Annotated in this window: 61 protein-coding genes and 1 tRNA gene (2 of these 62 cut by a window edge); 9 read left to right on the top strand and 53 right to left on the bottom strand. The window is 62.2% G+C overall.

Annotation, left to right across the window (positions count from 1 at the left end):
• Nucleotides 1-367: the 3' portion of an IS110 family transposase gene (locus tag BLR13_RS01120; protein ID WP_074826621.1), read on the top strand. It extends 581 nt beyond the left edge of the window; 367 of the gene's 948 nt are visible here — the last part of the coding sequence; the start codon falls outside the window, past its left edge; the stop codon is at nt 365-367.
• A gap of 12 nt (nt 368-379) precedes the next feature.
• Here BLR13_RS01120 and BLR13_RS01125 read toward each other — a convergent pair whose 3' ends face one another.
• The 33 genes from BLR13_RS01125 to rpsL form a co-directional block, all read right to left on the bottom strand.
• A complete protein-coding gene (locus BLR13_RS01125) occupies nt 380-691 on the bottom strand; it encodes a DUF1330 domain-containing protein (RefSeq protein ID WP_074828529.1) in 312 nt (103 codons plus the stop codon).
• Between the two features lie 74 nt (nt 692-765).
• A complete protein-coding gene (locus tag BLR13_RS01130; RefSeq protein WP_244525045.1) occupies nt 766-1,383 on the bottom strand; it encodes a formyltransferase family protein in 618 nt (205 codons plus the stop codon).
• A 106-nt stretch (nt 1,384-1,489) separates the two neighbouring features.
• On the bottom strand, nt 1,490-1,906 hold the full coding sequence (rplQ, locus tag BLR13_RS01135) for a 50S ribosomal protein L17 (RefSeq protein WP_074828525.1): 417 nt from the start codon (nt 1,904-1,906) through the stop codon (nt 1,490-1,492).
• 121 nt (nt 1,907-2,027) lie between these two features.
• Entirely contained in the window at nt 2,028-3,059 is a 1,032-nt protein-coding gene (locus tag BLR13_RS01140) for a DNA-directed RNA polymerase subunit alpha (protein WP_074832144.1), read from the bottom strand.
• A gap of 113 nt (nt 3,060-3,172) precedes the next feature.
• The gene (gene rpsK / locus BLR13_RS01145) at nt 3,173-3,562 is read right to left on the bottom strand and encodes a 30S ribosomal protein S11 (RefSeq protein ID WP_006021048.1); all 390 of its coding nucleotides are present in this window, start codon (nt 3,560-3,562) and stop codon (nt 3,173-3,175) included.
• 125 nt (nt 3,563-3,687) lie between these two features.
• Nucleotides 3,688-4,056, bottom strand: coding sequence for a 30S ribosomal protein S13 (gene rpsM / locus BLR13_RS01150; RefSeq protein ID WP_074828520.1), 369 nt, complete (start codon nt 4,054-4,056; stop codon nt 3,688-3,690).
• A 186-nt stretch (nt 4,057-4,242) separates the two neighbouring features.
• Nucleotides 4,243-5,109 carry an adenylate kinase gene (locus BLR13_RS01155; RefSeq protein WP_074828515.1) on the bottom strand — a complete coding sequence of 289 codons (867 nt, stop codon included), beginning with the start codon at nt 5,107-5,109 and terminating at the stop codon, nt 4,243-4,245.
• A 91-nt stretch (nt 5,110-5,200) separates the two neighbouring features.
• Nucleotides 5,201-6,532 (bottom strand): preprotein translocase subunit SecY, encoded by a 1,332-nt coding sequence (secY, locus tag BLR13_RS01160; protein WP_074828514.1) that lies wholly within the window; start codon nt 6,530-6,532, stop codon nt 5,201-5,203.
• A 144-nt stretch (nt 6,533-6,676) separates the two neighbouring features.
• The gene (rplO, locus tag BLR13_RS01165) at nt 6,677-7,165 is read right to left on the bottom strand and encodes a 50S ribosomal protein L15 (protein WP_074828512.1); all 489 of its coding nucleotides are present in this window, start codon (nt 7,163-7,165) and stop codon (nt 6,677-6,679) included.
• A 74-nt stretch (nt 7,166-7,239) separates the two neighbouring features.
• Nucleotides 7,240-7,434, bottom strand: coding sequence for a 50S ribosomal protein L30 (rpmD, locus tag BLR13_RS01170; protein WP_074832141.1), 195 nt, complete (start codon nt 7,432-7,434; stop codon nt 7,240-7,242).
• A gap of 34 nt (nt 7,435-7,468) precedes the next feature.
• Entirely contained in the window at nt 7,469-8,044 is a 576-nt protein-coding gene (gene rpsE / locus BLR13_RS01175) for a 30S ribosomal protein S5 (RefSeq protein ID WP_027536804.1), read from the bottom strand.
• A gap of 62 nt (nt 8,045-8,106) precedes the next feature.
• Complete coding sequence (gene rplR, locus BLR13_RS01180; RefSeq protein WP_074828509.1) at nt 8,107-8,466, bottom strand: 50S ribosomal protein L18; 360 nt, start codon at nt 8,464-8,466, stop codon at nt 8,107-8,109.
• Nucleotides 8,467-8,477: 11 nt separating this feature from the next.
• Entirely contained in the window at nt 8,478-9,011 is a 534-nt protein-coding gene (rplF, locus tag BLR13_RS01185; RefSeq protein WP_074828506.1) for a 50S ribosomal protein L6, read from the bottom strand.
• A gap of 15 nt (nt 9,012-9,026) precedes the next feature.
• The gene (gene rpsH / locus BLR13_RS01190) at nt 9,027-9,425 is read right to left on the bottom strand and encodes a 30S ribosomal protein S8 (protein WP_027536807.1); all 399 of its coding nucleotides are present in this window, start codon (nt 9,423-9,425) and stop codon (nt 9,027-9,029) included.
• Between the two features lie 13 nt (nt 9,426-9,438).
• On the bottom strand, nt 9,439-9,744 hold the full coding sequence (gene rpsN, locus BLR13_RS01195; RefSeq protein ID WP_074828504.1) for a 30S ribosomal protein S14: 306 nt from the start codon (nt 9,742-9,744) through the stop codon (nt 9,439-9,441).
• 44 nt (nt 9,745-9,788) lie between these two features.
• The gene (rplE, locus tag BLR13_RS01200; RefSeq protein ID WP_074828501.1) at nt 9,789-10,346 is read right to left on the bottom strand and encodes a 50S ribosomal protein L5; all 558 of its coding nucleotides are present in this window, start codon (nt 10,344-10,346) and stop codon (nt 9,789-9,791) included.
• Nucleotides 10,339-10,653, bottom strand: a complete 315-nt coding sequence (gene rplX, locus BLR13_RS01205) for a 50S ribosomal protein L24 (protein WP_074828498.1) — start codon at nt 10,651-10,653, stop codon at nt 10,339-10,341. The genes rplE and rplX overlap by 8 nt, the downstream gene beginning before the upstream one ends.
• Entirely contained in the window at nt 10,653-11,021 is a 369-nt protein-coding gene (gene rplN, locus BLR13_RS01210) for a 50S ribosomal protein L14 (RefSeq protein WP_011473865.1), read from the bottom strand. Before rplN ends, rplX begins: the two co-directional genes overlap by 1 nt.
• Before the next feature lie 81 nt (nt 11,022-11,102).
• Nucleotides 11,103-11,351, bottom strand: a complete 249-nt coding sequence (gene rpsQ, locus BLR13_RS01215; protein ID WP_009797129.1) for a 30S ribosomal protein S17 — start codon at nt 11,349-11,351, stop codon at nt 11,103-11,105.
• A gap of 10 nt (nt 11,352-11,361) precedes the next feature.
• Nucleotides 11,362-11,568 carry a 50S ribosomal protein L29 gene (gene rpmC / locus BLR13_RS01220; RefSeq protein WP_027536811.1) on the bottom strand — a complete coding sequence of 69 codons (207 nt, stop codon included), beginning with the start codon at nt 11,566-11,568 and terminating at the stop codon, nt 11,362-11,364.
• 5 nt (nt 11,569-11,573) lie between these two features.
• Nucleotides 11,574-11,987 carry a 50S ribosomal protein L16 gene (rplP, locus tag BLR13_RS01225; protein WP_074828495.1) on the bottom strand — a complete coding sequence of 138 codons (414 nt, stop codon included), beginning with the start codon at nt 11,985-11,987 and terminating at the stop codon, nt 11,574-11,576.
• Nucleotides 11,988-12,016: 29 nt separating this feature from the next.
• Nucleotides 12,017-12,715, bottom strand: a complete 699-nt coding sequence (rpsC, locus tag BLR13_RS01230) for a 30S ribosomal protein S3 (protein WP_074828492.1) — start codon at nt 12,713-12,715, stop codon at nt 12,017-12,019.
• A 17-nt stretch (nt 12,716-12,732) separates the two neighbouring features.
• Nucleotides 12,733-13,119 (bottom strand): 50S ribosomal protein L22, encoded by a 387-nt coding sequence (gene rplV, locus BLR13_RS01235; protein WP_074828488.1) that lies wholly within the window; start codon nt 13,117-13,119, stop codon nt 12,733-12,735.
• A 10-nt stretch (nt 13,120-13,129) separates the two neighbouring features.
• The gene (rpsS, locus tag BLR13_RS01240; protein WP_027536815.1) at nt 13,130-13,408 is read right to left on the bottom strand and encodes a 30S ribosomal protein S19; all 279 of its coding nucleotides are present in this window, start codon (nt 13,406-13,408) and stop codon (nt 13,130-13,132) included.
• Between the two features lie 12 nt (nt 13,409-13,420).
• Nucleotides 13,421-14,254, bottom strand: coding sequence for a 50S ribosomal protein L2 (gene rplB / locus BLR13_RS01245; RefSeq protein ID WP_074828485.1), 834 nt, complete (start codon nt 14,252-14,254; stop codon nt 13,421-13,423).
• Nucleotides 14,255-14,266: 12 nt separating this feature from the next.
• A complete protein-coding gene (locus BLR13_RS01250) occupies nt 14,267-14,566 on the bottom strand; it encodes a 50S ribosomal protein L23 (RefSeq protein ID WP_027536817.1) in 300 nt (99 codons plus the stop codon).
• Complete coding sequence (gene rplD, locus BLR13_RS01255) at nt 14,563-15,183, bottom strand: 50S ribosomal protein L4 (protein WP_074828483.1); 621 nt, start codon at nt 15,181-15,183, stop codon at nt 14,563-14,565. Before rplD ends, BLR13_RS01250 begins: the two co-directional genes overlap by 4 nt.
• Nucleotide 15,184: 1 nt before the next feature.
• Nucleotides 15,185-15,904 (bottom strand): 50S ribosomal protein L3, encoded by a 720-nt coding sequence (gene rplC, locus BLR13_RS01260; RefSeq protein ID WP_074828480.1) that lies wholly within the window; start codon nt 15,902-15,904, stop codon nt 15,185-15,187.
• Nucleotides 15,905-15,954: 50 nt separating this feature from the next.
• Nucleotides 15,955-16,263: a 30S ribosomal protein S10 gene (rpsJ, locus tag BLR13_RS01265; protein ID WP_002712302.1), complete on the bottom strand. Its 309-nt coding sequence runs from the start codon at nt 16,261-16,263 to the stop codon at nt 15,955-15,957.
• An 88-nt stretch (nt 16,264-16,351) separates the two neighbouring features.
• Nucleotides 16,352-17,542 (bottom strand): elongation factor Tu, encoded by a 1,191-nt coding sequence (tuf, locus tag BLR13_RS01270; RefSeq protein ID WP_074828477.1) that lies wholly within the window; start codon nt 17,540-17,542, stop codon nt 16,352-16,354.
• Nucleotides 17,543-17,581: 39 nt separating this feature from the next.
• A complete protein-coding gene (fusA, locus tag BLR13_RS01275; RefSeq protein ID WP_074828473.1) occupies nt 17,582-19,654 on the bottom strand; it encodes an elongation factor G in 2,073 nt (690 codons plus the stop codon).
• Between the two features lie 30 nt (nt 19,655-19,684).
• A complete protein-coding gene (gene rpsG, locus BLR13_RS01280) occupies nt 19,685-20,155 on the bottom strand; it encodes a 30S ribosomal protein S7 (RefSeq protein ID WP_074828471.1) in 471 nt (156 codons plus the stop codon).
• Between the two features lie 15 nt (nt 20,156-20,170).
• Nucleotides 20,171-20,542 (bottom strand): 30S ribosomal protein S12, encoded by a 372-nt coding sequence (rpsL, locus tag BLR13_RS01285; protein ID WP_057849132.1) that lies wholly within the window; start codon nt 20,540-20,542, stop codon nt 20,171-20,173.
• A 684-nt stretch (nt 20,543-21,226) separates the two neighbouring features.
• Here rpsL and BLR13_RS41455 point away from each other — a divergent pair.
• Entirely contained in the window at nt 21,227-21,367 is a 141-nt protein-coding gene (locus BLR13_RS41455; RefSeq protein WP_244525046.1) for an FAD-dependent monooxygenase, read from the top strand.
• A 300-nt stretch (nt 21,368-21,667) separates the two neighbouring features.
• Here BLR13_RS41455 and BLR13_RS01290 read toward each other — a convergent pair whose 3' ends face one another.
• Nucleotides 21,668-22,708, bottom strand: a complete 1,041-nt coding sequence (locus BLR13_RS01290) for a GNAT family N-acetyltransferase (protein WP_349517095.1) — start codon at nt 22,706-22,708, stop codon at nt 21,668-21,670.
• Between the two features lie 264 nt (nt 22,709-22,972).
• On the opposite strand from BLR13_RS01290, the gene BLR13_RS01295 reads away from it, so the two are divergent.
• Entirely contained in the window at nt 22,973-24,178 is a 1,206-nt protein-coding gene (locus BLR13_RS01295; RefSeq protein WP_079586941.1) for an FAD-dependent monooxygenase, read from the top strand.
• Between the two features lie 56 nt (nt 24,179-24,234).
• Here BLR13_RS01295 and BLR13_RS01300 read toward each other — a convergent pair whose 3' ends face one another.
• From BLR13_RS01300 to secE, 11 genes are all read right to left on the bottom strand, one after another.
• Nucleotides 24,235-26,274, bottom strand: coding sequence for an ABC transporter ATP-binding protein (locus tag BLR13_RS01300; RefSeq protein ID WP_074828463.1), 2,040 nt, complete (start codon nt 26,272-26,274; stop codon nt 24,235-24,237).
• Nucleotides 26,275-26,424: 150 nt separating this feature from the next.
• A complete protein-coding gene (locus BLR13_RS01305; RefSeq protein ID WP_074828459.1) occupies nt 26,425-28,479 on the bottom strand; it encodes an FAD-dependent oxidoreductase in 2,055 nt (684 codons plus the stop codon).
• Nucleotides 28,480-28,654: 175 nt separating this feature from the next.
• Entirely contained in the window at nt 28,655-32,854 is a 4,200-nt protein-coding gene (gene rpoC / locus BLR13_RS01310; protein ID WP_074828456.1) for a DNA-directed RNA polymerase subunit beta', read from the bottom strand.
• A 151-nt stretch (nt 32,855-33,005) separates the two neighbouring features.
• Nucleotides 33,006-37,124 (bottom strand): DNA-directed RNA polymerase subunit beta, encoded by a 4,119-nt coding sequence (gene rpoB / locus BLR13_RS01315; protein ID WP_074828453.1) that lies wholly within the window; start codon nt 37,122-37,124, stop codon nt 33,006-33,008.
• A gap of 524 nt (nt 37,125-37,648) precedes the next feature.
• A complete protein-coding gene (gene rplL / locus BLR13_RS01320) occupies nt 37,649-38,020 on the bottom strand; it encodes a 50S ribosomal protein L7/L12 (RefSeq protein ID WP_074828450.1) in 372 nt (123 codons plus the stop codon).
• A 52-nt stretch (nt 38,021-38,072) separates the two neighbouring features.
• On the bottom strand, nt 38,073-38,591 hold the full coding sequence (rplJ, locus tag BLR13_RS01325; RefSeq protein WP_074828447.1) for a 50S ribosomal protein L10: 519 nt from the start codon (nt 38,589-38,591) through the stop codon (nt 38,073-38,075).
• 592 nt (nt 38,592-39,183) lie between these two features.
• Nucleotides 39,184-40,128: a 2-hydroxyacid dehydrogenase gene (locus BLR13_RS01330; protein WP_074828444.1), complete on the bottom strand. Its 945-nt coding sequence runs from the start codon at nt 40,126-40,128 to the stop codon at nt 39,184-39,186.
• Nucleotides 40,129-40,342: 214 nt separating this feature from the next.
• Nucleotides 40,343-41,035 (bottom strand): 50S ribosomal protein L1, encoded by a 693-nt coding sequence (gene rplA, locus BLR13_RS01335; protein ID WP_074828443.1) that lies wholly within the window; start codon nt 41,033-41,035, stop codon nt 40,343-40,345.
• Nucleotides 41,036-41,041: 6 nt separating this feature from the next.
• Nucleotides 41,042-41,470 carry a 50S ribosomal protein L11 gene (rplK, locus tag BLR13_RS01340; RefSeq protein WP_007602986.1) on the bottom strand — a complete coding sequence of 143 codons (429 nt, stop codon included), beginning with the start codon at nt 41,468-41,470 and terminating at the stop codon, nt 41,042-41,044.
• A gap of 156 nt (nt 41,471-41,626) precedes the next feature.
• Nucleotides 41,627-42,157 carry a transcription termination/antitermination protein NusG gene (gene nusG / locus BLR13_RS01345; RefSeq protein WP_074828441.1) on the bottom strand — a complete coding sequence of 177 codons (531 nt, stop codon included), beginning with the start codon at nt 42,155-42,157 and terminating at the stop codon, nt 41,627-41,629.
• 20 nt (nt 42,158-42,177) lie between these two features.
• Complete coding sequence (gene secE / locus BLR13_RS01350) at nt 42,178-42,369, bottom strand: preprotein translocase subunit SecE (protein WP_074276023.1); 192 nt, start codon at nt 42,367-42,369, stop codon at nt 42,178-42,180.
• Nucleotides 42,370-42,735: 366 nt separating this feature from the next.
• Between secE and BLR13_RS01355 the strand changes: the two genes are divergently transcribed.
• From BLR13_RS01355 to BLR13_RS01365, 3 genes are all read left to right on the top strand, one after another.
• The gene (locus BLR13_RS01355) at nt 42,736-43,947 is read left to right on the top strand and encodes an ABC transporter substrate-binding protein (protein WP_074828438.1); all 1,212 of its coding nucleotides are present in this window, start codon (nt 42,736-42,738) and stop codon (nt 43,945-43,947) included.
• Between the two features lie 200 nt (nt 43,948-44,147).
• Nucleotides 44,148-44,414 carry a hypothetical protein gene (locus tag BLR13_RS01360; protein WP_244525047.1) on the top strand — a complete coding sequence of 89 codons (267 nt, stop codon included), beginning with the start codon at nt 44,148-44,150 and terminating at the stop codon, nt 44,412-44,414.
• A 141-nt stretch (nt 44,415-44,555) separates the two neighbouring features.
• Nucleotides 44,556-44,747 (top strand): hypothetical protein, encoded by a 192-nt coding sequence (locus BLR13_RS01365; protein WP_074828435.1) that lies wholly within the window; start codon nt 44,556-44,558, stop codon nt 44,745-44,747.
• A 68-nt stretch (nt 44,748-44,815) separates the two neighbouring features.
• On the opposite strand, the gene BLR13_RS01370 is transcribed toward BLR13_RS01365, so the two are convergent.
• Nucleotides 44,816-44,891 (bottom strand) — tRNA-Trp (locus BLR13_RS01370).
• A 162-nt stretch (nt 44,892-45,053) separates the two neighbouring features.
• Between BLR13_RS01370 and BLR13_RS01375 the strand changes: the two genes are divergently transcribed.
• Nucleotides 45,054-46,277 (top strand): serine hydrolase domain-containing protein, encoded by a 1,224-nt coding sequence (locus tag BLR13_RS01375; RefSeq protein WP_074828431.1) that lies wholly within the window; start codon nt 45,054-45,056, stop codon nt 46,275-46,277.
• A gap of 126 nt (nt 46,278-46,403) precedes the next feature.
• On the opposite strand, the gene BLR13_RS01380 is transcribed toward BLR13_RS01375, so the two are convergent.
• Both BLR13_RS01380 and BLR13_RS01385 read right to left on the bottom strand, forming a co-directional pair.
• Nucleotides 46,404-47,171: an SDR family NAD(P)-dependent oxidoreductase gene (locus tag BLR13_RS01380; protein ID WP_074828428.1), complete on the bottom strand. Its 768-nt coding sequence runs from the start codon at nt 47,169-47,171 to the stop codon at nt 46,404-46,406.
• 118 nt (nt 47,172-47,289) lie between these two features.
• Nucleotides 47,290-48,012: a histidine phosphatase family protein gene (locus BLR13_RS01385; RefSeq protein WP_074828425.1), complete on the bottom strand. Its 723-nt coding sequence runs from the start codon at nt 48,010-48,012 to the stop codon at nt 47,290-47,292.
• 138 nt (nt 48,013-48,150) lie between these two features.
• On the opposite strand from BLR13_RS01385, the gene BLR13_RS01390 reads away from it, so the two are divergent.
• Complete coding sequence (locus BLR13_RS01390; protein ID WP_074828420.1) at nt 48,151-48,936, top strand: SDR family NAD(P)-dependent oxidoreductase; 786 nt, start codon at nt 48,151-48,153, stop codon at nt 48,934-48,936.
• A 994-nt stretch (nt 48,937-49,930) separates the two neighbouring features.
• Here the strand turns inward: BLR13_RS01390 and BLR13_RS01400 are convergent.
• On the bottom strand, nt 49,931-50,251 hold the full coding sequence (locus BLR13_RS01400) for a DUF3303 domain-containing protein (RefSeq protein ID WP_074828414.1): 321 nt from the start codon (nt 50,249-50,251) through the stop codon (nt 49,931-49,933).
• 75 nt (nt 50,252-50,326) lie between these two features.
• A complete protein-coding gene (locus tag BLR13_RS01405) occupies nt 50,327-50,716 on the bottom strand; it encodes a DUF1330 domain-containing protein (protein ID WP_079586937.1) in 390 nt (129 codons plus the stop codon).
• 375 nt (nt 50,717-51,091) lie between these two features.
• Between BLR13_RS01405 and BLR13_RS39815 the strand changes: the two genes are divergently transcribed.
• Nucleotides 51,092-51,301, top strand: a complete 210-nt coding sequence (locus tag BLR13_RS39815; protein ID WP_172805568.1) for a hypothetical protein — start codon at nt 51,092-51,094, stop codon at nt 51,299-51,301.
• Between the two features lie 194 nt (nt 51,302-51,495).
• Here the strand turns inward: BLR13_RS39815 and BLR13_RS01410 are convergent, their stop codons facing one another.
• The 3 genes from BLR13_RS01410 to BLR13_RS01420 form a co-directional block, all read right to left on the bottom strand.
• Nucleotides 51,496-52,407, bottom strand: a complete 912-nt coding sequence (locus tag BLR13_RS01410) for a DMT family transporter (RefSeq protein ID WP_074828409.1) — start codon at nt 52,405-52,407, stop codon at nt 51,496-51,498.
• Between the two features lie 164 nt (nt 52,408-52,571).
• Nucleotides 52,572-53,630 carry a phosphotransferase family protein gene (locus BLR13_RS01415; protein WP_074828404.1) on the bottom strand — a complete coding sequence of 353 codons (1,059 nt, stop codon included), beginning with the start codon at nt 53,628-53,630 and terminating at the stop codon, nt 52,572-52,574.
• Nucleotides 53,631-53,682: 52 nt separating this feature from the next.
• Nucleotides 53,683-54,254, bottom strand: partial view of an acyl-CoA dehydrogenase family protein gene (locus tag BLR13_RS01420; protein ID WP_074828402.1) — the end only. 652 nt of this gene lie beyond the right edge of the window; only the last 572 of its 1,224 coding nucleotides appear in the window; its start codon lies beyond the right edge, outside the window — the gene reads right to left on this strand; its stop codon occupies nt 53,683-53,685.

Here is a 54,254-nt window from a genome sequence, read left to right on the forward strand (position 1 = left end):
GCTGAGCATTCCAGGTATCGGCGAACGCACAGCGCTGGCGATCGTCATCCGCATGCCCGAGCTCGGTTGCGTCAGCCGTGAAGAAGCCGCAGCCCTGGCCGGGCTGGCTCCGTTCGCCGCCGATAGCGGACAGCACAGAGGTCAGCGCAAAATCGCTGGAGGCCGCAGCCGGCTGCGGCGCTCACTGTTTGCCGCAGCCCTCCCGGCGGCCTTCCGATGGAACAAGGCTCTGGTCGCCCTCTATGGCCGCCTCACTGCAAAGGGCAAGGCCCACAACGCAGCGCTAATCGCCTGCGCGCGAAAGCTCCTCATCTACGCAAATACCGTCGTCCAGCGCGGCACCCCGTGGACTGAAAATGCCGCTTAGCTTTAATGGTTGCTACGATCCGGCGCTGGAAGCTGAAGGCACGCCCTCAACAAAAATCAGGCGGCGGTCCAGCGCGGTCCGCCGCACCTTCAGGGCCTCGGCGTATTCCGGCGAGGCATACCACTCGCGTAATTTCTCCATCGACGGAAATTCGACCACGATGATGTTCTTCGGCGGCGGCCCGCCTTCGGCCGCGTTCGCGACACCGCCACGGACGAGATAGCGCCCGCCATACTGCGCAATCGCTTTCGCGGCGATGGTGCGATAGGCCTCGAAGCCTGCCGAATCCTTTACGTCAACTTCCGAAATCACATAGGCCGACATCGCTAACCTCACGGTGATTGGATCATCGATGGGTAGATATCGTGCGCGATGGACGCGCCCGCAATCGCGGCGTCCTAGCCTGCCTGCGGCAGCACGGCGCGAAACTCGACGCCGTGCAGGTTGATGGTCGGGCCGATCCCGAAATGGTTGCCGCCGAACACCTTCAGGCGCCGGTCTAGTTCGTCCTTGGCAATGTCGAGCGGAATGTCGCAGATCGCCCGGTAGGCGCGGCGCGAATATTTTCGCCGTCCCCATTCAATCGGCAGCGGCGGCGGCGCGCCGGCTTCGGTGGCAAGCGATTTGGCCATCCGCCAGAACAATTGCGCGAGGTGACCGTAGGCCAGCCCCTCGAGGCCGAGGACGGAGATGTCGGGTGGAATCGGAAATCGCGCGACATCGATGATCGGACCGGCATCGACCCGCTCGACCATGACGTGGACCGTCGCGCCGAACTCGGTGGCGCGCTCGTAGAGCGCAAAATGCGCCGGCGCCCATCCGGGATAATCAGGCGGCCCGGGATGAAAGTTGATGGCGCCGTAGCCGAGCGCGGCCAGCGTGTCGGTCGAGACGATTTCCGGAGTCACGTAGGCGATCAGCCGCGACCGCGCGAGCAGGTCGGGACTGAGCGCGGCCAGATCATCCGATGAGCCGGCCGACAGCACGGTGACGTTCGGATTATGGGCGCGCAACACGGCCGGGAAAACAGATTGCTCGGCATTTCGAAACGAAATTCATCGCTGCCAACAAAAAAGCGGCGCCCGGAGGCGCCGCTTTTGAAATTCCAAACCCGCGAAGGGCTTACGCCGCCTCGGAGGCCTTTTCCTGCACCGGGCCGGAGTCGAGGCCCTTGGCGTCGACGTCACGGTCGACGAATTCGATCACGGCCATCGGCGCGTTGTCGCCGTAGCGGAAGCCGGCCTTGATGATGCGGGTGTAGCCGCCCTGACGGTCCTTGTAGCGGGTCGCCAGCACGTCGAACAGCTTGCGGACCTGATCGAGGTCACGCATTTCGGAAATCGCCTGGCGGCGCATCGAAAGGCCGCCCTTCTTGCCGAGGGTGACCAGCTTCTCCACGATCGGGCGCAATTCCTTGGCCTTCGGAAGCGTGGTGACGATCTGCTCGTGCTTGATCAGCGCGGCGCACATGTTGGCGAACATCGCCTTGCGATGTTCCGCGGTGCGGTTGAGCTTGCGATGAACCTTGCCGTGACGCATTGGACTATTCCTTGATTTTACTTCGTCGCGACGGTTCGTCGGACATGTTGCTCAGGTGGGCTGCCTGCGTTCGCCCCAGAAGCAATGGCCGGAAACGTCCGGCCATCACGATTGCATTTGCTCAGTAGTGGTCTTCGAAGCGCTTGGCCAACTCGTCGATATTCTCCGGCGGCCAACCGGGCACTTCCATGCCGAGATGCAGACCCATCTGGGCCAGTACTTCCTTGATCTCGTTCAGCGACTTGCGGCCGAAGTTCGGGGTACGGAGCATTTCCGCTTCCGACTTCTGCACGAGGTCGCCAATATAGACGATGTTGTCGTTCTTCAGGCAGTTTGCCGAACGCACCGACAGTTCGAGTTCGTCGACCTTCTTGAGGAACGCCGGATTGAACGCGAGATCGGGGATGATCTCCTGCGCCACTTCCTTGCGCGGCTCTTCGAAGTTCACGAACACGTTGAGCTGGTCCTGCAGGATGCGGGCGGCATAGGCCACCGAGTCTTCCGGCGTGATCGCGCCGTTGGTCTCGATCGTCATGGTCAGCTTGTCGTAGTCGAGGATCTGGCCTTCGCGGGTGTTCTCGACCTTGTAGGAGACCTTGCGGACCGGAGAGAACAGGCTGTCGACCGGGATCAGGCCGATCGGCGCGTCTTCGGGACGGTTACGCTCGGCGGCGACATAGCCCTTGCCGGAGGCAACGGTGAATTCCATGCGGATTTCCGCGCCCTCGTCGAGGGTGCAGATCTGCAGGTCGGGATTGAGCACCACGACGTCGCCAACGGTCTGGATGTCACCGGCGGTGACGACGCCCGGACCGGACTTCTTGACGACCATGCGCTTGGGGCCTTCGCCCTGCATCTTGATCGAGATGTCCTTGATGTTGAGCACGATGTCGGTGACGTCCTCGCGAACGCCGGCGATCGAGGAGAATTCGTGCAGCACGCCGTCGATGTGCACCGACTGCACCGCGGCACCCTGCAGCGACGAGAGAAGGATGCGGCGCAGCGCGTTGCCGAGAGTCTGGCCGAAGCCGCGCTCGAGCGGTTCGGCGACGACGGTCGCAAACCGGGTCGCGTCGGTGCCCGGCGTTACCTGCAGCTTGTTCGGTCGAATGAGTTCTTGCCAATTTTTCTGGATCGTCACTTTGTCACCCATGGGCCAGTCGATCTGCGTCCAGATCACTGGCGTTGGAGATCGCGGATCAGTCCGCGGCAGTCAAAATTCCAAAAGCAATCAGCGGACGGAACGTCCCCGCCCGCGATCGAATATCAAACGCGCCGGCGCTTGCGCGGACGGCAGCCATTGTGCGGGATCGTCGTCACGTCACGGATCGACGTGACGGTGAAGCCCGCCGCCTGCAGCGCGCGAAGCGCCGACTCACGGCCCGAACCCGGACCGGCAACTTCCACTTCCAGCGTGCGCATGCCGTGTTCCTGCGCCTTCTTGGAAACGTCTTCGGCCGCGACCTGCGCGGCATAGGGGGTCGACTTGCGCGAGCCCTTGAAGCCCATGGTGCCGGCCGACGACCAGGCAATGGTGTTGCCCTGCGCGTCGGTGATGGTGATGGTCGTGTTGTTGAACGACGAGTTCACGTGCGCGATGCCGGATGCGATGTTCTTGCGTTCGCGGCGGCGTACGCGGGTGGCTTCCTTGCCCATTCCAAAACCTTTCCTGTGATCTCAAACGCCGCCGTAATGCCAGCGGCTACACCTAAAAACACGAGTAGCGAATGGCGAGTAGCGAATGAAAACTATTCGCCACCCCCTATTCGCTATTCGCAAACTTACTTCTTCTTGCCGGCGATCGACTTGGCCGGGCCCTTGCGCGTGCGCGCATTGGTGTGGGTACGCTGACCGCGCACCGGCAGGCCGCGGCGATGGCGCAGGCCGCGATAGCAGCCGAGGTCCATCAGACGCTTGATGTTGATGCCGACTTCGCGGCGAAGGTCGCCCTCGACCAGATAGTCGCGGTCGATCACTTCGCGGATCTGCAGGACTTCCTGATCGCTCAGCTGGCTGACGCGACGATCCACCGGGATCTTCACCTTCTCGATGATCTCGGCAGCATTCTTCTGGCCGATACCATGGATGTACTGGAGCGCGATCAGAACGCGCTTGTTGGTCGGGATATTCACGCCGGCAATACGGGCCACGGACTTCTCTCCTGTCGCCAATCCCTCGCGGACCGGCTTATGTTCTGTGCTAACTCGGGCAGGTATCCGCAAACGCGAACACGACGCCCTTCCCCTCATCTTCTTCGGGGCCCGGCATCGTCAAATAACTATCCGACTTGGATGCTGGGCTTATTAAAGGATTCAACTCGGTTTCGTCAACCGTCCCTAGCGTTTAGCTCGCTTTTTCGTGACCTTTTTCGCAACGCGCCGGACGATCTTTTTGGCTGCCTTCTTTGCACCTTTTTTGGCCTTCTTGGCCGCCTTGGGCTTGGCCGCCGGGGCTGCCTTGCGGCCGGACTTTTTGGCAGCCTTCTTGGCGCCCTTGGAGACCGCCTTTCCGGCCTTCGGAGCCGCTTTGGCGGCCTTCTTGGCGGTTTTGGCTGCCTTTTTGGCCGCCGGCCTGGCGGCCCTTGCTGCGGCCGGAGCCGCCGCCTTGGGTTCCACCGCACCGATCGCGGACAGGAGCCGGTTAATCTCGCGGGTGACGTGTTCGATGGTCATCATACCGTCGACCGTCAACAGCTTCCGCCGCTCCGAATAATAGTGAATCAGCGGCTCGGTCATCGAACGGTAGCTCGCCAGCCGCTTCGACAGCACTTCCGGAGTGTCGTCGATTCGCACCTCTTCCCCGCGGGCGCGCATCTCGGCGACGCGGGTCTCGACCCGGCTCAGCAGCGCGCTCTCGTTGACGCGCAGTTCGACCACGGCGTCGAGTTTGATGTGCTTCTTCCTCAGCAGATCATCGAGGGCTGCCGCCTGCGGCACCGTGCGCGGAAAGCCGTCGAGGACGAAGCCGTTCTTCATGTCAGGCTGGTCGAGGCGATCGGAGATGATGCTGACCACGACCTCGTCCGGCACCAGGGCGCCGCTGGCCATGATGTCCTTGGCCTGCAGGCCGATCGGCGTCTCGGCTGCAACCGCAGCGCGCAACATCTCGCCGGTCGAAAGCTGGACGATATTGTACTTGTGGACCAGCCGTTGCGCCTGGGTCCCCTTGCCCGCGCCGGGCGGCCCCAGAAGGATCAATCTCATGACTATTCGCCCCCCGGCTTGGTGAGCGAATCCCCGCACACCTTGTATTGAATGTCAGACCGATCTTCAGGCCGGTCCCGGATGCCGCCGCTCAGCGGCGACGGCCCCTGAGCTTGGACTTCCTGATCAGCCCTTCATACTGATGGGCGAGCAGATAGCCTTGCACCTGCGCCACCGTATCCATCGTCACGCTGACGACGATCAGGAGCGAGGTACCGCCAAAGTAGAACGGCACCGAGGCGTAGGAAATCAGAATTTCGGGAATCAGGCAGACGATCGCCAGATAGATCGCACCCAACACCGTGACGCGCGACAACACGTAGTCGATATATTCGGCGGTGCGCTCGCCCGGACGGATGCCGGGGATGAAGCCGCCGTGCTTCTTCAGGTTATCCGCGGTCTCGGTCGGGTTGAACACGATCGCGGTGTAAAAGAACGCGAAGAACACGATCAACGCCAGGTAGAGGAACAGGAACAGCGGACGGCCGTGGCCGAGCTGGGTCGTGATCCACTGGAACCATTCCGGGCCCTTGCCGGCGTTGAAGTTGGCGACCGTGGTCGGCAGCAGCAGCAGCGACGAGGCAAAGATCGGCGGGATCACGCCCGAGGTGTTGAGCTTGAGCGGCAGATGCGAGGACTGGCCCTCGAACATCTTGTTGCCGACCTGGCGCTTTGGATACTGGATCAGCAGCCGGCGCTGGGCCCGTTCCATGAACACGATGAAGGCGATCACGGCGACCGCCATCACGATCACGACGAGAATGAGACCCGTCGACAGCGCGCCCTGGCGGCCCAGTTCCAGCATGTTGGCGAGCGCCGAGGGCAGCTCGGCGACGATGCCGGAGAGAATGATCAGCGAGATGCCGTTGCCGATGCCGCGCGAGGTGATCTGCTCGCCGAGCCACATCAAGAACATGGTGCCACCGGTCAGCGTGACCGCGGTCGACAGACGGAAGAACAGGCCGGGGTCGCTGACGACGTTACCGGCGCCTTCGAGGCCGACGGCGATGCCGTAGGACTGGAACGCGGCGAGAATCACCGTGAGATAGCGGGTGTACTGGTTCAGCGTCTTGCGGCCGGACTCGCCTTCCTTCTTCAGCGCTTCAAGCTGCGGCGAAACCGTGGTCAGGAGCTGGATGATGATCGATGCCGAGATGTACGGCATGATGTTCAGCGCGAAGATCGCCATGCGGTGGATGCCGCCGCCGGCGAACATGTTGAACATGCCGAGGATGCCGCCGGCCTGCGAGCGGAACACCTGTTCCCAGATCGCCGGATCGATACCCGGCAGCGGAATGTAGGTGCCGAGCCGATAAACAAGCAGCGCACCCAGCGTGAACCAGATGCGCTTCTTCAGTTCATCGGCTTTGCCGAGCGCAGAGAAATTGAGGTTTGCCGCAAGCTGTTCTGCTGCTGAGACCATTTTAAGACTTTCTCCCGCCGCCCCTCAGGCCGCTGCCCCAGCGGGGCAATCGGCAGACGCCGGACATTATTTGGTGCTCGGCTTCGATAAGTCCATTGTTCTCTTGGACAGATCGCCCGCGGGAAGCGGACGATGACGCAGATGTTACGCCGCCTCGCCGTCCTGCTTCTTGGCAGGCGCCAGGACCTTCACGGAACCGCCGGCCTTCTCGACCGCCGCGATCGCGGGCTTCGAGGCGCCATGGGCTTCGATGGTGAGCTTGGACTTGAGCTCGCCGCGGCCGAGCAGCCGCAGTCCGTCCTTGGCGCGACGCACCACGCCGGCCTTGACCAGCGATTCGATGGTGATGGTGTCCTTGGCATCGATCAACTTGGCATCGACCGCTTCCTGCAGCCGGTCCAGGTTGATCTCGGCAAAGTCCAGCTTGAAGATGTTGTTGAAGCCGCGCTTCGGCAGACGACGATGCAACGGCATCTGGCCGCCCTCGAAGCCCTTGATGCGCACGCCCGAACGCGCGGTCTGGCCCTTGCCGCCGCGGCCCGCAGTCTTGCCCTTGCCTGAACCGATGCCACGGCCGACGCGCATACGCTTTTTGCGCGAGCCGGCGTTGTCGGCGATATCGCTGAGCTTCATCGTTTCGTTCCTTTATCCTTGGAGCATGATCTTGACCGAAAACCGGTCCCCATTTTCGGGATCATGCCCCCAGCTTATTTCTCGTCGACGACGCGAACGAGATGTTGAACCTTGGCGATCATGCCGCGAATGGCAGGCGTGTCCTGCAATTCCGTGACACGACCGATCTTGTTGAGCTTGAGGCCGATCAGCGTCGCACGCTGCGAGTGATGGCGGCGGATTGCGCTGCCAGTCTGCTCGACCTTGATCATCTTTGCGGCCTTGGCCATCGTCGTAACTCCAAAAAGCGCCGAATAGCGCCAGTTATTCAGCCACCAGCTCAGCATCGCCGCCGATGCGGCGCGACTGCAGCGTGGACACCTTGATGTTGCGGCGTGCCGCCACCGAACGCGGCGAATCCTGATGCTTCAGCGCGTCGAAGGTTGCGCGAACCATGTTGTAGGGATTCGACGAACCGATCGACTTCGCCACCACGTCCTGGATACCGAGCGTTTCGAACACCGCGCGCATCGGGCCGCCGGCGATGATGCCGGTACCGGCCGGAGCTGCACGCAGATAGACGCGGCCCGCACCGTGGCGGCCGGCGATATCGTGATGCAGCGTGCGGCCTTCGCGCAGAGCGACGCGCGTCAGATTGCGCTTCGCCGACTCGGTTGCCTTGCGGATCGCTTCGGGCACTTCGCGCGCCTTGCCATGACCGAAACCGACCCGGCCCTTCTGGTCGCCGATCACGACCAGTGCCGCAAAGCCGAAGCGCTTGCCGCCCTTGACGACCTTCGCCACACGATTGATGTGGACGAGCTTGTCGACGAACTCGCTATCGCGCTCTTCCCGACCGCCCCTGTGGCCGCCACCGCCGCGTTCGCGTTCACCTGCCATGGTGTTTTCCAATCCTTGAAAGACTTGCGTCTTTGTCGTTGTGTCCGTTCAATTCCAAAACCTTAGAAGCTCAATCCGCTCTCGCGGGCGGCATCGGCGAGCGCCTTGACGCGCCCGTGATAGAGGTAGCCGCCGCGATCGAAAACCACTTCCTTGACGCCATTCTTGACGGCGCGTTCCGCCAGCAGCTTGCCGACGGCCTTGGCCGCATCGATGTTGGCGCCGGTGTTGCCGGTATCGCGCATCGCCTTCTCCAGCGACGACGCCGAAGCCAGCGTCTCGCCCTTCAGGTCGTCGATGACCTGGGCGTAGATGTGCTTCGACGAACGGAACACAGACAGACGCGGACGCCCGTTGGCGGACCGGCGCAGCGAGTTGCGCACTCGCTGCTTGCGCCGGGCATTCGTTACCTTGAGTGACATGACCGGCTCCGTTACTTCTTCTTGCCTTCCTTGCGGAAGATGAATTCGTTGGCGTACTTCACGCCCTTGCCCTTGTAGGGCTCCGGCGGACGGTAGGCGCGGATCTCCGCGGCGACCTGGCCGACACGCTGCGAGTCGGTGCCCGTGATCGTGATTTCGGTCGGCTTCGGCACCACAATGGTGATGCCTTCCGGGATCGCGTAGACGACATCGTGGCTGTAGCCGAGCGCGAGCTGCAGGTTCTTGCCCTGCAGCGCGGCGCGGTAACCGACGCCGGTGATCTCGAGCTTCTTCTCGAAGCCCTTGGTGACGCCTTCGACCAGGTTGGCGACCTGCGCGCGCGCAGTGCCGTACATGGCCTGGGCGCGGTTGGTCTTCAGCCGCGGCGCGACCTTGACCGCGCCGTCCTCGAACTTCACCTCAACGTCGTCATGCACGACGAACTGAAGCTGGCCCTTCGGCCCCTTCATCTTGACGGTCTGCCCTTCGACGTTCGCCGTCACACCGGACGGGATCGCCACAGGCCGTTTGCCAACACGTGACATGCCTCAAATCCTTCCTCAGAACACCGTGAAGAGAACTTCGCCGCCCACGTTCGCGTCGCGCGCTTCGTGGTCAGCCATGATTCCCTTGGGTGTCGACAAAACCGAAATACCGAGACCGTTGTTGACGCGCGGCAGGTTCTTCACCGAGGCGTAAACCCGACGGCCCGGCTTGGAGACGCGCTCGATCTCGCGAATGACGGGCTCGCCGTCGAAATACTTCAGCTCGATCTCGAGCTCGCTGCGGCCGGACGAATGTTCGACGCTGGCGTAGCCACGGATGTAGCCCTCGCTCTTCAGCACTTCGAGCACGCTGGCGCGCATCTTCGAGCCCGGGGTCGAGACCTTGGACTTGGAACGCATCTGCGCGTTGCGGATGCGGGTGATGAGATCGCTGATCGGATCGTGCGTTGACATCTGACGACCCCCCTTACCAGCTCGACTTCACGAGCCCGGGAACCAGGCCCTTGGAGCCGAGTTCACGCAGCGCGATGCGGCTGAGCTTGTTCTTGCGATAGACCGAACGCGGACGGCCGGTCAGTTCGCAGCGGTTGCGAATGCGGGTGGCCGACGAGTTGCGCGGCATCTCGGACAGCTTCAGGGTCGCGGCGAACCGCTCTTCCATCGGCTTGGTCTTGTCGGCGATGATCGCCTTCAGCCGCGCGCGCGCCGGAGCGGCGTTCTTGGTCATCCGCTTGCGCCGGTTGTTCTTCTCGATCGAACTCTTCTTTGCCATGCTTGGCTCCTGGGTTTCCGCGTTTGAGAGGCTTTAACTGCGTCTCACTGCCGGAACGGGAAATTGAATGCGGTCAACAAGGCACGCGCCTCGTCGTCGGTCGACGCCGTGGTGCAAACGGTGATGTCCATGCCCCATGATTCCCCGGCCTTGTCGAAGTCGATTTCGGGGAAAATGATGTGCTCCTTGATGCCGAGCGAATAGTTGCCGCGGCCGTCGAAGCTCTTCGGGTTGAGGCCGCGGAAGTCGCGCACGCGCGGCAGCGCGACATTCACCAGGCGATCGATGAACTCGTACATCTTGGCCTTGCGCAGCGTGACCTTGCAGCCGATCGGCTGGTTTTCACGCAGCTTGAAGGTCGCGATAGCCACCCGCGAATAGGTCACGATCGCCTTCTGGCCCGCGATCAGCGCCAGGTCGTTGGCGGCGGTTTCGGCCTTTTTGCGGTCGTTGACGGCTTCGCCGACGCCCATGTTGAGCACGACCTTGTCCAGGCGCGGCACCTGCATGACGTTGGCATAGCCGAACTGTTCGGTCAGCTTGCTGCGAATGCTCTGGTCGTATTCCGCGCGCAGGCGCGGCACGTAAGCGGTATCAGCCATCGATCTCTGCTCCCGAGCTCTTGGCAATGCGAACCTTCTTGCCATCAGCCTGAATCTTGAAGCCCACGCGGGTCGGTTTGCCGTCCTTGCCGACATACGCGATGTTGGACAGGTGGATCGGCGCCTCCTTGGAGACGATGCCGCCTTCCTGGGCCTGGGTCTGCTTCTGGTGACGCTTCACCAGATTGACGCCACGCACCAACGCCTTGTTATCGGCGGGGCGGACCTCGAATACTTCGCCGGTGCGGCCCTTGTCGCGGCCGTTCAGCACGATGACCTTGTCACCCTTCCGGATCTTGGCAGCCATCACAGCACCTCCGGCGCAAGCGAGATGATTTTCATGTGGTTCTTGGCGCGAAGCTCGCGCGGCACCGGCCCGAAGATACGGGTGCCGACCGGCTCCGACTGGTTGTTGATCAGTACGGCGGCGTTGCGGTCGAAACGGATGACCGAACCGTCGGCGCGGCGGATATCCTTGCGGACTCGCACCACGACGGCCTTCATCACGTCGCCCTTCTTCACCTTGCCGCGCGGAATCGCTTCCTTGATCGACACGACGATAACGTCGCCCACGGTTGCATAGCGGCGCTTGGAACCTCCAAGTACCTTGATGCACATGACACGGCGTGCGCCTGAATTGTCGGCCACGTCGAGGTTGGTCTGCATCTGAATCATTGATGCACCTCGTCCTCTTTCTGATGCGCTAGATCGCGCCTAAAATTTTCCCAAAACCAGTCCGGCGAAAGCCAGGCTGCCTCAGGCCGTTTTCTTCTGCTCGCCCCGGACAACCGTCCAGCGCTTCAACTTCGAGATCGGCTTGCTTTCCTCGATCCACACCATGTCGCCCGGCTTGAACTCGTTGTTCTCGTCGTGCGCGTGATAGTTTTTGGAACGGCGGATCGTCTTCTTGTAGATCGGATGGGTGAAGCGGCGATCGACGCGCACCACCACCGTCTTGGCTTGCTTGTCGCTCACGACCACGCCCTGAAGGGTTCGTTTCGGCATATCAGGCCTCTTACTTCTTCTTCGCGCGCGTTTGCGCAGCGATGGTCTTGATGCGGGCGATATCGCGACGGGCTTCACGCAGCCGCGAGGTGTTTTCCAGCTGCCCGGTGGCGCGCTGGAAACGCAGGTTGAAGCGCTCTTTCTTCAGATTGAGGACGGCGTCGTCCCTCTGATCGTCGCTCATCGCTCTGATATCGGCGGTCTTCATCTCGGCCATATCTGTTACTCCGCAATGCGCGCGACGAAGCGCGTCTTGATCGGCAGCTTGGCGGCGGCGAGCGTGAGCGCTTCCTTCGCGGTCTGCACCGTGACGCCGTCGATCTCGAAAATCACGCGGCCGGGCTTGACCCGCGCCACCCACAATTCCGGCGTACCCTTGCCGGAACCCATGCGGACTTCAGCGGGCTTCTTCGACACCGGCAGGTCCGGGAAAATCCGGATCCAGACGCGGCCGGCGCGCTTCATGTGACGGGTCAGCGCGCGGCGTGCGGCCTCGATCTGACGGGCGGTGATGCGCTCTGGCGCCATCGCCTTCAGGCCGAACTGACCGAACGACAACGTCGCGCCCGAAGTCGCAACGCCGTGGATACGGCCCTTATGCGCCTTCCGGAACTTCGTTTTCTTTGGTTGCATCATGGCTTACGCCCTCAAACCTTTTCTGTGTCTCACGCCGCGTCGCGGCGCGGCCGGGTATTGTCGCCTTCAGCCATCTTCTTGTCCTGGGCCATCGGATCGTGCTCGAGGATTTCGCCCTTGAAGATCCAGACCTTGACGCCGCAGGTGCCGAACGTGGTGAACGCGGTCGCCACGCCGTAATCGATGTCGGCGCGCAGCGTGTGCAGCGGCACGCGGCCTTCGCGATACCATTCCATGCGCGCGATTTCGGCGCCGCCGAGACGGCCCGAGCAGTTGATACGAATGCCTTCGGCGCCAAGACGCATCGCCGACTGCACCGCCCGCTTCATGGCGCGGCGGAACGCGACGCGGCGCTCGAGCTGCTGCGCGATCGATTCGGCGACCAGGGTAGCGTCGAGCTCCGGCTTGCGGATTTCGACGATGTTGATGACGACGTCGGAAGCCGTGATGTCGGCAACCCGCTTGCGCAGCTTGTCGATGTCGGCGCCCTTCTTGCCGATCACAACACCCGGACGCGCCGAGTGGATCGTCACGCGGCACTTCTTGTGCGGACGCTCGATCACGATGCGGGCGACAGCCGCCTGCTTGAGCTCCTTGTGCAGGATCTCGCGGATCTTGACGTCTTCATGCAAGAGCTTGCCGTATTCGTTCTTGCCGGCGAACCAACGGGAATCCCACGTACGGTTGATGCCGAGACGCAGTCCGATTGGATTGATCTTTTGACCCATCGTCTTCTCCCGCGCCCTTAAGCGCCAGCCTCGGCCTCGACCTGACGAACCACGATCGTCAGGTGCGAGAACGGTTTAAACACACGGCCCGAACGGCCACGGCCGCGCGGTGCAAAACGCTTCATCACGATGCCGTTGCCGACATGCGCCTCGGCGACGACGAGATCGTCGACTTCGAGGTCGTGGTTGTTCTCGGCGTTGGCGATCGCCGATTCCAGGCACTTCTTGACGTCGACCGCAATCCGCTTGCGCGAGAACTGCAGGTCGGCGAGCGCTGCCGAAGCCTTCCGGCCGCGGATCAACTGCGCGACAAGATTGAGCTTCTGCGGGCTGACGCGCAGCATCCGGGCAACCGCCTTGGCCTCGTTTTCCGCGAGGCTACGTTCGCGCTTTGGTTTGCTCATCGTCTATTCCTCAAGCCTTCTTGGCTTTCTTGTCGCCAGAATGGCCATGGAAGGTACGGGTCGGCGAGAACTCGCCGAACTTGTGACCCACCATTTCCTCGTTGACCGATACCGGCACATGCTTCTGGCCGTTGTAGACACCGAAGACCAGGCCGACGAACTGCGGCAGGATGGTCGAGCGGCGGCTCCAGATCTTGATGACGTCGTGGCGACCGGACGCGCGGGCGGCATCTGCCTTCTTGAGCAGAGAACCCTCGACGAACGGGCCTTTCCAGACTGAACGAACCATGTCCGGCGTTCCTTACTTCTTCCGCTTGTGGCGGCTGAGGAGAATGAATCTGTTGGTCGACTTATTCGAACGGGTCTTCTTGCCCTTGGTCGGCTTGCCCCACGGCGTAACCGGGTGGCGGCCGCCCGAGGTGCGGCCTTCGCCGCCGCCGTGCGGATGGTCGATCGGGTTCATGACGACGCCGCGGTTATGCGGACGCCAGCCCAGCCAGCGGGTACGGCCGGCCTTGCCGATCGAGATGTTCATGTGATCGGGGTTCGACACCGCGCCGATGGTGCCACGGCAACGGCCGTGCACCAGGCGCTGCTCGCCCGAATTCAGGCGCATAATGACGTAGTCCTGATCGCGTCCGACGAGCTGGGCGTAGGTGCCGGCCGAACGTGCGATCTGGCCGCCCTTGCCGATCTTCATCTCGATGTTGTGGACGATGGTGCCGATCGGCATGTTGCCGAGCGGCATGACATTGCCCGGCTTCACGTCGACGTAGTTGCCGGCAACCACGGAGTCGCCGACAGCCAGGCGCTGTGGCGCCAGGATATAGGCCTGCTCGCCGTCCTGATACTTGATCAGCGCGATGAACGCGGTGCGGTTCGGATCGTATTCCAGCCGCTCGACCACGGCAGACACGTCGACCTTGTTCCGCTTGAAGTCGACCATGCGGTACGACTTCTTGTGGCCACCGCCGCGGAAGCGAACCGTGATGCGGCCGGTGTTGTTGCGGCCGCCATTGCTGATCTTGCCCTCGGTCAAGGCCTTGACCGGCTTGCCCTTGTAGAGCGCCGAACGGTCGACCATCACCAGCTGGCGCTGGCCTGGCGTCGTCGGATTAAATTTTTTCAATGCCATCGCTATATCGCCTTATAGCCCGGTCGTGACGTCGATGCGGTGGCCCTCTTCGAGGGTCACGATCGCTCGCTTCACGTCCGACTGCGAACCGAAATTGCCGCGGAACACCTTGGTCTTGCCCTTGCGCACCAGCGTGTTCACGCTCTTCACCTTGACGTCGAACAGCTTCTCGACGGCTTCCTTGATTTGCGGCTTGGTCGCCTTGGCGGCGACCCTGAACACGACCTTGTTGTGCTCGGACGCAACCGTCGCCTTTTCGGTGACGACGGGCGCTACGATCACGTCGTAATGGCGCGGATCGATATTCTTCATTTGAAGCGCGCCTCCAGCGCATCGACGGCCGACTTGGTCAATACCAGCTTGTGACGGCGCAGGATGTCATAGACGTTGATGCCCTGGATCGGCAGCACGTCGATGTTCGGAATGTTGCGCGCAGCGGTCGCGAAACCGGCGTGCAGCTCGGCGCCGTCGATGATCAGCGCATTGGTCAGGCCGAGACCCGAGAAATGCCCGATCAGCGCCTTGGTCTTGGCAGCTTCAAGCGTGGCGGAATCGATCACGATCAGGCCGCCGTCCTTGGCCTTCGCCGAGAGCGCATGGCGCAGAGCGAGCGCGCGAACCTTCTTCGGCAGCGCGAATGCATGTGAACGCACGACCGGACCGAAGGCACGGCCACCGCCGCGGAACTGCGGCACGCGGGCCGAACCGTGACGAGCACCGCCGGTGCCCTTCTGCTTGTACATCTTCTTGCCGGTGCGCCAGACGTCCGCACGGCCCTGCGTCTTGTGGGTGCCGGCCTGACGCTTGGCGAGCTGCCAGTTGACGCAGCGCTGGATGATGTCCTTGCGCGGCTCGAGACCGAAAATGGCGTCGGAAAGCTGGACCGAGCCGGCTTCCTTGCCTTCAAGGGTGGTGACTTTCAGTTCCATCTCACGCGCCCTCCTGCTCGGCCGGCGCCTGGGCCTGCTCACCGCCGACAACCCTGAACTTGCCGGGCTTCGGCGCTTCCTTCGGCAGCGGCTTCTTGACGGCGTCGCGCACCGCAATCCATCCGCCCTTGGAGCCGGGAACGGCGCCTTCGACGAGGATCAGGCCGCGCTCGACGTCGGTCTGCACCACACGCAGATTGAGCGTGGTGATGCGATCGACACCCATGTGACCGGGCATCTTCTTGTTCTTGAAGGTCTTGCCGGGATCCTGACGTCCGCCGGTCGAACCGATCGAACGATGCGACACCGAGACGCCGTGGGTGGCGCGCAGACCGCCGAAATTCCAGCGCTTCATGCCGCCGGCAAAACCCTTACCGACCGAGGTGCCGGTGACGTCGACGAACTGGCCGACGACGAAATGGTCTGCCTGGATCTCGGCGCCAACCGGGATCAGCGCGTCCTGCGACACGCGGAACTCGGTGACCTTCCGCTTGGGCTCGACCTTGGACACCGCGAACTGGCCGCGCTCTGCCTTCGGCAGATAGACGGTCTTGCGGGTACCGGAACCGAGCTGCAGCGCAACGTAACCGTTCTTCTCGGTCGTGCGGTGGCCCAGAACCTGGCAATTGCCCAGCTTCAGCACGGTCACAGGGATATGTTCACCGGTCTCCGTAAAGACCCGCGTCATCCCGACCTTTTGTGCGATCACTCCGGAGCGCATCGGCGTGCTTCCTGTTCTTTCTGTCCGCTAACTTCGGACGATCTGAAAATTTAGAGCTTGATCTCGACGTCGACACCGGCGGCCAGGTCGAGCTTCATCAAAGCATCGACGGTCTGCGGGGTCGGGTCGACAATATCGAGAAGGCGCTTGTGGGTGCGCATCTCGAATTGCTCACGGCTCTTCTTGTCCACGTGCGGCGAACGGTTGACGGTGAACTTCTCGATGCGGGTCGGCAGCGGAATGGGTCCGCGAACCTGGGCACCGGTACGTTTCGCCGTGTTCACGATCTCGCGGGTCGACGTATCGAGGATACGATGGTCGAACGCCTTGAGACGGATGCGAATATTTTGGCCGTTCATTGCCGTTTGTCTTTCTTTGTCGTCGTATTTGCGTGGTGAGTAGCGAGTACCGGATGGAACCAGCCGATACTCGCTATTCCCTGTTCGCTTACTCGATGATGCTGGCGACGACGCCGGCGCCGACGGTGCGGCCACCTTCACGGATCGCGAAACGAAGCTTTTCTTCCATCGCGATCGGCACGATCAGGTGCACTTCCATCGCGATGTTGTCGCCCGGCATCACCATTTCGGTGCCTTCGGGCAGATGCACGACACCGGTCACGTCGGTGGTGCGGAAGTAGAACTGCGGCCGGTAGTTGGTGAAGAACGGGGTGTGGCGACCGCCCTCTTCCTTGGTCAGAATGTAAGCCTCGGCCTTGAACTTGGTGTGCGGCTTGACCGAACCCGGCTTGCACAGCACCTGGCCACGCTCGACTTCCTCGCGCTTGGTACCACGGAGCAGCGCACCGATGTTGTCGCCGGCCTGGCCCTGATCGAGCAGCTTGCGGAACATTTCGACGCCGGTGACGATGGTCTTCTGGGTATCACGCAGACCGACGATTTCGATTTCCTCGCCGACCTTGACGATGCCGCGCTCGACACGGCCGGTAACGACGGTGCCGCGGCCCGAGATCGAGAACACGTCTTCGACCGGCATCAGGAACGGCTGGTCGATCGGACGCTCCGGCTGCGGAATGTAGGAGTCGACGCTCTTCATCAGCTCGAGGATGGCGTCGTGGCCGAGCGTCTTGTCTTTGTCTTCAAGGGCGGCCAGAGCCGAACCCTTGATGATCGGAATGTCGTCGCCGGGGAAATCGTACTTCGAGAGAAGTTCGCGAACTTCCATCTCGACCAGTTCGAGCAGTTCCGGATCGTCGACCATGTCGCACTTGTTCAGGAACACGACCAGCGCGGGAACGCCGACCTGACGGGCGAGCAGGATGTGCTCGCGGGTCTGCGGCATCGGGCCGTCGGCGGCCGACACGACCAGGATCGCGCCATCCATCTGCGCGGCACCGGTGATCATGTTCTTCACGTAGTCGGCGTGGCCCGGGCAATCGACGTGGGCATAGTGCCGGTTGGCGGTTTCGTATTCGACGTGCGCGGTCGAGATCGTGATGCCGCGCGCCTTTTCTTCGGGCGCCTTGTCGATCTGGTCGTACGCCGTGAACGTCGCACCGCCGGTTTCAGCCAGCACCTTGGTGATCGCTGCGGTCAGCGATGTCTTGCCATGGTCGACGTGACCGATGGTTCCGATATTGCAGTGCGGTTTATTACGTTCAAACTTTGCTTTAGCCATTTGACTCTCCGTTCAGTCGTTAACTGTCGCCAACGACAATCAGGCAAACTTCTTCTGGACTTCTGCCGACACGTTCGCCGGCGCTTCAGCGTAGTGGTCGAATTGCATCGTAAAGGTCGCGCGTCCCTGGCTCATCGAGCGCAGGTTATTCACGTACCCGAACATGTTCATGAGCGGCACCATCGCGTTGATGACGTTGGCGTTGCCGCGCATGTCCTGACCCTGGATCTGGCCGCGCCGCGAATTCAGATCGCCGATGACGGAACCGGTATAGTCTTCCGGGGTCACCACCTCGACCTTCATGATCGGCTCGAGCAGAACAGACTTGCCCTTCTGCAGCGCTTCGCGGAATGCCGCGCGCGATGCGATTTCGAAGGCCAGCGCCGACGAGTCGACGTCGTGATACTTGCCGTCGACCAGCTGCACCTTGACGTCCACCACCGGGAAGCCGGCGACGACGCCGGAACCCATGACGCTGTTGAGACCCTTTTCGACGCCGGGGATGTATTCCTTCGGCACCGCGCCGCCGACGATCTTGGATTCGAACTCGTAGCCCTTGCCGGGCTCGTTCGGCTCCACGATGATCGACACTTCGGCGAACTGACCGGTACCGCCGGTCTGCTTCTTGTGCGTGTACTTGACCTCGGCGCGCTTGGTGACGCGCTCACGGAACGCCACCTGCGGCGCGCCGATGTTGGCGTCGACCTTGTAGGTGCGGCGCAGAATGTCGACCTTGATGTCGAGATGCAGTTCGCCCATGCCCTTGAGAATGGTCTGGCCGGACTCCTGGTCGGTCGACACGCGGAACGACGGATCTTCCGCCGCGAGCTTCGCAAGCGCGACGCCGAGCTTTTCCTGGTCGGCCTTCGACTTCGGCTCGATCGCGATTTCGATCACCGGCTCCGGGAATTCCATCTTTTCCAGGATGACCGGCTTGTCGGGATCGCACAGCGTGTCACCGGTGCGCGCTTCCTTCAGGCCAGCCAGGGCGACGATGTCGCCGGCATAGGCTTCCTTGATGTCTTCGCGGTTGTTCGCATGCATCAGCAGCATGCGGCCGATACGCTCCTTGCGGTCGCGCGTCGAATTGATGACGCCGGTGCCCGACATCAGCGTGCCGGAATAAATACGGCAGAAGGTGATGGTGCCGACGAACGGGTCGTCCATGATCTTGAACGCCAACAGAGCCAGCGGCTCCTTGTCGTTCGGAAGACGAACGACTTCGTTGCCGTCTTCATCGATGCCCTTGATGGCGGGCACGTCGACCGGCGACGGCAGGTAATCCACGACGGCATCCAGCAGCGGCTGCACGCCTTTGTTCTTGAACGCCGAGCCGCACAGCACCGGGAAGAATGCGCCCGTCAGCACGGCCTTGCGGATCATGCGCTTCAACGTCGCCTCATCGGGCTCGTTGCCGTCGAGGTAAGCGGCCAGCACTTCGTCGTCGAGTTCGACGGCGGCTTCGAGCAGCTTCTCGCGATATTCCTTGGCCTTCTCGACCATGTCCTCGGGAATATCGATATCCACGAACTTGGCGTCGAGCTTCTCTTCTTCCCAGACCACGCCCTTCATGCGGACGAGATCGACCAGGCCCTTGAAATTATTCTCGGAGCCGATCGGAAGCTGGATCGCAATCGGCTTGGCGCCGAGACGATCAACAATATCCTGCATACACTTGTAGAAGTCGGCGCCGGTCTTATCCATCTTGTTGGCGAAGACGATGCGCGGAACGCGATACTTGTCGCCCTGACGCCAGACGGTCTCGGTCTGCGGCTCAACACCCTGGTTCGAATCGAGCACACACACGGCGCCGTCGAGCACGCGCAGCGAACGCTCGACTTCGATGGTGAAGTCGACGTGGCCGGGAGTGTCGATGATGTTGAGACGCTTGCCTTCCCAGAACGCGGTGGTCGCAGCGGACGTAATCGTAATGCCGCGCTCCTGCTCCTGCTCCATCCAATCCATCGTCGCGGCACCTTCGTGCACTTCGCCGATCTTGTGGCTCTTGCCGGTGTAATACAGGATGCGCTCGGTGGTCGTGGTCTTGCCGGCATCGATATGCGCCATGATACCGAAATTACGGTAGTTCTCTATGGCATGAACGCGGGGCATGGGCTGTTCCTTAAAATCCGTGTTTCGCCGTTACCAGCGATAGTGTGAGAAGGCGCGGTTGGCTTCCGCCATCCGATGCACGTCTTCACGCTTCTTGACGGCGTTACCCCGGTTGTTCGACGCGTCGAGCAGCTCGGCCGAGAGCCGCTCCGTCATCGTCTTTTCGTTGCGATCGCGAGCCGCCGTGATGATCCAGCGAATGCCCAGCGCCTGACGGCGAACCGAACGCACTTCGACCGGCACCTGGTAGGTGGCACCACCGACGCGGCGCGAGCGCACTTCGATGGTCGGCATGACGTTTTCCAGCGCCTGCTCGAAAACCGTCAGCGGGCCCTGCTTGGTCTTGGCTTCGATCATCGACAGCGCGCCGTAGACGATGGTTTCGGCGGCAGACTTCTTGCCGTCGTACATGATCGAATTCATGAACTTCGTAATGATGACGTTCCCGAACTTCGGGTCCGGGTTCACTTCACGCTTTTCAGCAGAATGGCGACGAGACATCTGATCTGTTCCCGCTTACTTCGGACGCTTCGCGCCGTACTTCGAACGACGCTGCTTACGGTTCTTGACGCCCTGGGTATCGAGGACGCCGCGGAGGATGTGGTAGCGCACGCCGGGCAAATCCTTGACGCGGCCGCCGCGGATCATGACCACCGAGTGCTCCTGAAGGTTATGGCCTTCACCCGGGATGTAGCCGATCACTTCGAAGCCGTTGGTCAGGCGCACCTTGGCGACCTTACGAAGCGCCGAGTTCGGCTTCTTCGGGGTCGTGGTGTAGACGCGCGTGCAAACGCCGCGCTTCTGCGGCGACTGCTGCAGCGCCGGCACCTTCTTGCGCGACTTCTGCACCGTACGCGGTTTTGCGATCAGCTGGTTGATCGTCGGCATGTCAGCCTTCACCCTTTAGTTCGCGCGAAGACCTGGAATGGCCTCGCAAATTCTTCTCGGAACTAGCCGTTCCGTTCGGCCGCTCGGCGTGAAAAAGACCCACGCAAAACGAAATCACGCCAACCACCCATTGCTGAGCGGAAAGCGCTTCGACGCCACAGAGGACCGCGAATTGAGACCGATCAGCGTTCGCTGTTCAGTCCGCTACCGAGATCATGCATCCGATTAACTCTCAAGAGACAGGCTCAAGAGAACTAGAATCGCACTGGCATTGCCTAGCTATATAATCGACAGCGTTTGAGCGGCATTCGTCGAGGTTGGTGCCCGTATCAGTCCGTAAGGATTTGAAAGGGTGTTCCGTTCCGACGCTGGCGACGCTCACCGCCTGTCGTGAAGTGGGGGTCTTCTATAATCGGAGAGTAGCTAAGTCAAGCGAAACGACACCGCAGGAAATGCCTATGGCGTCTGCAGTTTCGACGTTTCGCGCGAGCCGGCCAAGCCGCCAAATCGCCCGACCCAGCGAGTCGGCCATGCGATCGAGTCGACCGATTCCCGGCCGCGTTTCACCCGGGTAATATGAAAAAGTGGGCCCTCCCCGGGTCGCAACACCGGCTTCGCATCCCAAGATGAGCCTTTTTTACGCTTTCCGGGCGCAAAGATAGCGTTTCCGCATCGGGATGTTCGATGCAGTACACCGACATTGCGATCGTCGGCAGCGGTCTGGCGGGTTCGACCGCGGCCGCAATGTTGGGACGCGCCGGGATTGTGACGGTCCCGGTCGATCCGTACGAGACCTGTCCGTTCGACTTCCGCGTCAAAAATTGAGCGGCGATGCGCCGCTCGAGCGGCTTTTTGGGACCGGCATCGCCGATTCGGTGCTCCGTTCGGCGACGCATGACCGCGAAAACCGGATTGCCCGATTCGGCTATCTGCTGGACAAGCGGCCGAGTCGCCAATTCGGCATCGGCTATGAGAATCTCATCCGTGCGGTCCAGGCTGAAATCCCGCACCCCGCTGAGCGGGTTTACGCCAAGGTCAGGGATATCGCGGCGAGCGACCGGCGGATCGAAACTTCGCTCCCGCCCGGCGGCAGCGTCTTCAATGTCGCCGTCAGCCTGACCGCGATCACGACGCGGTCAATGCAGGCTTTGTGCGCGGCGAGAGCCGCTGCCGGAAGCGATTGCGCAGCTTCCGCAAGCGTTCATAGCCGAGCAGGCGGCCGGCTTCGATCCGATAGGCCAGCGACTTGCCCGGCCCGATATCGATCAGCATATCGACCATGTCGCGGCGCCCTGCCCACAACTGGCCCATGAAACTGTCTTCCGCCGCGCAGGAATTGATCGCCTGGATGTCCGGGCCGGCAAACAGCTCCTCGGTCACGCGATCCACCAGCAGCGCGCCCGGCGAGTACTTGCTGAATTTCGCGTCGAAAGCGGTTTTCCAGGTGTAGGCCGTGGCCCCGCAATACATCAGCACCTGCGCTGCGATCGCCGCACCGTCGACCCGCAGCAGCGCCACCGACGCATCGCCCCGCGCCGCCAGGTTGTACAGCAGGTGCCTGACAAAGGCGGCATCATGCGGATCGGAGAGCAACGCGGTGCCCTGCTCGCCCTTCCAGCTTGCTTTCTCCATGGTCAGAAACGTTTCGAACGCCTGCCCGACGCCGGCTGGGTTGCGATCGTTGACGACGTCGACGGCGCCAAGCGAAGACAACCTGTTCCAGTCCTGGCGCAGTTTTTTGCGCGTCGATCCGGAGCGCTTGATGCCGAACTCACGCGTCACGAAAGGTCGCGCCGTTTCGGAAAGCATCAGCGGTTCGATTCCGCGCAGCGTAAACACCTTCAGCATCGAGGCATGGCTTGGAGATTCGGCATCGAACGATTTCAGGCTGACGACATTCGGCAGTTCCGCGCTGTTTTCGATCGCCGCGAAAAACGCCGGGATGACCTCGTCGGCGAAGCCGGGATCGACGACGGGACTGGAGAGGAAAGCATAGTTGTAGGGCAGCGCTTCCAGCACCGCCGGCAACAGCGGCGCAGCCTTGCGCAGTTGCAGCGCCCAGGCGCCAACGAGCTTCCGTGGCTCGGCGCCCTGCTCCCACGCCAGCAGCATCACGATCTCAGCGAACCCGGTGTCGCCGGCCGCTTTCAACGCCGCCGGATTCATGAAGACGTTCGATGACGCACGCCGAACCAGGTCGTTCCATGGCGGAGCGAGGTCCAGGCTTGGTGAATCAATCGTTATAGAAATCATTGGAAACAAATGCCTTGACCGGGCGCCCCGGGGGCGATGGTGGTCGCCTCCGCTTGCTTTTCAGTTAAGCGCAATCCTAGCTGACTCGCTTGTAATAAGCCTGATACTGCCGGGTTTTTTCAGGATTTCTTTGCCTTTGGGGGTCATTGATATGGCTTCACGATCCAGGGCAAAGGCATGCGGTATACGGACGTTGCCATCGTCGGCGGAGGTCTGGCCGGTTCGACCGCCGCAGCGATGCTGGGACGTGCCGGCGTCTCGGCGCTGCTGATCGACCCTCATCCGACCTATCCGCCGGAGCTACGCTGCGAGAAGCTCGGCGGCGACCAGCTCGACCTATTGCGCAAGACCGGGCTCGCCGAGCCGACGCTGCGGGCGACCACGCTCGACGGCGAGGTTTGGGAAGCCCGCTTCGGCTATGTCGTCGCGAACAAGCCCAGCGACCAGCACGGCATCATGTACGACACGCTGGTCAACACCATGCGTACGCAGATCCCGTCAGGTGTGGAAACCATCTTCACCAAGGTCACCGGCATTTCCAACAGCGACGAGCGGCAGCAGGTCACGCTGTCGAACGGCGAACAGATCTCGGCGCGGCTGGTCGTGCTCGCCAACGGGCTCAATATCGGCCTGCGTACCGTGCTGGGCATCGAGCGTCAGGTCATCAGTTCCTGTCATTCGATTACGCTCGGCTTTGATGTGGCTCCGGTCGGCCGCGCGGCTTTCGATTTCCCGGCGCTGACATACTGGCCGAAGCGCACGAGTTCGCGCATGGCCTATATGACGATCTTTCCGATCGGCGGCACGATGCGCGTCAACCTGATGGTCTATCGCGACATGACCGACCCGTGGTTGCCGCAGTTTCGCAAGGCGCCTGAGGCCGCGATGCGCGCTTTGATGCCGCGACTTCAGCGCATGATGGGTGACTTCAAGGTGAGCGGGCCGATCAAGATCAGGCCGGCGGACCTTTGCATCACCAGCGGCTATCTGCAGCCGGGCATCGTGCTGGTCGGCGACGCCTTCTCCACCTCCTGCCCCGCCGCCGGAACCGGCACCACCAAGGTGTTCACCGACGTCGGACGTCTGTGCAACGTCTACATCCCGCAATGGCTCACGACCGAAGGCATGAACGCGCAAAAGATCGCCCAGTTCTATGACGACCCCGAGAAACAGGCCAGCGAGACGCGAAGCCGGGAAAAGGCCTACCATCTGCGCTCGCTGTCGATCGACAACGGACTGTCATGGCGCGCCCAGCGCTGGGCCCGTTTCCTGGCAAGGCTCGCTCAAGGTGCCCTGCGCGCGGTCCGGCAGGGATTTTCGGCGGGATCGACGGAACGCCTGAAGGTGCCGAGCGGACAGCCGCGGCACGGCCGGCTGGCCTGAGGCCTGCAAGAGCCAATAGCCGAACAAGAGACTGTTAGTCGAAGCGGCGCCCGCGCTCACTCCTCCTCGTCGTCATCCTCCTCATCCTCATCATCGTCTTCGTCCTCGTCATCATCGGCGAGAGCCGCCGCGTTGTGCGGCGTATGGCCCTGGTCGTCCCAGAGCTTGCGGTAGACGCCGTTGGCGGCGAGCAATTTCGTGTGCGAGCCGCGCTCGATCGCCTGACCGCCTGAAATCACGATGATCTCGTCCATTTCGACCACCGACGTCAGGCGGTGAGTCGACCAGATCATGGTGCGCCCCTCCGCCACCTTCAGGAGCGTGCGGTTGATCGCGGCTTCCGTGGTCTGGTCGAGCGCGGACGTGGCCTCGTCGAGCAGCAGCACCGACGGATTGCGGATGATCGCGCGCGCGATCGCGATGCGCTGGCGCTGGCCGCCCGACAGCGTGTCGCCGCGCTCGCCGACAGGGGTGTCGTATTTCTGCGGCAGGCTCATGATGTAGCGGTGGATCTCGGCCTTGCGCGCGGCTTCCGTGACCTCCTCGTCGCTGGCGCCTTCCTTGCCGAGCCGGATGTTTTCGCGGATCGACATGTTGAACAGCATGTTCTCCTGGAACACGACGGCCATCCCCCGGCGCAGCGATTCGCGGGTCACCCGGCGAATATCGACGCCGTCGATGGTCACGCGGCCCTCGTCGGGCACGTAGAGGCGCAGGATCAGGTTGAGCAACGTGCTCTTGCCGGAGCCTGAGGGGCCGACGATCGCGATCCGCTTGCCGGCATTGAGCTTGAGGGTGAGATTGTCGAGCACCGGCGTCTGGCTGCCTTCGTAGGCGAAGGTCACCCGCTCGAAGGTGATGTCGTGGGTGATGCGCGGCAGATCCGGCGCGCCCGGACGATCGGCGCCACGCGTCGGCTCGTCGAGCAGTTCCTGGATATGACGGACCGCCGCCGCCGACTGGATCGACACCGGAATGAAATGCATGAGATGGGCGATGTTGTAGGACACCTCCCAGAACGCGCTCTCGAAGGTGACGAAGGTGCCGATGGTGATCTGGCCCTTGGTGGCGAGATAGGCGCCGATCGCGAGCACCACGAGGTGCAGCAACAACACCGAGATCGTGACGGTGCGCTCCACCATGGTCGACAGGAACACCGCAGAGGCGGTCTTGATGCGCACATCCTGGTTGCGCATGGTGAACCAGCCGAGCGTCCGGCGCTGCAGGCTGAACGCCTTGACCACCGCCTGCGCCGCCACGTTCTCCTGCACCATGCCGAGCAGCGCCGACTCGTTCTGCTTCTGCTCGTAGTTCGCCTGCACCGCCTTCGGCGTCAGGATCCGCGGACCGATCAGGGTGATCGGAAACACCAGCAGCGCCACCGCCGCGAGCTGCCAGTTCAGGAACAGCATCAGGATGATGCCGGCGATCAACTCGAAGAACGGCAGGGCCGCGCTGTTGGCGAAGCTCTTGATCGAGCCCTCGAAGGCCGAGAGGTCGATGGAGAACCGCGACAGAATTTCGCCGCGCTTGGTGCGGGCAAAATAAGCCGACGGCAGGTTCTGGACGTGCTCGAACAGCCGCGTCCGCACGTCTGAAATCACGGTCGCAGCGAGCCGCGCGTCCCAGCGCTCGTACCAGACCGCGATGATCGAGGTGACGATGCCGGCGACCGCGAGCACGCCGAGGATCTTGTACAGCGCCTGAAAGTCTTCCTCGCCGAGCGCGTCGTCGATCAGGAACTTCAGGCTCAACGGCATGAAGACGTTGAACAGCGTCTCGACCAGAACGCCGAAACCAACGTAGGCCAGCAGCTTCTTGTAGTTGATCAGGATCGGCTTGACGAAGCCATAGATCGTCGAAAGCGCGCCGGCGGCTTCCTTGGCGGTGAAAACGACGAGATCCTCGTCGTCATCATCGTCGTCGAGGTCCAGCTCGTCGTCATCTTCGTCGTCATCGTCGGGCGGCGCAGCGGCTGGCTTGCCGCCGGCAGCGGGACCCGCCGCACCAGGTTCGACCGCGGGCTTCTTCTCAAGCTCAGGATCGTCCGCCGACGCGGGAGTCCGGTCATCCGAAGAAGGAGGCTTTGGCGCCATGAAACCAACCGATGCTGCACGGCCGGCATGACCGCAACTCAAACGCGATAGCCCTGGACGTTACCTTGGACGCTACCGCGGCGATCCTATGCGATCGGGATCAATTCGGCAAAACAAATGGAGTCGCCAAGCTGGCCGATTGCCGGCCGGTCAATCGTCCGATTCTACCTTGTCAAAGAACGAATAGCGCAGGCTGTCGGCGTCGGCGTACCACTGGCCCGGCCCCTTGTGCGCCGCCAGCGTCGCCGCCCACAACGCATCGGTGCAATCGCGGCGATGCATCGAGAGGTCGAACCCGTTATTGAAGAACAATTCCGACCATTCCCACCAGGTGCCGAGCTTCTTGACCCCGCGCAGCAGGTCGTAACGGTCGATCAGCGCCGGCGCCATATCCGAGGTCACCGATCCGAACAGGAGGCCGGTCTTCACCACGCGGTTCAGTTCGCGGACCGCCCGCGACACCTGCTTCTCCGCGACATGGCACAGGCTGGTCTCGAACACGAAGTCGAACTCGCCGTTCTTGAACGGCATATCTGATATCGAGCCGAGCTTGTTGAACTTCTTCAGCGCCTTCGGCGTCCTGGCATGGATCGCGCGGTTGTTTTCGATGCCCCAGGCATCGATCCCGCGTTCGCGCAGCGCGCCGACCAGTTCGCCGCTGGCGGAGCCCGCAACCAGCAGCTTGTAGCCCTTGGCCCTGTTCCAGACGATCTTGATCAGGTCCGTCAGATAGGCGGGGTCGGTAAACTGGCTCCAGACTTCGCTGTAGGGTCCGACGCCCCGGTAATTCTCGAAATAACCGCGGTCGATCTTGTCGGACAGCACTCCGCCCTGCTGCGCGCGCGCACGGCGCAGCCGCATCATCTCGGTCACAACGATATCGGTGGCGGCGTCGGAGGAGTCGAGCAGACCGTTCAGCGTGGAATCGAACAGGTAGTCGCCGACCACGACGATCCCCGGATGCTCCTTCGGCTCGGGGCGATGATTGGTCATGACGTCCCGCACCGGCATGCCGCCCGGCAGCGCATTCACCGACGACAGCCAGCGGTGGATCTTGCCTTCCATGAAATGGCTGCGGGCGTCGCCGAGCGAGGCCGGCAGCGACTTCAGCGCGGCGTCGATCAGTTCCTGGTCGCTGAGATTGGCGAACGCCAGCGCGTCGGAGCCGGCGATCAGCCAGTTCAGGACGCCGTGCTTGCCGACGTCGTGGCGGGCGCCCTCGTTGTAGACGCAGCAGCCGCCGAACGCTTCCGACATGAACCAGGCGCCGGGGACCTGTTCGCCCCAGAACGGCTCATCGAACAGGATCGAGACGCGCAGGTAATGCGCCGGCCGATCGAAATAGGCGACGTGCTTGACCATCGACTTGCGCAGCTCTTCGCCGTCCCAGCGCATGGTGGCGAGCCAGGAGTGCGGCAGGCACATCAGCACCAGGTCGAAGTCGCGCGTCTCCGGCCCCTTTCCGTTCATCATGTTGAGCTGGTAGCGGCCGGCGGTGGTCTTGCCGACCTTGAGCACCCGGTGATTGAGGTGAATATCCGCGTTGACCTCGGAGCGCAGGCCTTCGATCAACTGCTCGTTGCCGTTCTGGATCGAGTACAGGCCGATATAGCCCTCGACGTCCATCACGAAGTTCTTCAGCGCGTTGAGCCCGTTGGTGTTGTGGCTCTCGGTGGCGATATCCGAGCGCGCCATCACCTTGAAGAAGCGCTTGGCGGTGGGATCGGTGACTTCCTTGTCGAGCACCTGCTCGCAGGTCAGGTAGGCCCAGGGATGCTCGTTGTCATGGGCGCCGACGCCTTCATAATATTCGATCGGCGTCACCATGTCGGCGCAGCGCTTGCGGAACGCCTCGATCGCGGCCGCGGTCTTCGCACCGTACTTGCGGCGCATGCCGGGGACGTCGTTGAGGAGTACGCCATCGAGGAGAACCTGCTCGGCGTCCATCGGAATCGTCTGCAGGCCGAAATGCTGAATAAGCTCCCGCAGCGGATCGGGACCGGTCATCGAGTAGTCGTAGATCTCGGCGACGCCGGCCTCGTACATCGCCGGCGCGGAATCGAACTTGCGCGTCACGATCTTGCCGCCGACGCGGTCCGACGCCTCATAGATCGTGATGCGGCAGAGGTCGCCAAGCTTCTTCTTCAGATACCAGGCGCTCATCAGCCCGCCGGGGCCGCCGCCAACGATTGCAAGATCGATCATATGTGTTCCGTGAGTCGTTCGGCCGCGCCGCGGACTAAGTCACCCTAGCAAAAGCGCTTTTCACTCTGAAGGGAAGATGAACAAAGCGGGTCCCTGCATCGCAGCAATGAAACAAAGCAGCAAAAAGGCCGGCTTTCGCCGGCCTTCTCTTTCGTAGCATGGGTTCGAAGGATGCCTATTCCGCGGGCGGCAGCGCCAACGGCTCCGCTTCCGGAGCAGTCGGCACGATCGTCGCCTGCTTCTCGCGCTCGTCGAGAATCAGCTTGTCGCGCTTGACCGCGACTTCGCGGATCTTAGCCATCGAGGCACCGGTGCCCGCCGGGATCAGCCGGCCGACAATGACGTTCTCCTTGAGGCCTTCCAGCGGATCCACCTTGCCGTTGACGGCGGCTTCGGTGAGCACACGGGTGGTCTCCTGGAACGACGCCGCCGAGAAGAACGAGCGGGTCTGCAGGCTCGCCTTGGTGATGCCGAGCAGAACCGGCGTTCCCGTAGCGATCTTCTTGCCCTCTTCCTTGGCCTTGGCGTTGATCACGTCGAACTCGATCTTGTCGACCTGTTCGCCCGAGATCATGTCGGTCTCGCCCTGGTCGGTGACTTCGACCTTCTGCAGCATCTGACGGACAATCACCTCGATGTGCTTGTCGTTGATGAGCACGCCCTGCAGCCGATAGACCTCCTGGATTTCGTTGACCAGATAGGCAGCGAGTTCCTCGATGCCCTTGATCGCCAGAATGTCGTGCGGCGCCGGATTGCCTTCGACGATGAAATCGCCCTTTTCGACGATGTCGCCGTCCTGCAGATGGATGTGCTTGCCCTTCGGGATCAGGTACTCCCTGGTCTCCTCGGTCTTGTCCATCGGCTCGATCGAGATCCGGCGCTTGTTCTTGTAGTCGCGGCCGAAGCGGATGGTGCCGGCGATTTCCGCGATGATCGCCGCGTCCTTTGGCTTGCGGGCCTCGAACAGTTCGGCAACGCGCGGCAGACCGCCGGTGATGTCGCGGGTCTTGGCGCTCTCCGTAGAAATACGCGCCAGGATGTCGCCGGACTTCACCTTCGCGCCGGTATCAACCGACAGAATGCCGTCGACCGACAGCATGTACCGGGCATCGCCGCCGCGGGCGAGCTTCAGCACCTTGCCATCCTTGCCCTTGATCACGATCGCCGGACGCAGGTCGGCACCACCGCGCGACGCACGCCAGTCGATGACGACGCGCTTGGCGATACCGGTGGATTCGTCGAGCGTTTCCGAGATCGACTGCCCTTCGACCAGGTCCTCGAACCCGATGACGCCTTCGACTTCGGTCAGCACCGGACGGCTGTACGGATCCCATTCCGCGATGCGCTGGCCGCGCTTGACCATATCGCCTTCATCGACGTGCATGCGCGCACCGTACTGAATGCGGTGGGTCGCACGCTCGGTGCCGTCGGCATCGGCGATCGCAACGACCATGTTGCGGACCATCGCGACCATATGGCCTTCGCTGTTCTTGGCGATGGCCTTGTTGCGGATGACCACCTTGCCGTCGAAGTTCGACTCGATGAACGACTGCTCGTTGATCTGCGCAGCACCACCGATGTGGAACGTACGCATCGTCAGCTGCGTGCCGGGCTCACCGATCGACTGGGCGGCGATGACGCCGACCGCTTCACCGTGGTTGACCGGCGTACCGCGGGCCAGATCGCGGCCGTAGCACTTGCCGCAGATGCCGTTGACCAGTTCGCAGGTCAGGGCCGAACGGATCTTCACTTCCTGGATGCCGGCCTGCTGGATGGCGTCGACATGCGTCTCTTCCATCAGCGTGCCGCGCTTGACCACGACCTTGTTGGTCACCGGATCGCGCAGGTCCTCGCCGTTGGTACGGCCGAGAATGCGCGAAGCCAGCGACGCAACCACCGTGCCGGCATCGATGATGGCGCGCATCTTGATGCCGAGCTTGGTGCCGCAGTCGTCCTGCGTGATGATGCAGTCCTGCGCCACGTCGACCAGACGGCGGGTCAGGTAGCCCGAGTTCGCGGTCTTCAACGCGGTGTCCGCGAGGCCCTTGCGGGCGCCGTGGGTCGAGTTGAAGTATTCGAGCACCGACAGACCTTCCTTGAAGTTGGAAATGATCGGCGTTTCGATGATCTCACCCGACGGCTTGGCCATCAGGCCGCGCATGCCGGCGAGCTGGCGCATCTGCGCCGGCGAACCGCGCGCACCGGAATGCGCCATCATGTAGATCGAGTTGATGTCGGCGTCGGCGCCCTTGGCGTTCTTCTTGGTCGAGGAGATTTCCTTCATCATCTCCTTGGCGATTTCTTCGGTCGCCTTCGACCAGGCGTCGACCACCTTGTTGTACTTCTCGCCATGGGTGATCAGGCCGTCGTTGTACTGCTGCTCGAAGTCCTTCGCCAGCGTACGGGTGGTGTCGACGATCTTCCACTTCGAGTGCGGAACGACCATGTCGTCCTTGCCGAACGAGATGCCGGCCTTGAACGCGTTGTAGAAGCCGAGCGCCATGATGCGGTCGCAGAAGATCACCGTCTCCTTTTGACCGCAGTGACGGTAGACCTGGTCAATGACGCCGGAGATTTCGCGCTTGGTCATCAGCTTGTTGATGATGTCGTACGAAATCTTCGCCGAGCTCGGCAACAAATTGCCGAGCATGACGCGGCCCGCGGTGGTCTCGATCCAGCGACGCGAGACCTTGCCGGTCTCGTCCATTCCGTTCCAGCGATACTTGATCTTGGTGTGGAGGTGGATGACCTTCGAATGCAGGGCGTGCTCGAGTTCGGCCATCTCGCCGAAGATCTTGCCCTCGCCGGGCAGGCCTTCGCGCATGATCGAAACGTAATAGAGGCCGAGCACGATGTCCTGCGACGGCACGATGATCGGCTGACCGTTGGCGGGATGCAGGATGTTGTTGGTCGACATCATCAGCACGCGCGCTTCGAGCTGCGCTTCCAGCGACAGCGGAACGTGCACGGCCATCTGGTCGCCGTCGAAGTCGGCGTTGAACGCGGCGCAAACCAGCGGATGCAGCTGGATCGCCTTGCCTTCAATGAGCACCGGCTCGAACGCCTGGATGCCGAGGCGATGCAGCGTCGGCGCGCGGTTCAGCAGCACGGGATGCTCGCGAATCACCTCGTCGAGAATGTCCCAGACCTCGGGACGCTCTTTTTCAACGAGCTTCTTCGCCTGCTTCACCGTGGTCGACAGACCCTTGGCGTCGAGCCGCGAATAGATGAACGGCTTGAACAGTTCGAGCGCCATCTTCTTCGGCAGGCCGCACTGATGCAGCCGCAGTTCGGGACCGACCACGATCACCGAACGGCCAGAGTAGTCGACGCGCTTGCCGAGCAGGTTCTGCCGGAAGCGGCCCTGCTTGCCCTTGAGCATGTCGGCCAGCGACTTCAGCGGACGCTTGTTGGCGCCGGTGATGACGCGGCCGCGGCGGCCGTTGTCGAACAGTGCGTCGACGGCCTCCTGCAGCATGCGCTTTTCGTTGCGGATGATGATGTCGGGCGCGCGCAGCTCCATCAGCCGCTTCAGGCGGTTGTTCCGGTTGATGACGCGGCGGTAGAGATCGTTGAGATCCGAGGTCGCAAAGCGGCCGCCATCGAGCGGCACCAGCGGACGCAGGTCCGGCGGAATCACCGGCACCACGGTCAGGATCATCCACTCCGGCTTGTTGCCGGAATAGCGGAAGGCCTCGACGATCTTCAGGCGCTTGGCGAGCTTCTTGTGCTTGATATCGGACTCGGTCTCCTGCATCTCGACGCGCAGCGACGCCTCGAGCTTTTCGAGCTCCAGTCCCTTCAACAGCTCGCGGATCGCCTCGGCGCCGATCATGGCGGTGAAGCTGTCCTGGCCGTATTCGTCCTGCGCCTTCAGATACTCGTCTTCCGACAAGAGCTGACGGTCCTTGAGCGCGGTCAGACCGGGCTCCAGCACGACGTAATATTCAAAGTACAGGATCCGCTCGAGATCCTTCAGCGTCATGTCGAGCAGCAGGCCGATGCGCGACGGCAGCGACTTCAGGAACCAGATGTGCGCGACCGGTGCTGCCAGTTCGATATGACCCATGCGCTCGCGACGGACGCGCGACAGCGTCACTTCGACCGAGCACTTTTCGCAGATGATGCCCTTGTACTTCATCCGCTTGTACTTGCCGCACAGGCACTCGTAGTCCTTGATCGGCCCGAAGATGCGGGCGCAGAACAGGCCGTCGCGCTCCGGCTTGAAGGTACGGTAGTTGATGGTCTCCGGCTTCTTGATCTCGCCGTAGGACCAGGACAGAATCTTTTCCGGGGACGCAATCGAGATCCGGATCTGGTCGAAGACCTGAGCCGGCGTCGTCGGATTGAAGAGATTCATAATTTCTTGGTTCATCGTCTTCTCCTCGCGTGCCGATCGTCACCGGCAGCAAATTCGAAATTCTTCTGTCGCGCGCGCGTCTCTCAACGTCCGAGGGAAGCGCGAATGTCCGGCACAAATTCGCGAAAAAATTCGCGCCTTGCGCCGGACATGCAATTTTTAAACGTTACTCGGCAGCCTCTGACGTCGGCGTCGGGCCGACCTTGGAATTGTGCAGGTCGACGTTGAGGCCGAGCGAGCGCATTTCCTTGACCAGCACGTTGAACGATTCCGGGATACCCGCTTCGAACGTGTCGTCGCCGCGAACGATCGCCTCGTACACCTTGGTACGGCCGGCGACGTCGTCCGACTTCACAGTCAGCATTTCCTGCAGCGTGTAGGCCGCGCCGTAAGCTTCCAGCGCCCACACCTCCATTTCGCCGAAACGCTGTCCACCGAACTGCGCCTTGCCGCCCAGCGGCTGCTGGGTAACGAGCGAGTACGGACCGATCGAACGCGCATGGATCTTGTCGTCGACCAGATGGTGCAGCTTCAGCATGTAGATGTAGCCCACCGTCACCTTACGGTCGAAGGTGTCGCCGGTGCGGCCGTCAAAGACGGTCGACTGGCCGGAGGCGTCGAAGCCCGCGAGCTTCAGCATCTCCTCGATGTCGGCTTCCTTGGCGCCGTCGAACACCGGCGTCGCGATCGGCACGCCGTGGCTCAGGTTGCGGCCAAGCTCCATCAACTCGCTGTCGTTCATCGTCTTGATGGTTTCATCGTCGCCGTAGATCTTCTTCAGGGTCTCGCGCAACGGCTTGAGATCCTGCCTCTGATAGTAGGCGTCGATGGTCTGGCCGATCTTCTTGCCCATGCCTGCGCAGGCCCAGCCAAGATGCGTTTCCAGAATCTGTCCGACGTTCATACGCGAAGGCACGCCGAGCGGATTGAGCACGATGTCGGCATGGGTGCCGTCCTCGAGGAACGGCATGTCCTCGATCGGAACGATCTTGGACACGACGCCCTTGTTGCCGTGACGGCCGGCCATCTTGTCGCCGGGCTGGATCTTGCGCTTCACCGCGACGAAGACCTTGACCATCTTCATCACGCCGGGCGGAAGTTCGTCGCCACGCTGCAGCTTTTCGACCTTGTCGAGGAAGCGCTGTTCAAGGCCCTTCTTCGATTCGTCGTACTGCTTCCGCATCGCCTCGATTTCGGTCATCAGCTTGTCGTTGGGGGATGCAAACATCCACCACTGCGACCGCGGATGCTCGTCGAGCACGGCGCGCGTGATCTTGGTGTCCTTCTTGAAGCCCTTGGGACCCGCGACGCCCTGGCGGTTTTCCAGCAGCTCCGCGAGACGGCCGTAGACGTTACGATCCAGGATGGCCTGTTCGTCGTCGCGGTCCTTGGCCAGACGCTCGATCTCTTCCCGCTCGATCGCCAGGGCACGCTCGTCCTTGTCGACGCCATGCCGGTTGAACACCCGCACTTCGACGATCGTGCCCTGCACGCCCGGAGGCACGCGGAGCGAGGTATCGCGGACGTCGGAAGCCTTTTCGCCGAAGATGGCGCGCAAGAGCTTTTCTTCCGGCGTCATCGGGCTTTCGCCCTTTGGCGTGATCTTGCCGACCAGGATGTCGCCGGCGCGGACTTCCGCGCCGATGTAGACGATGCCGGCTTCGTCGAGGTTCTTCAGCGCTTCTTCCGAAACGTTCGGAATGTCGCGGGTGATTTCCTCGGGCCCGAGCTTGGTGTCGCGGGCCATCACCTCGAATTCCTCGATGTGGATCGAGGTGAAGACGTCGTCCTTCACGATCCGCTCGGAGAGCAGGATCGAATCTTCGAAGTTGTAGCCGTTCCACGGCATGAACGCGACCAGCACGTTGCGGCCGAGCGCGAGTTCGCCGAGATCGGTCGAGGGACCGTCGGCGATGATGTCGCCCTTCTTGACGACGTCGCCGACCTTCACCAACGGACGCTGGTTGATGCAGGTCGACTGGTTGGAACGCTGGTACTTCATCAGCCGGTAGATATCGACGCCCGACTTGGTGGGATCGAGATCCTCGGTGGCGCGGATGACGACGCGGGTGGCGTCGATCTGGTCGATCACGCCGGAACGACGCGCCGCGATCGCGGCGCCCGAGTCACGGGCAACCACGCCTTCCATGCCGGTGCCGACGAACGGCGCCTCGGCGCGAACCAGCGGCACCGCCTGGCGCTGCATGTTCGAGCCCATCAGCGCGCGGTTGGCGTCGTCGTTCTCGAGGAACGGGATCAGCGCCGCGGCGACCGAAACCAGCTGCTTCGGCGACACGTCCATGTAGTCGACCTTGTCCGGCGTGATCGGCAGCACTTCGCCGGCGTGACGGCAGACGATCAGGTCTTCGGTGAAACGGCCCTTGGCATCGAGCGGCACGTTGGCCTGCGCGACGCGGTAACGGCCCTCTTCCATCGCCGAGAGGTACACGACCTCGTCGGTGACGCGGCCGTCCTTGATCTTGCGATAGGGCGTTTCGACGAAGCCGTACTTGTTGACGCGCGCGAACGTCGCCAGCGAGTTGATCAGGCCGATGTTCGGGCCTTCCGGCGTCTCGATCGGGCAGATGCGGCCGTAATGCGTCGGATGCACGTCGCGCACCTCGAAGCCGGCGCGCTCGCGGGTCAGACCGCCCGGTCCAAGCGCCGAGAGACGGCGCTTGTGGGTGATCTCCGACAGCGGGTTGGTCTGGTCCATGAACTGCGACAGCTGCGACGAGCCGAAGAACTCGCGCACTGCGGCTGCCGCCGGCTTGGCGTTGATCAGGTCCTGCGGCATCACGGTGTCGATATCGACACTGGACATCCGCTCCTTGATCGCGCGCTCCATGCGCAACAGGCCGATGCGGTACTGGTTTTCCATCAGTTCGCCGACCGAACGCACGCGGCGGTTGCCGAGATGGTCGATGTCGTCGATCTCGCCCTTGCCGTCGCGCAGGTCGACCAGCGTCTTGATGACGGCCAGGATGTCTTCCTTGCGCAGCGTGCGATGGGTGTCGGGCGCGTCGAGCTCGAGGCGCATGTTCATCTTGACGCGGCCGACCGCGGACAGGTCGTAGCGCTCACTGTCGAAGAACAGCGACTGGAACATGGTCTGCGCCGAGTCGATGGTCGGCGGCTCGCCGGGACGCATCACGCGGTAGATGTCGAACAGCGCGTCCTCACGTGTCATGTTCTTGTCGGCATGCAGCGTGTTGCGGATGTAGGCGCCGACATTGACGTGGTCGATGTCGAGCAGCGGCAGTTCCTTGTAGCCCTGCTCGTTGAGCGCCTTCAGCGACTTCTCGGTGAGTTCCTCGCCGGCTTCGGCGTAGATTTCACCGGTCTTCGGATTGACGAGGTCTTCGGCCAGGTAGTTGCCGACCAACTCTTCGTCGGTCATGCGCAGCGCCTTGAGGCCCTTTTCCTGCATCTGACGCGCACCGCGCACGGTGAGCTTTTTGCCGGCCTCGAGCACGACCTTGCCGGTATCGGCGTCGATCAGGTCGTTGACGGTCGAATAGCCGCGGAAACGGTTGGCGTCGAACGGCACGCGCCAGCCTTCCTTGCCGCGCTTGTAGCTGATCTTCTTGTAGAAGGTGGACAGGATCGTCTCGCCGTCGAGACCGAGCGCGTACATCAGCGAGGTCACGGGAATCTTGCGGCGGCGATCGATGCGCGCGAACACGATGTCCTTGGCGTCGAACTCGATGTCGAGCCAAGAACCGCGATACGGAATCACGCGCGCGGCAAACAGCAGCTTGCCGGACGAGTGGGTCTTGCCCTTGTCGTGGTCGAAGAACACGCCGGGCGAACGATGCATCTGCGAAACGATGACGCGCTCGGTGCCGTTGACGACGAAGGTGCCGTTCATCGTCATGAGCGGGATATCGCCCATGTAGACGTCCTGCTCCTTGATGTCCTTGACCGACTTGGCGCCGGTTTCCTCGTCGATATCGAACACGATCAGGCGCAGCGTCACCTTCAGCGGCGCCGCGTAGGTCATGCCGCGCTGACGGCACTCGTCGACGTCATACTTCGGCGGCTCGAATTCGTAGCGGACGAATTCCAGCATCGAGGTGCCCGAGAAATCCGAAATCGGGAACACCGAGCGGAACACCGCCTGCAGGCCCTCGTCCAGCCGCCCGCCCGGGGGTTCGTCAACCATCAGGAACTGGTCGTAGGACGCCTTCTGAACCTCAATGAGGTTCGGCATCTCGGCGACTTCCTTGATGTGTCCGAAAAACTTGCGAATGCGTTTGCGACCGGTGAATGTCTGCTGCGCCATCGTGGCCTCTCATTTTCGCCGCCCTGATGGGCGAACCATCCGAAGCGCGACTGCCGCCGCCCCCGGGTTGAATTTCGAATCGCTCAAAAGGAACAAAGCCCAATTTCAGGAATTAACTCCTGAATCCGTTCTCTAGACCTTCAAAACGCAAAACGACGCGCGGGGCGCATGCCTGCACCCGCCCGTCTCAAGTTGCCGCTTCACGGACTGAAAAAGCCCGAAATTTGACTGTCTCCCAACGGCTTACGCCAAGGACCCTGCCGTCCCCACCGCCTACCGCGTTTTCCTGCTGCCGTCCCGATATGGGGCGGTAATCGTGGAGATTCGAGGGGCTAACCCCGCGAATCCCCACACTTTTTTGTGTACGCTGTGCTCCGGGTTACCCCATCGCACTGAGTCTGGATAGATCCCGCCACCTTCGTGTTGGCCGGGGCTTTTCCCGACCATTCACGTCCCTAGCAGATCCCCGGATCGCACTCGGCTTGCGCCTCGCTCGTCCAGGAATGGAATTAAGCAAGCTTCGCTTACTTCAGTTCCACCTTGGCGCCAGCCTTTTCGAGCTGGGCCTTGAGCTTCTCGGCTTCGTCCTTGTTCACGCCTTCCTTGACAGCCTTGGGCGCGCCTTCGACGAGGTCCTTGGCTTCCTTGAGGCCCAGGCCGGTGATGGCGCGGACTTCCTTGATGACTTCGATCTTCTTGTCGCCGGCCGCAGCCAGCATGACCGTGAACTCGGTCTTTTCTTCAGCGGGAGCAGCGGCAGCAGCAGCCGGACCGGCCACCGCAACGGCGGCAGCGGCGGACACGCCCCACTTTTCTTCGAGGAGCTTTGCGAGCTCGGCAGCTTCGAGCACAGTCAGGCCCGAGAGGTCGTCGACGATTTTCTGTAAGTCAGCCATTGATCTGTTTCCTTAAACGTATTGGTTCGAACCAGGTTTGATTTGCGAAGGGTCAGGCCGCTTCGCTCTTTGAGGCATAGGCCTGAATGACGCGCGCGAGCTTGGCCGCGGGCGCAGTGGAGAGCTGAGCGATCTTGGTCGCCGGCGCCACAAGGAGGCCGAGGATCTTCGCGCGCAATTCATCCAGTGACGGCAATGAGGCAAGCGCCTTCACACCGTTCACATCCAGGACGGTTTTACCCATCGAGCCGCCGAGAATAACGAACTGTTCGTTCGCCTTGGCGAATTCGACGGCAACCTTCGGCGCCGCTACCGGATCGTCAGAAGTGGCGATCACGGTCGGTCCCTTCAGCAGGGAACCGATGGCAACGACATCCGTGCCTTCAAGAGCAATTTTGGCGAGACGGTTCTTCGAGACCTTCACCGACGCGCCCGCCTGCTTCATCTGCATGCGCAGCTTCTGCATCTGGACCACGGTGAGGCCGGAATAGTGGGCGACGACTGCGACGCTCGTGGTCTTGAAGACCCCGTTCAACGCCTCAACCGCGTCCTTTTTTGCCGCTCTTTCCACAGCAAGCTCTCTCCGGTTGGCGGCCTTCGCGAGAGCGAGACCGCCGGGTTGCACCCATCGTCTCACCCAAAACCTGACCTCTGGACATAGTCCTTGGACACGTCGGGCAAGACGACATTTGAAAAGCCTGCCCTCCCGAACCAGATGGCGCGGGGTGTCGAGGTTCGAACCAAATCAGCGCGAACGCCGCGGAAGCAGCGCAAAGCGAAATTCGGTTTTCACCCGTCTATGCAGGCCATGCGATTAAGCCGTTGAAAAACTTTCGTTTTGCGCGGGCGCCTGCAGTCTCGGACAGGATCGAGACCATCCGCGAACGGAAGGCCCCTGCTCTCATTCCACCGGGACGACGGATCCCCTTCCTTTCGAGCAATCCAAAGCGGATGTCTTGAAAGGAATGATCTCCTACCGTATCGGGTTTTCGGAATGCGAGCACAGACGTGCCAGCAACGGCCAGCACGCCCGGAAGCCGTTATCTACCGAGTCTTGCCCGGCTTGCCAAGTCTTATCCGGCTTGACGAGCAAAATTCACACCAAACGGTCGAACGGTATCTATATACTTCAAACTTACGGTGCAAATCGCCCTTCAGATGCCTCACACCGCGTAGGGAAGCGCCTTGCCGGCGAAATACGCCTCCAGGTTCTCAATCACGCAGTTCTGCATCGCGACATGCGATTCGAGGGTGTGGCCACCGATATGCGGGCTCAACACGACATTGGGCAGCGCCGTCAGCGCGTCCGGCGCGTGCGGTTCCCTGGCGTAGACGTCGAGACCGGCGCCGGCGATGGTCTGGTCGGTCAGCGCCGCAATCAGCGCGGGCTCGTCGATGACGGAGCCGCGCGAGATGTTGACGACGTAACCCTCCTTGCCGAGCTTCTTCAGGATCCCGGCGTCGACGGCATGGTTGGTATCGGCGCCTGCGCGAACCGCGATCATCAGCACGCTGCACCATTCGGCCAGCGCCTCCAGCGTCGGAAAATACTGGTACGGCACGTCGTGCCGGCTACGGCTGAAATAGCCGACTTCGGTCTCGAAGCCGGCGACCCGCGCGGCGATCTTGCGCCCGATCTCGCCCATGCCGTAGACGCCGACCTTGCGGCCGAGCATGCCGGCCTGCGGCCGCATCATCGGCGACGGCTTGAGGCCGGACCAGTTTCCACTGCGCACGTAATCGTCGGCGGCCAGCAACCGCCGCGTGGTGGCCAGCATCAGGGTGACGGCGATATCGGCGACGGAGGCCGCATTCGCCCCCGGGCTGTGGCCCACGGCAATCCCGCGTTTTGCCGCCGCCGCCAGATCGACGCCGTCATAGCCGGTGCCGTAGCAGACGATGGCGCCGAGTTTCGGCATCAGGTCCATCGCCTCGGCGCTGAACGGCGTTCCGCCCGCGGTAAGGACCGCGTGAATGCCGGACAGTTGCTCAGGTGCGAACACGTCATTCGGCCGCTTACCCGCGGTATCCAGGAGTTCGAAGCGTTCGCCGAACCGCACCATCTGGGCTTTTGGGAAACGCGAATAGATCAGCACCTTCTCGGGCATTGTTGTTTCTCTTTCTTCTCCCGTCATGGCCAGGCTTGTCCCGGCCATCCACGTTTTTTTGTCCGTCCACCGTCAAGCAAGACGTGGATGCCCGGGCATGACGAAAATAATACAGTCGCCAAACGCAGAGGGCGGAACCGGTCTCCCGATTCCGCCCTCTCTATATTTTATGCGTAACGCAAGAACGTTAGATTTTATGCGTAACGCAAGAACGTTAGCCGAGGATCGTACCCGGCTCGACCTTGACGCCCGGGCCCATGGTGGAGGAGACCGCCACGCGCTGGATGTAGGTGCCCTTGGAACCGGCCGGCTTCGCCTTGGAGACCGCATCCGCGAGCGCCTTGACGTTCTGGACCAGCTTCTCTTCCGAGAACGACGCCTTGCCGATACCGGCCTGCACAATGCCGGCCTTCTCGACGCGGAACTCAACCGAGCCGCCCTTGGCGCCCTTCACGGCGGTGGCGACATCCATCGTCACGGTGCCGATCTTCGGGTTCGGCATCATGCCGCGCGGACCGAGCACTTTACCGAGGCGACCGACCAGCGGCATCATGTCGGGGGTTGCGATACAACGATCGAAGTCGATCGCACCGCCCTGCACCTTCTCGACCAGGTCTTCGGCGCCGACGACGTCAGCACCCGCGGCCCTGGCTTCGTCCGCCTTGGCGCCACGGGCGAACACGCCGACGCGCAGCGTGCGGCCGGTGCCGTTCGGCAGATTGACGACGCCACGAACCATCTGGTCGGCGTGGCGCGGATCGACGCCGAGATTGATCGAGATCTCGATCGTCTCGTCGAACTTCGACTTCGCGCGTTCCTTGACCATCTTGATGGCTTCCGCGAGCGGATAGAGGTGCTCACGATCGACGCCCTCGCGGGCCTTGCTCAAACGTTTTCCGATTGCCATGACCCGTTACCCCGCCACTTCCAGACCCATCGAACGGGCAGAGCCCTCGACCATCTTCATGGCCGACTCGATGGAATCGCAATTGAGATCCTTCATCTTCTTCTCGGCAATCTCGCGCACCTGCGCCTTGGTCACCGCGCCGGCCTTGTCGCGGCCCGGAGCTTTCGAACCGGACTGGATCTTGGCGGCCTGCTTGAGGAAGAACGACATCGGGGGGGTCTTCATCTCGAAGGTGAACGAACGATCGGCGTAGATCGTGATCACCACCGGAATCGGGGTGTTCTTCTCTTCCTTCTGCGTCTGGGCGTTGAACGCCTTGCAGAATTCCATGATGTTGAGACCGCGCTGACCAAGCGCGGGACCGATCGGGGGCGAAGGATTCGCCGCACCGGCCGGCACCTGCAATTTCAGGTATCCGGTCACTTTCTTTGCCATTTAATCACTCCTGTTGTGCCGGCCGGGGCCGGCGGTTTCAGGTTTCGTGGTTCGGATCAAGAGCGGTTGGCCACCACCCTCTTCCTCCCACGTCCTAGTTTACGCGAGGACAAGCCTCGCGCTTGCGTTACGCGAAGACGCGCTTCGCGCTTTCGATCAGACCTTCTCGACCTGACCGAATTCCAGTTCGACGGGGGTGGCACGGCCGAAGATCGACACCGCGACCTTCACGCGCGAACGCGCCTCGTCAATTTCCTCAACCACGCCGGAGAACGACGCGAACGGGCCATCGGCCACGCGGACGTTCTCGCCGATTTCGAACGACACCGACGCCTTCGGACGCTCAACGCCTTCCTGCACCTGGTGCAGGATCCGCATCGCTTCGGCTTCCGAGATCGGCATCGGCTTGTTTTCGGCGCCGAGGAAGCCGGTCACCTTCGGGGTGTTCTTGATGAGATGAAACGCTTCGTCGGTGAGCTTCATCTTCACCAGCACATAGCCCGGGAAGAACTTGCGCTCGGCGTCGATCTTGCGGCCGCGACGCACCTCGGTGACCTTTTCGGTCGGCACCAGCACCTGCTCGAACAGATCCTCGAGCCCGCGCTGCTTGGCCTGCTCGCGGATCGATTCCGAGACCTTCTTTTCGAAGTTCGAATACGCGTGAACGATATACCAGCGCTTGTCCATGGTTTGGGTCCCGGTGCTCATCAGTGGACACCCAGCAGGAAGGTGACGAGGTAGCGAATGATCTGATCCGATGCGAAGAAGAAGATCGAAGCCAGCGCCACCATCACGAACACCATGATCGTGGTGATCGTTGTCTCGCGGCGTGTCGGCCAGGTGACCTTGTTGGTCTCCGAGCGCACTTCCTGCAGGAATTTGAACGGGCTGAAAGCCATCGTTTGGTAATCCGCGTCCCAAGGAGACGATGTTTGATTTAAGTGAATCCGAACAGCCCTCTAGCGCCCAGCCCTCTCTCGAAGGATGAGCCGCACAGCGGGCTCGATTGTTCGGGGGAATTTTAAAGCCGCGCCGGATATCCGTTTTAACGGGCCGGCAGCAGGTGGCGGGTATCTACTGCCAGTCGGGCAAAAGGTCAAGGTCCCGGGGCGCCGCATCGCAACGCCGCCCCAAAGGATATCAACGCCTTAGAGCGGAAGCCGGACACACGCCTGTCGCCTCGGATGGCGCCTTCGGGCCACTTGCGGCAGGTATCGCGCGCGGTCATTCTCTCCGAATAACCACAAAAACACTGGGGAGCGACCATGAATATCGCCAAGAAACTGGCAACCTTTGCGGCCATCGGCCTTTACGCCGCCCTGACCCCGCCGGCCACGGCCCAGCAACCCGCCCCGCTCAAGATCGGCCTGCTCGGCGATTTCTCGTCGGTCTATGCGGACATCGGCGGTCCCGGCAATGTCGAAGCCACCAAGATGGCGATCGAGGAATTCGGCGGCACCATGTTCGGCAAGCCGATCGAGCTGATCACCGCCGACCCGCAGAACAAGGCCGATGTCGCAGCCTCCTTGGCCCGCAAATGGTACGAGAACGAAGCCGTCGACATGATCATCGACATGCCGACATCGGCGACCGCGCTGGCCGGCATGGAGATGTCGAAGCAGTTCGAGAAGATCATGATCGTCACCGACACCGCCAGTTCCGATATCACCGGAAAATCCTGCTCGCCCTATACCGCGCACTGGACCTACGACACCTACGCCAACGCCCACACCGTCGGCAGCGCCATCGTCAAGAACGGCGGCGATAGCTGGTTCTTCATCACCGCCGACTACCTGTTCGGCCATTCGATCGAACGCGACACCGGCGACGTGGTCCGCGCTGCCGGCGGCAAGGTGCTCGGCAGCGCCCGCGCCCCGCTCAACACCGCGGATTTCTCGTCGTTCCTGCTGCAGGCGCAGGCCTCGAAGGCAAAAATCATCGGCCTCGCCAATGGCGGCTCCGACACCATCAACACCATCAAGCAGGCTTCCGAATTCGGCATCGCGGCCGGCGGCCAGAACCTCGCCGGGATCGTGATGTTCATCTCCGACATTCACAGCCTCGGCCTCAAGCTGGCGCAGGGCCTGATCATTACCGAGGCGTATTATTGGGACCTCAACGACCGCACCCGCGCGTTCGGCAAACGCTTCTTCGAACGCATGAAGCGGATGCCGACGATGAACCAGGCCGCCACCTACAGCGCCACGCTGCACTATCTCAACGCCGTCAAGGCGGCCGGCACCAGGGACACCAAGCCGGTACTCGCGAAGATGCGGTCAACACCGGTTCGCGACGCCTTCACCGACAACGGCGTGCTCCGCGAGGACGGGCGCATGGTCCACAGCATGTTCCTGCTCGAGGTCAAGAAGCCGGAAGAACCCAAGGCGCCGTGGGATTACTACAAGGTGCTGGCGGAAGTGCCCGGCGATCAGGCCTTTCGGCCGATGAAGGACGGCGGCTGCCCGCTGGTGAAATAGCGGCGCGTCGATTCGGACGGTTGCAGCCTAATTTCGAGGCAACCGTCCGATCCTTTGCGGTTTCCATCGCTGTGGAACCGCCAATTTGTTGACGCAGATTTATCGCCTGCTCCGCGGCCGGGGATCCCCGCAACGGAGCAGGAATCATAATGGCGTCGTGTCGAATTTGCCGCGGGCTGGCTGCGGCTGCATTTTTCCTCGTGACCCCCATTGCCTCTTTCGCCCAGGAGAATCAGGGAACCCCCGAACAGCGTGAAGCCTGCACACCGGACGCCATGCGGCTCTGCGGCGCCTATCTGTTCGATCCAAGGAGCGTCGAGGCCTGCCTTCGGGCCAGCGGGCCGCGGTTGAGCCAACCCTGCTACGACGTGTTCTTCCCGCCGCAGCAAGCCGCCGCGCCCCCGCCTCCGCCGCCGAGGGGCGCGCGCAAGCGCATGCCACCGCCGCCACAGGAAGACGAGGATTAGGACGTAACGCGCCGGTCCCGATGCGAACCCAATTGGTTAATGCCGGGTAACGCCTCGCTTCAAATCCGAACGAGCGCGCACGCGCGTTCTTAAAAATTTGCCGGCACGCTGCGCATTCCATTTACGGGACATGAGACGATCATGGCGCTCAGCCAAACCCAGCCTGCTCAGGAAGCATCCCCGGCCGATACCGTCTGGACCGTTCTCGACGCGGCGAACGACCTCGGCGACACCCTCACGGTCGATGCCTGCCGGCGGGTGATCGACGCTACCCTGCGCGGTCACGAGGCCTCGGCATCCGACATGGCGGTCGTGGCGGCGTTCTTCAGCTAGTGTCGTAACGGGGCTAACGATCGGGTTATGAAATCAGGCCAAGCCTTTGATTAACCCGTGAATTTAATTGGCAGGGGCGGCAGGGCTCGAACCTGCGACAACCGGTTTTGGAGACCGGTACTCTACCAACTGAGCTACACCCCTACAGTGAACCGGAATCTATCCCAAGTTCGCGCCGTTTCAAGCATAGGCCATGCCCCGATTGCAAGGGTGAAGCGCAGCCGCCGGCATCAAGACCCCCTATCCAAGCCCCGGCTTCTGCGTCAATTTCCTCTCCCATAAGCAACAAGAGCAACGGGAGAGACCATGAACGCCCAGACCGCCGCCCGGCCAACATCCGCCCCGCAGACCCCCTCCCTCCCGCAGGCCAAGCCGGAAGCGATCGGGCTTTCGAGCAAGCGACTTCAACTGATGTCGGACGCCTTCAAGCGCGAAGTCGACAAGGGAACCCTGCCCGGTGCGACGGTGATGGTGGCCCGCCGCGGCCAGATCGGCTGGTTCGATGCGATCGGCCGGCAGAATCCTGCGGCCTCTGCGCCGATGGCGCATGACAGCCTGTTCCGCATCTTCTCGATGACCAAGCCGATCGTCTCGATCGGCATCATGATGCTGGTCGAGGACGGCCACTTCATCCTGGGCGACCCCGTCGCGAAATTCATTCCGGAGTTTGCCGACCAGAAGGTCGGCATCGAGAACAACGGCAAGCTCGACCTCGTGCCGGTGAAGCGGCAGATGACGGTGCAGGACCTGCTGCGGCATACTTCGGGCCTGACCTACGACCACACCGGCAATGGTCTGGTCCAGCAACTCTACCAGCAGTCGCGGCTGCGCAGCCGCAAGATCAGCAACGCCGAGCACGCCACCATCATCGCCGGCATGCCGCTGATCTGCCAGCCTGGCGAGGGATGGAACTACAGCCGCTCGACCGACGTCCTCGGCCGCATCATCGAGGTCGTCTCCGGCAAGTCGCTCGGCGCGTTCCTGACCGAGCGCATCCTGGCGCCGCTGCAGATGGCCGAGACCGCGTTCCACACGCCTGAGGCCAATGCCGGACGTCTCGCCGAACCGTTCCCGACCGATCCCTGGACCGGCGAGAAGGTGCAGCTCTTCAACATGCTGGAGAAGCCGGTGATGGAATCCGGCGGCGGCGGGCTGGTCTCGACCACGATGGACTATGCGCGGTTCAGCCAGATGCTGCTCAATGGCGGCTCGCTCGACGGCATCAGGATCGTCGGCCGCAAGACGCTGGAACTGATGGCGTCGGACCATCTCGGCCCCCACGTCAAGGTCGACTCGCCGTTGATGCCGGCCGGTCACGGCTTTGGCCTCGGCTTCGCGGTTCGGACCCACGACGGCATGGCGCCGTTCTCGGGATCGCGCGGTCAGTTCTTCTGGAGCGGGATGGCCGGAACGTTCTTCTTCATCGATCCCGCCGAGGAGCTGTTTTGCGTGTTCATGATGCAGGGCCCGGGCCAGCGCGAATATCTCCGCGCGGTGCTGCGGGATCTGGTCTACGCGGCGGTGGAGTGAGGTCTCGTGCCCCGGATGCGACGCAGCGGTGCGTTGCTAGGCCGGGGCCGCGGCGCGGTTTGACGATCATGGGTCCCGGCTCTGCGGAGCGGCACTTCGCGCCGCACCGCGTCCGGGACACGCGCCTCAGCTAATCGTAGCCCCGCCGTCAATCACGATGGTCTGGCCGGTCATGAAGTCACCGGCCTTCGATCCCATCAACACCGCAGCACCCGCGATCTCGTCGGGAACGCCGATGCGCAGCAGCGGCGAGCGCGCGGTCGACGCCTTCAGGGTATCGGGATTGTCCCACAGGGCTTTTGCGAAGTCGGTCTTGATCAGGCCGGGCGCGATGCAGTTCACGCGGATGTTGTGCTTGCCGTATTCGCAGGCGAGGTTGCGGGCGAGCTGCATGTCGGCCGCTTTCGAAATCGCATAGGCGCCGAGCACGGTCGAGCCCTTGAGGCCGCCGATCGATGACACGATCACGATCGAGCCGTCCTTGCGCTCGATCATGTCAGGCACCACCATGCTGATGAGCCAGTTGTTGGCGACGATGTTGTTGTCCAAAATCTTGCGGAACTGATCGTCCGAAATGCCGCCGAGCGGACCGTAATACGGATTCGACGCGGCGTTGCACACCAGCACATCGATCTTGCCGAAGGCGCGCTTGGATTCGTTGACGAGGTTTTGCAGGTTTTCCTTGCTGGAAATATTGGCCGCGATCGCGACCGCCGTGCCCTTGCCGAACTTGTCGTTGATCTCCTTGGTCACCTGGTCGCAGACGTCCTGCTTGCGCGAGGACACCACGACCTTGGCGCCGTGCTCGGCCATCCGTTCGGCGATGGCGCGGCCGATGCCGCGCGTCGAGCCGGTGATGACGGCAACTTTCCCCGACATATCGAACAAGGTCATGTCTCTCTCCCAGATGTTGATCCAGCTCTGCGCCGGTTTTGGTTTTTCGCTTTTTAAATAAGCAGTCTTTGCGAGCTAAGCAGCCTTTGCGGCCTTCGACAACCGCAGCCCGCCGAACTCACGCGAGCTTGGTGGGCGCAATCTCCGGTCCCGCCGGCTGATGCATGGCGTTGTGCGAGGCGTCCGCGATCCACGGCTGCTGGTTGACCATCGGCAGCCGCCAGCCGTCGTGGCCGGCGCTTGAAATATGATCGAGCCGCGTCACCGAACAATTGTCGATGTCGAACACCAGACCCTTTTCCGGCTGGCCGCCGAGCGCAAGACCGACTGCGGCCTTGATCGTACCACCATGCGCGACGGCGATGACGTCCCTGCCCGCCTGTTCGGCATTGATGCGCACGATCGCGCCGCAGACGCGGTTATAGAGGTCCATGAAACTCTCGCCGCCCGGCGCCGGCTCGTCGATTGCGGCAAACCAGTGGCTGCCGACCGGACGGCTGGCCAGGAACGCGGCGCGGTTCATGCCCTGCCATTCGCCGAGATGCTGCTCGGCGAAGTCTTTCACATGCGGCATCGCCGAAGGCTTGGGAAAACCGGCGGCCCAGATCGCGTCGGCGGTCTGATGCGTGCGCTTCAGCGTGCTTGCATACCAGACCGCGTTGCGCGGCAGGATTTTCCCGACCGCGTCGAACACCACGCGATCGCTGGTGTCGCAACCGAGATCCTTCTGGCCGTAGATGCAGCCATTGTCCTCGCGAACCGGCGCGTGGCGCACCCACCACCACCGCGTCGTGACCACGCCCGCTTTCGGAGCTGCAACTGATTTGTCGGTATTGGACATCGCCAAGGCCCTTCAATACTGTTCGCTGTCGCTGTACGTCAGAGCAGTCAACGTCTCAAGTGACTTCATCGTTTGAAATCTTGTTTGAATTCCGCATGGCGGAAGCTCCGACAACCATAAACTGACAGGGAGAGATTCATGGGCCGCCTCGAAGGCAAATCCGTCATCATCACCGGTGCTGGCAGCGGCATCGGGCGCGCGGCCTCGGTGTTGTTCGCCAGGGAAGGCGCCAAGCTTGTTATCGTCGATCGCGCCGAAGGCGTGAAGGAAACCGCCAAGCTGGTCGGCGATGCCGGCGGCACCGTCGAGGCCGTGATGGCGGATGCGGGCTCGGAAGCCGACGTGAAGGCCTTCATCGACAAGGCGGTCGCCAAATATGGAAGGCTCGATGCGATCTGGGCCAATGCCGGCGTCTCCGGCGGGCTGGTGCCGATCCCCGACCAGACCGTCGAACACTGGCAGGAAGTGCTGCGCATCAATTTGATCGGACCGTTCCTCGCGATCAAGCATTCGATGCCGCACATGATCAAGCAGAAGTCCGGTTCGATCGTCTGCACCGCGTCGGTCGCGGGCCTCAAGGCCGGCGCCAGCGGACATCCCTACGGCGCTAGCAAGGCTGGCGTCATCAGCCTGGTGCAGACCACCGCCTATTCGCTGTCCGGCACCGGCGTACGCATCAACGCGGTCTGCCCCGGCCTGATCGAGACAGGCATGACCAAGCCGGTGTTCGACCGCGCCAAGGAGCGCGGCACCCAGGACAAGATCGGCCAGCTCAATCCGCTGAAGCGTCCCGGCCAGCCGCATGAGCTCGCAGCGATGGGCCTGTTCCTGGCGAGCGACGACGCGTCTTACGTCAACGGCCAGGCGATCCCGGTCGACGGCGGCCTCACCGCGTCGATGCCGTATGCGGGGAAGCCGATTTGATCGGAACGATCCCTGCTCTATCAACCGTCGTCCCGGCCTTGAGCCGGGACCCATAACCACTGATGTCAGTTGCTGAACGAAGTCGTCGACCATCTCGCTAAATATTCTCTGTCACGGCGTATGGGTCCCGGCGTTCGCCGGGACGACGACTGAATATGCGTCCACCTTCTCGCGGCGCGATGCGCCCGAGGTTTTGCATTTCGTTTGCCCTCGAAATCAGAGGGCGCGGGGAGGACCGGGTGCGCGCTGCACCCGCGGTCTCGCGTGCGATGCGTATCAAAAAATGCTGCACACGAGCATACAGGTTCAGCGGAGAACACCCGGCCTTCCCTGCGCAATGGCTTTACGGCTTATACGTGATCGTCCTGGTGACCGGCTTTCTTGCCACCATCGTCAACGTAGGCTTTCGCTTCCGTCAACTTGACGCCAGCACCGGGGCGTCGGACCACGATTTCACCGTACGCAACGGCAGCGTTCGTCCTCGCCGCCATCGCGTCCACCGCTCCCTGCCCCTCGTTTGCGACGATGGCCAACGCCCCTCTGGTGGGACAGGATGCGCGGAGTTAAACGTCTGATTTGCCCGACGGGGCAACGAAATTATTTTTGCGCGAAGGGCTGGACAGACTTTTGGTGATTTGCCCGTCGGGTTACTTTGTCGCAGCCGTTGCACGAAGATTGCGCTTGCGGGGAAGCGAAGCAGCAGCCGTGAACCAAAATGCCGGCAGACGGCGCGCCAGAGTCCGCTATGGCCCGAGAGCGACCAACTTCGGCAGCGCAGCGAATTGACGCGAAGTGCCAATTTCGGAAGTCGTCGAAATCATTGGAATCACTTCGTGGGGCAAGGGCGAGCAGCAATCTTGAAACACCGAGGCCGAGGTCTCGGCGCGCCCACCATGCATTCCGATATTGGTTGCGCAGAAAGGCCGCCTCGCGGCGGCCTCTCTCATTCAAATAAATGCGATGAGCCGGTCGCTTCGGTCTTACAGCAGATCGATCAGCTTTTCGAAGCGCTCTTCGCCCAAGCAAGGGACGCCGCAGCTATCGGAACCACCTCGCCGACATCGACCACGGGAACGACATTGACGTCGTTCCAAAAGTTGTACTTTGAGACGAACGTGACGATGACCTTGGGGTCGCTGGCCTCGGCCAGCACGTAACCGCCGTTACCGGCCAGGTTCGAGACGAACGCGTGGACCGTCAAACCGTCTTCCGGTTTCCATTTGCCGAACGCGGTCAGGAGAGCTTCCGAGCCCGCAAAACCTTCGTCGTGGGTGAGTCCGGTTGAGCGGATGGTGTATTCAATCATGTACTTCATGAAGTCCCTCCTCTCTTAAAGAAATGAACCAATGACTTGAGCCGCGTTGGATGGGGCGCTGCGCGCCGCAAAGCGCTACTTTTCGGCTTCGACGATGTACCGCCGTATTACCTTAACTGCCTTGTCACGCTGGGGTGCAAGGTCCGCCCAGGCTTTCGACTTGTAGAATGCCACTCCGTCATCCAGGCTGTCCCATTCGACGATGGCCGCACTCTTGGGAGGCGACCCACCCTCTATTTGAACAACCCGTCCGGCTGCGGTGCGTAAAGCCCGGCCATGGGCTGCTTCTATCAACTTCCGGGCGGTAGGGAGGTATGCTGCTTGGGCTGCAGCGTCGAGGATGTCAGATTCGCTGATCGAGTAAGCTTTGAGCTTAGCTCCTTGAGCGTGGAGGCCCTGGACCGCGATAGCTCCAGTTGCGACGCCAGCGAGCATTACCATTGCGAGTTTAAAATTGGATCTCATGGCAGTCCCTCCGATTGTGGCGTTTCAATTCAGATGATGGTTCCCTCTCATATTCGGGCACACGTTGCCCTGGTCGTGAGTCACAATGGCAAAGCGAAGGTTCAAGGTCAGGCGCGCTGATGCGTCAAAAAGCTGGCGGTGTAGCGGCGCCAGACCTAAAATCACGCAGTCGGTGCCAGCCACCGCGCGGGCCCGTCCTGCCTCAGATAGCGCGGATGTCGCTGCCATTGTGGAGCCCCCGCTGCCCGGCCATGATGCATCTTCAGGGTACGGTGTCTGCCCGAAGAAGTTCATTTTGAGATAGTGAAGCCACTCACATTTGTCTGCTTTTGGAGGGGGTAACATTAGCTCAGCTTCTTACTTCCAAGGAGGCGCATGATGCTAACCGCGATCAACAACCGAAACCCCGAACATAACACCCGCGACTGGATGGTGACGCTTTTGGGTTGTGTCGGCTTTCCAGCATTGAATGTGTTGCGAAGGACGCGCGGAGAAAGCGAACCGAAGCCACTCTGGAAACAATTCGACGATACACATCATTGGGATTCAACCGCCGAGGAATGGGTCCCCAACGATCCGACATGATCGCCTTGTTCGAAGGCGGATGAACGCGGGTCGAAGGCGGTCGAGACCAGCGCAATGCATGCTCGAAAGCGTGATGACCGTTGGGCCGCCAAAAGCGGAAGTAAATTCAAGGACGCTCGCGGCCTCGTCCCTCGTTTGCTGTCCTGCCTCTCCAGCCCGATCCATGCCTGACATCGACGGCGCTCGGATGCGGCTCACAACCCGTCCGGCGGCAGGCCGGAGGCGCTGGCCGCCACCTCGCGGTGGCGGATGCGCTCGCGGTAGAAGGCGTAGAGGCCGGACAGCACGATGATCGTAGCGCCCGTCGCCATCATGGTGTCGGGCACGTCGCCGAACACGAGATAGCCGAGCAGCAAGGCCCATAGCAGCGCGGTGTAGCGAAATGGCGCGATCGCCGAGATATCGCCCGATCGCAGCGCCATGATGACGCATTGATAGCCGACCAGCACCAGCACGGCGGCGAGCGCCAGCAAGCCGACCGAGTGCGTCGAAGGCTGTGTCCAGCCGCCGAGCGGAACCAGAATGACGGCGCCCGCGGTCGTCACCGTCACCGTCGTCAACAGCGTGATGACCAGCGAAGGAATGTGCGAAGGTATCCGCTTGGTCGCGAGATCGCGCACCGAACAGAACAGCACCGACACCAGCGCCAACAGCGTGAACTGGTTGAAGCCGGCGACGCCAGGCCGCACGATGATGAGCACGCCGATGAAGCCGGCCGCGATCGCCGACCAGCGCCGCCAGCCGACCGGCTCGCCGAACGCGACCGCAGCGCCGAGCGTGATGGTCAGCGGCAACGCCTGCAGGATCGCGGAGGTGTTGGCGAGCGGCAGATGCGTGATCGCCGCCAGGAACGATACGGTGCCGCCGACCTCGCCGACGATGCGCAAGGCGACCGGCTTCACGAACAATGTCCGCAGCGGACGTATCGCGCGCTGATGGACGGCGAGCGCGCCGATCAGCACGATCGCGAACAGGCCGCGCACCAGCATCACCTGGCCGAAATTCATCTCCGACGACATCAGCTTGGTGATGGAGTCGTTCATCGTGAAGCCGGCCATGGCAACGGCCATGAGCAGGCTTCCGCGAAGATTCGGAGAGAGCGGCAATTCAGCTTCCGGTGGATCGCAGGGTGGGCAAAGCGACAGCGTGCCCACCCTTGACAGCAACGATCGGGAGAGATGGCGGGCACGGCGCGAAGAGCGCCTTTGCCCACCCTGCGATTATGGCGCGGCGTCGCGCGCCGTATCGCGTCCGAGGCACGCGTTTGGGCTCAGGTCGCGCCGGCCTTCTGCGCGTATTTCCAGGCGTCCTTTGACAGCGGTACGGTGCGTGCCGCCGACTCCAGTGCCTTGGCGTTGGCCGCGGTGCCGTCGCGAACGCGACCCGCAATGCCCTGCGTGATGCCGGCGAGCCGGAACAGGTTGTAGGAAAAATACCAGTTCAGGTCCGGCACGGCGCTGCCGGTGACGTTGCAGTAGATTGCAGCCGCCTCTTCGAGGCTCGGAATGTTGAGCGCCTTGAGATCGGAATTGGCCAGACCCGGCATGGTCCACTGCATCAGCAGATAGGTGAAGTCGGCCATGGGATCGCCGAGCGTCGACAGTTCCCAGTCCAGCACCGCCTGCACGCGCGGTTCCGTGGCGTGGAAAATCATGTTGTCGAGGCGATAGTCGCCGTGGACCACCGAGGCGCGCGCCTGCGCCGGCACGGTCTTCGGCAGCCACTCGGCGAGTTTTTCGAATTCCGGAATGTGCTGGGTCTCGGAGGCGCGGTATTGCTTGGTCCAGCGATCGACCTGGCGCGCGAAATAGTTGCCGGGCTTGCCGAAATCGCCGAGCCCGATTTTCTCGGGATCATAGACGTGGAGTTTCGCCAGCGTCTCGATCTTGCTGGTGAAGATCTTGCGGCGATTTTCCGGCGTCTGGCTCGGCAGCGACGGATCCCAGAACACCCGGCCCTCTTCCATCGACATGATGTAGAAGGCGGCGCCGATCACGCCGTCGTCGGTGCACAGCGCATAGGCCTTGGCGACCGGGAAACCCTGCTTGCCGAGGGCCGCGATGACGCGGAACTCGCGGTCGACCGCATGCGCGGACGGCAGCAGTTTGCCGAACGGCTTGCGGCGCATCACATAGGAACGGGTGGGTGTTTCGATCTTGTAGGTCGGATTGGACTGGCCGCCCTTGAACTGCAGGACGGTCGGCGGTCCCTGATAGCCTTCGACATTTTCCTTCATCCAAGCGTCGAGGTGCTTTTCATCGATGCGATGACGCTCCTCGACTTCCTTGGTGCCTGAAAACTCTTCGTCTTTCCTGACGCCGTCGGCCACGATGACGCTCCCTTAAAATTTCTTCTTAGAGAGCGCCATCATAGCGCTCCCGTCAGTTTGCATACTTCCGAAGTTCAAGTCTGGCAATGGCGCGATTGTGCACCTCGTCCGGACCGTCAGCCAGGCGGAGCGTGCGGATATGGGCATAATCCTTCGCCAGGCCGGCCTCGTCGGAAACGCCGCCGCCGCCATAGGCCTGGATCGCGTTGTCGATGATCTTCAGCGCCATATTGGGGGCCGTGACCTTGATCATGGCGATCTCGGCCTGCGCGGTCTTGTTGCCGACCTTGTCCATCATGTCGGCGGCCTTGAGGCACAGCAGGCGGTTCATCTCGATATCGGCGCGCGCTTCGCCGATGCGCTGGTCCCAGATCGAATGCTCGATGATCTTCTTGCCGAAGGCGGTACGCGACGCCAGCCGCCTGACCATCTTCTCCAGCGCCTCCTCGGCCTTGCCGATGGTGCGCATGCAGTGATGGATGCGGCCCGGACCGAGGCGGCCCTGTGCGATCTCGAAGCCACGGCCCTCACCGAGAAGGATATTCTCCTTGGGAACGCGGACGTTCTCGAGCAGCACCTGGGCATGGCCGTGCGGCGCGTCGTCGTAGCCGAACACCGGCAGCA

Origin of the sequence: Bradyrhizobium ottawaense, from assembly GCF_900099825.1 — a bacterium.
GTDB classification, from domain to species: domain Bacteria; phylum Pseudomonadota; class Alphaproteobacteria; order Rhizobiales; family Xanthobacteraceae; genus Bradyrhizobium; species Bradyrhizobium ottawaense_A.

Excerpts from the sequence above, each read along its gene's own strand:
- BLR13_RS01125 (WP_074828529.1), bottom strand. The coding sequence starts at position 691 with ATGTCGGCCTATGTGATTTCGGAAGTTGACGTAAAGGATTCGGCAGGC.
- rplQ (WP_074828525.1), bottom strand. The coding sequence starts at position 1,906 with ATGCGTCACGGCAAGGTTCATCGCAAGCTCAACCGCACCGCGGAACAT.
- BLR13_RS01140 (WP_074832144.1), bottom strand. The coding sequence starts at position 3,059 with ATGGGTGACAAAGTGACGATCCAGAAAAATTGGCAAGAACTCATTCGA.
- rpsK (WP_006021048.1), bottom strand. The coding sequence starts at position 3,562 with ATGGGCAAGGAAGCCACCCGCGTACGCCGCCGCGAACGCAAGAACATC.
- BLR13_RS01155 (WP_074828515.1), bottom strand. The coding sequence starts at position 5,109 with ATGAGATTGATCCTTCTGGGGCCGCCCGGCGCGGGCAAGGGGACCCAG.
- secY (WP_074828514.1), bottom strand. The coding sequence starts at position 6,532 with ATGGTCTCAGCAGCAGAACAGCTTGCGGCAAACCTCAATTTCTCTGCG.
- rplO (WP_074828512.1), bottom strand. The coding sequence starts at position 7,165 with ATGAAGCTCAGCGATATCGCCGACAACGCCGGCTCGCGCAAAAAGCGT.
- rpmD (WP_074832141.1), bottom strand. The coding sequence starts at position 7,434 with ATGGCCAAGGCCGCAAAGATGATCAAGGTCGAGCAGACTGGCAGCGCA.
- rpsE (WP_027536804.1), bottom strand. The coding sequence starts at position 8,044 with ATGGCAGGTGAACGCGAACGCGGCGGTGGCGGCCACAGGGGCGGTCGG.
- rplR (WP_074828509.1), bottom strand. The coding sequence starts at position 8,466 with ATGTCACTCAAGGTAACGAATGCCCGGCGCAAGCAGCGAGTGCGCAAC.
- rplF (WP_074828506.1), bottom strand. The coding sequence starts at position 9,011 with ATGTCACGTGTTGGCAAACGGCCTGTGGCGATCCCGTCCGGTGTGACG.
- rpsH (WP_027536807.1), bottom strand. The coding sequence starts at position 9,425 with ATGTCAACGCACGATCCGATCAGCGATCTCATCACCCGCATCCGCAAC.
- rpsN (WP_074828504.1), bottom strand. The coding sequence starts at position 9,744 with ATGGCAAAGAAGAGTTCGATCGAGAAGAACAACCGGCGCAAGCGGATG.
- rplE (WP_074828501.1), bottom strand. The coding sequence starts at position 10,346 with ATGGCTGATACCGCTTACGTGCCGCGCCTGCGCGCGGAATACGACCAG.
- rplX (WP_074828498.1), bottom strand. The coding sequence starts at position 10,653 with ATGGCTGCCAAGATCCGGAAGGGTGACAAGGTCATCGTGCTGAACGGC.
- rplN (WP_011473865.1), bottom strand. The coding sequence starts at position 11,021 with ATGATTCAGATGCAGACCAACCTCGACGTGGCCGACAATTCAGGCGCA.
- rpsQ (WP_009797129.1), bottom strand. The coding sequence starts at position 11,351 with ATGCCGAAACGAACCCTTCAGGGCGTGGTCGTGAGCGACAAGCAAGCC.
- rpmC (WP_027536811.1), bottom strand. The coding sequence starts at position 11,568 with ATGGCCGAGATGAAGACCGCCGATATCAGAGCGATGAGCGACGATCAG.
- rplP (WP_074828495.1), bottom strand. The coding sequence starts at position 11,987 with ATGATGCAACCAAAGAAAACGAAGTTCCGGAAGGCGCATAAGGGCCGT.
- rpsC (WP_074828492.1), bottom strand. The coding sequence starts at position 12,715 with ATGGGTCAAAAGATCAATCCAATCGGACTGCGTCTCGGCATCAACCGT.
- rplV (WP_074828488.1), bottom strand. The coding sequence starts at position 13,119 with ATGAGCAAACCAAAGCGCGAACGTAGCCTCGCGGAAAACGAGGCCAAG.
- rpsS (WP_027536815.1), bottom strand. The coding sequence starts at position 13,408 with ATGGTTCGTTCAGTCTGGAAAGGCCCGTTCGTCGAGGGTTCTCTGCTC.
- rplB (WP_074828485.1), bottom strand. The coding sequence starts at position 14,254 with ATGGCATTGAAAAAATTTAATCCGACGACGCCAGGCCAGCGCCAGCTG.
- BLR13_RS01250 (WP_027536817.1), bottom strand. The coding sequence starts at position 14,566 with ATGAAGAATATCGATCCGCGCCATTACGACGTGATCGTAGCGCCCGTC.
- rplD (WP_074828483.1), bottom strand. The coding sequence starts at position 15,183 with ATGGAACTGAAAGTCACCACCCTTGAAGGCAAGGAAGCCGGCTCGGTC.
- rplC (WP_074828480.1), bottom strand. The coding sequence starts at position 15,904 with ATGCGCTCCGGAGTGATCGCACAAAAGGTCGGGATGACGCGGGTCTTT.
- rpsJ (WP_002712302.1), bottom strand. The coding sequence starts at position 16,263 with ATGAACGGCCAAAATATTCGCATCCGTCTCAAGGCGTTCGACCATCGT.
- tuf (WP_074828477.1), bottom strand. The coding sequence starts at position 17,542 with ATGGCTAAAGCAAAGTTTGAACGTAATAAACCGCACTGCAATATCGGA.
- fusA (WP_074828473.1), bottom strand. The coding sequence starts at position 19,654 with ATGCCCCGCGTTCATGCCATAGAGAACTACCGTAATTTCGGTATCATG.
- rpsG (WP_074828471.1), bottom strand. The coding sequence starts at position 20,155 with ATGTCTCGTCGCCATTCTGCTGAAAAGCGTGAAGTGAACCCGGACCCG.
- rpsL (WP_057849132.1), bottom strand. The coding sequence starts at position 20,542 with ATGCCGACGATCAACCAGCTGATCGCAAAACCGCGTACGGTGCAGAAG.
- BLR13_RS41455 (WP_244525046.1), top strand. The coding sequence starts at position 21,227 with ATGCAGTACACCGACATTGCGATCGTCGGCAGCGGTCTGGCGGGTTCG.
- BLR13_RS01290 (WP_349517095.1), bottom strand. The coding sequence starts at position 22,708 with ATGAATCCGGCGGCGTTGAAAGCGGCCGGCGACACCGGGTTCGCTGAG.
- BLR13_RS01295 (WP_079586941.1), top strand. The coding sequence starts at position 22,973 with ATGCGGTATACGGACGTTGCCATCGTCGGCGGAGGTCTGGCCGGTTCG.
- BLR13_RS01300 (WP_074828463.1), bottom strand. The coding sequence starts at position 26,274 with ATGGCGCCAAAGCCTCCTTCTTCGGATGACCGGACTCCCGCGTCGGCG.
- BLR13_RS01305 (WP_074828459.1), bottom strand. The coding sequence starts at position 28,479 with ATGATCGATCTTGCAATCGTTGGCGGCGGCCCCGGCGGGCTGATGAGC.
- rpoC (WP_074828456.1), bottom strand. The coding sequence starts at position 32,854 with ATGAACCAAGAAATTATGAATCTCTTCAATCCGACGACGCCGGCTCAG.
- rpoB (WP_074828453.1), bottom strand. The coding sequence starts at position 37,124 with ATGGCGCAGCAGACATTCACCGGTCGCAAACGCATTCGCAAGTTTTTC.
- rplL (WP_074828450.1), bottom strand. The coding sequence starts at position 38,020 with ATGGCTGACTTACAGAAAATCGTCGACGACCTCTCGGGCCTGACTGTG.
- BLR13_RS01330 (WP_074828444.1), bottom strand. The coding sequence starts at position 40,128 with ATGCCCGAGAAGGTGCTGATCTATTCGCGTTTCCCAAAAGCCCAGATG.
- rplA (WP_074828443.1), bottom strand. The coding sequence starts at position 41,035 with ATGGCAATCGGAAAACGTTTGAGCAAGGCCCGCGAGGGCGTCGATCGT.
- rplK (WP_007602986.1), bottom strand. The coding sequence starts at position 41,470 with ATGGCAAAGAAAGTGACCGGATACCTGAAATTGCAGGTGCCGGCCGGT.
- nusG (WP_074828441.1), bottom strand. The coding sequence starts at position 42,157 with ATGGACAAGCGCTGGTATATCGTTCACGCGTATTCGAACTTCGAAAAG.
- secE (WP_074276023.1), bottom strand. The coding sequence starts at position 42,369 with ATGGCTTTCAGCCCGTTCAAATTCCTGCAGGAAGTGCGCTCGGAGACC.
- BLR13_RS01355 (WP_074828438.1), top strand. The coding sequence starts at position 42,736 with ATGAATATCGCCAAGAAACTGGCAACCTTTGCGGCCATCGGCCTTTAC.
- BLR13_RS01365 (WP_074828435.1), top strand. The coding sequence starts at position 44,556 with ATGGCGCTCAGCCAAACCCAGCCTGCTCAGGAAGCATCCCCGGCCGAT.
- BLR13_RS01375 (WP_074828431.1), top strand. The coding sequence starts at position 45,054 with ATGAACGCCCAGACCGCCGCCCGGCCAACATCCGCCCCGCAGACCCCC.
- BLR13_RS01380 (WP_074828428.1), bottom strand. The coding sequence starts at position 47,171 with ATGACCTTGTTCGATATGTCGGGGAAAGTTGCCGTCATCACCGGCTCG.
- BLR13_RS01385 (WP_074828425.1), bottom strand. The coding sequence starts at position 48,012 with ATGTCCAATACCGACAAATCAGTTGCAGCTCCGAAAGCGGGCGTGGTC.
- BLR13_RS01390 (WP_074828420.1), top strand. The coding sequence starts at position 48,151 with ATGGGCCGCCTCGAAGGCAAATCCGTCATCATCACCGGTGCTGGCAGC.
- BLR13_RS01400 (WP_074828414.1), bottom strand. The coding sequence starts at position 50,251 with ATGAAGTACATGATTGAATACACCATCCGCTCAACCGGACTCACCCAC.
- BLR13_RS01405 (WP_079586937.1), bottom strand. The coding sequence starts at position 50,716 with ATGAGATCCAATTTTAAACTCGCAATGGTAATGCTCGCTGGCGTCGCA.
- BLR13_RS39815 (WP_172805568.1), top strand. The coding sequence starts at position 51,092 with ATGATGCTAACCGCGATCAACAACCGAAACCCCGAACATAACACCCGC.